This is a genomic window from Nonomuraea mangrovi (genome assembly GCF_042681425.1).
Taxonomy (GTDB): Bacteria; Actinomycetota; Actinomycetes; order Streptosporangiales; family Streptosporangiaceae; genus Nonomuraea; species Nonomuraea mangrovi.
On the sequence record NZ_JBHUFV010000105.1, the window covers coordinates 55327 to 112997 of the forward strand.

The following is a 57671-nucleotide window of genomic DNA, read 5'->3' on the forward strand; positions in this document are numbered from 1 at the left end:
ATCCAGGTGGCCCAGGGTCACCGGCTTGAGAAGCTCGCTCACGTCTTCCTCACATTTCGTGTCGGCATTTCCGCTGGTCCGACGCTATGAAGCGGTGAATACGCGGCGAATCGGTAATGTTTCGGTATCTACGTACGGTGGTCGGTGTGCGTATCGACGGGGCGGGGTGCTGGGTTGCTGTACGGCAGGGAACGTGAACGAGCCGAGCTCCGGACCCTCATCGATGCGGCACGAGACGGCCGGAGCGGCGGCCTGGTCGTCCGGGGGGAGCCAGGGATCGGCAAGTCGGCGCTGCTGGCCTGGGCCGCCGAGTACGCGACCGGTGAGGGGTTGCGCACGCTGTCGGTCACCGGGATCGAAGCCGAGGCCGATCTCGCCTTCGCCGGGCTCGTGCAGCTTCTCTGGCCGGTGCGGGACAGGCTCGGCGCCCTGCCTGGGCCTCAGGCCGACATGCTGCGGGCCGTGCTCGTGCCAGGTGAGGCACGGTGGCCGGGTCCGCAGGACAGGTTCCTGTCGGGGCTGGCCGTCCTGACCCTTCTGGCGGACGTCGCCGAGGAAGGCCCGCTCCTGTGCCTGGTGGACGACGCGCACTGGCTGGACGAGGCCGCCGCCGACGCGTTGCTCTTCGCCGCGCGCAGGATGTCGGCGGAAGGGGTCGCGCTGCTGTTCGCCGCGCGCGAGGAGGGTTTCGTCGCGGCCGGAATTCCCGAGCTGAGGCCGTCGCGCCTGTCCGCCGAGGACGCGGCCTCGCTGCTGACAGACCGCGGGCTCGCGCCCGCCTCGCGCGAGCAGGTGGTCGACGAGGCGGCGGGTAACCCGCTGGCGCTCATCGAGTTCGCCGCCATGCAGCGCCCCTACCACTCCGTGGCCGGGCCGATGCCGGTCCCTGACCGGGTACTCGCCTCCTTCCGGTCGCGGATCGGCGTGCTGCCCGAGAAGACGCGCCAGATGATGCTGACGGTCGCCGCCGAGGGGCGCGGGCATCTGCCCACGCTGCTCGGCGGGGCCGCGGCGCTGGGGGTCGGGCTGGAGGACCTGGCGGAGGCGGAGCAGGCAGGACTGGTCGACGTCACCGCGAACGTCGTGACGTTCCGTCATCCCCTGATCGCTACTGCCACCTACCAAGGCGCTCCGCTGGCGCGCCGTGTCGCTGTGCACCGGGCGCTGGCGGCGGTGGCGAGCGACGAGGACTGCAGGGCCCGGCATCTAGCCGCGGCGACGACGTCGGCGGACGAGCAGGTTTCCGATGAGATCGCCCGCGCGGCCGAGCGCGCGCGCGGCCGCACCGCGTACGCCGCCGCGTCAGGGCTGTACGAGCAGGCCGCGTGGCTCAGCCCGGAGCCGCCGACACAGGCGGTGCGGCTGGGGGAGGCGGCGTGGCTGGCGCTGTCCGTCGGCCACGCGACCCGCGCGGTGAGCCTTGTCGAGCAGGCCGAGCGGCTGGTGCACGACCCGGAGCGGCTGGCCACGTTGGCGCCCGTGCGTGCGGTGGTGGAGTTCGAGGTGGGCGAGCGGCGGCTGGCCGCTCGTGTGCTGGCCGAGGGGGCGGCGCACGCGGCGCAGGAGCAGGCCGTGTCGATGCTGCGCGCCGGCGCGGGCTACGGCTGGTTCCACGGCGACCGTGAGGCGATCCTGGGCGCGGCTCAGCGGCTGTCGGAGATGGGATGGCCCGACCCCATGGTGCTCGGGATGGCGGCTCTGGTGCAGGAGGACTACACGCGTGGCCTGCCGTTGCTGACGGAGTTCGTCGCGCGTGCCTCCCGGCCGGAGGCGGATTTCCCGCCAGGGGCGGCAAGGCCGGAGACGTTCGAGGAGGGAGCGATCCGCCTGGCCGGAGGTTTGACGATCTCATGGGCCACGCTCTGCGCGATGATCCTCGGCGCTGACGAGGCCGCCGCCGAGCTGGCCGAGGCCGATGTGGCGCACTGCCGTCGCCATGGCCTCGTCGGTGCGCTGCCGCAGAGGCTGCAGGACCTGGCGGGCGTACAGGTGGCGGCCGGGCGGCATCGCGACGCCGAGGCGTCCATCGAGGAGGCGGTACGGCTGGCCCGCGACACCGGGCTTGAACAGCGGGTTCCGCAGCTCCACTCGGTGCTGGCGAAGATCGCTGCCATCGAGGGCGATGAGGCTCGCTGCGTGCGGCTGGCGAGCAGCGCGCCCGACACCGGCGGCATGGCAGGCACGACCGCGCTGAGCCTGCTGGACCTGGGGCTGGGTCGCTACGCCGCCGCGCTCGACCGGCTGGAGGCCGCCATGCGCGGGCCGCTGAGGCACGCCTCGGGGCTGCTCGTCGCGGCCGCTGATCAGGTGGAGGCCGCCGTCCGGCTGGGCGAACCGACGCGGGCCGCCGAGCCGCTGCGCCGGTTGGAGGCGTGGGCGCGGGCCGGAGGCCAGCCGTGGGCAGAGGCCGTGAGCAGCCGCTGCCGTGCCCTGGTGAGCGGGAGCGAGGCGGATTACGTGCGCGCGCTGGAGGCGCACAGGCACGTTGACAGGCCGTTCGAGCAGGCGCGTACCGAGTTGCTGTACGGAGAGTGGCTGCGGCGGGCGAAGCGGCGCAGCGACGCGCGGGCACAGCTCCGCTCCGCGCTCGCCGTCTTCGAGCGGCTGAGCGCGGTGCCCTGGCTGGAGCGGGCGCGGGCCGAACTGCACGCCACGGGCGAAACCCTGTCGCAGGCCGAGCCCACCGCCGCGAACCTGCTGGATCGGCTCACCTCACAGGAAGTGCAGGTGGTTCGCCTGGCGGTGGAAGGAGGTTCCAGCCGGGAGATCGCCGCGCAGCTCTTCCTCAGCCCTCGGACGGTCGAGCACCACCTCTACCGGGCCTTCCGCAAGCTCGGCATTCGCTCGCGCCGCGAGCTCGCCCGCCTCGACATCGACTGACAGGCGCCGCTCGACGCGGACCAGCGCGATCTTCCTCCCGTTCTCGAAGCTCAAGGGCTCTGTCGTCTCGCTCGGGGAGCCCTCGCTCAGAAGGGAAGGCCGCGAGGTCCCGGAGCTCCCGGAAGCCCCAAGGGCGACGACTATCCACGAGTCCGGTGAAACCGGGACAGCATGGGGCGTCAACCCCTTCCAACCCTGGCGCGTCGAATCGTCACGGCGATGACGCTGACTCGGGAGGACAGATCATGATTCGTCGCATGCTGCGGAACCGACGCCCCACCACCCCCGCGCTGGCGAGCATCAGCCTGGAGGAGGAGCTCGCCCTGCTCAGGGTCGAGCTCATGTACGGCCTGCGCGTCAACAGGGAGGCCTACCTCCGCAGGAAGATGGAGGAGCGGGAAGAGGTCATGCGCCGGATGCGCCACCGTGACGCGCAGGCCATGCTCGCCGATCTGCGGGGTCGTCTCGACCGGGTCAAGCCGCAGAACGACGCGCCGAGGGTGATCGATCTGCGAACTCGCCGCCGGCTGCATCCCGTGGACGGCCCCGAGACCGCCTGAGCACCCCCTCTGACCAGGCCGCACGCAAGCGCGAGCCGCCGCCTATACCAAATGTGTGGTTCGAGACAGTGCCTATGCCCTTTGGACAGCAATCTCTGGCCATCGGGTAATGCCTTCCCCATGTCTGGCCAGGTCAAATGCCAATTCCACACGAAAGGGACAGGAACTGGCACTCCGGCCAGTCATGCGCACTCGGTTTGCCCACACGCGGCGATGCCTGCAGCATGGGCGTGGCTTTCCTGGAACAATTGGCGGGACTCGATAGGGTGACTGCTTCGCCACGGATGATGCGACATCGCGCCAGCCGGGGGGATCGGCGCGAGCGGAGGCGTGATGGCTCGTAGGTCAACCGTCCAGCACGGTCCTCGGATCGCTGGCGACCCCGAGCTTTCGGCATACCCAGAGTTCGACCAGGCTCCTCCCGGCGACCGGCGCACGGCCAAGCGCGGCGGTTGGACGGGAGGCGGCGGACGTTGGCTCGTCTGGACCGGCCGCGCCATTCTCTGGGCGCTTATCGTAGTTATCGTGGTCAATGGGGTTCGTGCACCATTTGAGCGATTCACTCAGTCAGGTACTCCCACGGCGAACGTTCCCTCTCCGACGAGTCAGGCGTTTCCCGCCGAGCGCGCCTCCGCGTTCGCGACCCAGTTCGCCAGCATCTACCTGAACATGAAGTCGGAGGAGCTCGACCAGCGCAGCAGGCAGCTCGCGCCGTACCTGCCGAGCACCGAGGACCCGCAGTGGGGCTGGGACGGCTACGGCCGCATGTTCGCCGCCAACCTGCAGCCCTTCGGGGTGGAGACCGTCGACGCCAGCAACGCGATCGTCACGCTGGCCTTCCAGTCGGGCGCCCGCAGGTTCCTGCTGTCGGTGCCCGTCTTCTACTCGGGCGGTCGGTTCGTGGTCTCCGGCCATCCCGCGCTGCTGCCCGCTCCCGGAGCCGCCGAGCTGCCCCAGGTGGCCCAGCCCGAGGGCGACGAGGCGGCGGAGGCCGAGCTGCGACCGCAGCTGCAGGGCTTCTTCAAGGCCTACGCCGACGGCAGCTCCGACCTGTCCCGCTACCTGGTCGCCGGCAAGAGCCTGCCGAGCTTCGGAGGGGCCTTCACCTTCATCGAGCTCAAGAGCGTCGTGGTGCCTGTGGGGGGTGCCACCAGAGAGATCCAGGCAGTCGTGGTGTGGGGCGTGCCGACCGGCGCGACTCCCTCAGCCACGCCCGGCGCCACCGAGCCGGGCGCGGTCGGCGGACGCCTCGAGCAGGCCTACCGCCTCACTGTCGAGAAGCAGGGCGACAAATGGTACGTCGAAGACATCCGCGGTGCCGGTCGGGCCGTTGGATAGACGCACGACCACGCTGCTGATCGATACCCCCCGGGAGGACCCTAGATGAAGACCCTCATCCTCAGCTTGATAGAACTGGCGACGCCGTCGCCCGCCCCCACCGGTCTCGACACCGGTGGGCTCGCCAACTTCCTACGCGGGTTCTTCGCCCCGCTCTTCCTCGTCGTCGTCTCGGTCGTCGCGCTGTTCTTCCTCTTCACACGCGAGATCACGAGATTCGTACAGTTCCTGATTCTCGCTGTGGCGATCGGCGTGATCTTCTACGTTCCCAACATCATCGAAGTCACAGCTAGGGCGATCGCGGGGGCTCTCGGCATCAAGTGAGCACCGCTCCCTGTCGGTATCGGGAGGGTTGAGACCGCCTTGGTGCGGTCATTGAACGAAAGGCAGCGGCGGCTGCGAGCGAGGGCGGAGAGGAGGACCGCATGGACCTGCCTACCTATACGAACATCTGGCGCATCGAGAAGCGGCTCTACAAGCTGTACGACCTACGGCTGCCCATGCCGCTCCCCATCGTCTGGATCGGCGTGTTCGTCGGCGTGCTCGCTCCATGGTCCGTGCTGCTCTGGCTCGTCGGCATCGGCTTCGAGGCGCCGTGGCACGTGCTCTATCTCGTACCGCCCGGCATCGTGACGTGGCTGTCCACCCGCCCCGTCATCGAGAACAAGCGGCTGACCGAGCTCATGCAGTCGCAGCTGCGGTACATGGGCGAGCCCCGCTCATGGTGCCGCATGGCGCCCGCGGGCGAGCCCGAGACCGTGACCTTCTCCGGCCGGGTCTGGCGCGCGGCCCCCGCTCCCGCCAGGGCGAAGGCACGCGCGGCCGCTCGCAAGCGCCATGCCGCCCCCGCCGTCGCCAGGTCCCGCCAGGTGCGTCCCGCCGTGGCCGCCGCCGCCGCGGCGGCCACACGCGCGCCCGTCGCCGAGACCGCTCCCGCGCGGCCCGCCTGGGGCGGCGCCACGGGCCGCCGCCACGGCGTCGCCCCCGCCCTGCTCCAGACCGAGCTCGACGCGTCGCTCTCGCCTGTACGGCACGCGGACCTGGCTTCCGTCCCCCTGCGGGTGGAGGTCACCCCCGATCCCGCGCCTGGCGACGGACTGGTCGTGGAGGTCGCGCGCACCGCCGAGCACGTGACCGGACAGACGGGCCTGCCCGATGCCCCGGCTCCTCCGATGGGCGACGGGGCCGACCACGAGGACGCGGGAGAAGCCGGGTCCTGGCCCGCCCGCGAGGACGTGAGAGAAGCCGGAGCCGGGCTCGCCCGCGAGGACGCGGAGGAGGCCGGGTCCGGGTCCGGGCTCGTCCGTGGAGGCGCCAGGGAGGCCGGAACCGCGGCTGCTCGCGGGGATGCGAAGAAGGCCGAGAGAGGGTCCACTCGCTGGGGCTCCAGGATCGAGCCCGGGGCCGCCAGGACACCGGCCCCCGACGCCCCGGCGTCGCCGTCCGCCGCGTCGGCGTCCACCGCCGCTTCTCCGGAGGCGCCGTCCGCCGCGTCGACGTCCGCCGCCGTTTCTCCGGCGTCCACGTCCGCCGCCGTTTCTCCGGCGTCGGCGTCCGTCGCCGCTGACCCGGGGTCCACGGCGGGTGCGTCGGCGTCCATGCCCCCCAAGCCCATCGGCACCGAGGCCCTCCGCAGGCTGCGCAGGCTGGCCGCTACGGCCGACGCGTCCGCCGAGCCCGCCGCCGACGTGTCTGCGGTCCCCGAAGCGCCGGCGCTCGAAGCACCCGCCGCGCCCCTCACGGCCGCTTTGACCACGGACCGCCAGGCCGCGGACCGGCAGATCGCGGACCAGCAGGCCGCGGACCGGCAGGCCGGAGAGCAGGCCGCGGATCGGCAGGCCGAAGACGGGCAGGTCGAGCTACCGACCGTCCACCAGGGCCCCGAGGAGGTGGAGGGCCACTCGCCGGCCTCGCTGCCCGAGCTGCCTCCTACCTTCGAGCCCTCCGCGGCGACCGGCGTGCCGCAGCGCGGCCCGAGGCGCGCCGACGATGCCCGGCAGGCCGAGGACCAGGCGAGGGACCAGCACCGCAAGGGTCAGCCGCCGCTGACGACCGCCGTCGTGTTCCAGGGGCAGGTCAAGCCCACCATCCCGTCGATCGGTCAGGGCAAGCGGCCATCCCGGTCCCCGGCCGAGCGATCCGCGCAGCCGCCGCTCCCCACGGCGCCCGCCGAACGCCGCCCTGTTCCTCGACCGGCGTCCCCGCCCGCGCAGGGCGCCCCGCCGCTCAACATCAGGGCCGTCCAGGCCCCCGCCACGCCCGGCACCGCCGTTCCAGGGGCGCGCAACGAGCCCCGCGTGCGCAGGGTCGAGTCCGTCGTCGGGCGCGACTCCTCCGGCGGCTGGCGCAGGCTCGCCCAGGTGGTCGTGGGCGGTGGCGGCAGCCGTACGGACGGGTCGGAGATCGACGAGGCGCGGACGCGAGCGGTGTTCGGCGGCAGCAGGCGGGTCGTCGTGCTCGGCTGCACCGGCGGCGCGGGCCAGAGCACGACCGCGCTGATGCTCGGCCACACCCTCGCCCACTACCGCGACGACCGGGTCCTCGCCGTCGACGCAAGCACCGGCGGCAGCACGCTGACCAGCCGTATCAAGGCCGAGTCGCCCGAGACGCTGACCAGCCTGCTGTCGGGGCTCGGCCAGATCAGCGGCTACCTCGGCATGCGGGCGTTCACCACCCGCACGGGCAGCGGTCTGGAGGTCGTGGCGGCCGACACCGACATCGGCGCCGAGCAGCGGCTGGCCGACCGCACGCTCTACTCCGACCAGCGGCTCGGCCAGGCGATGCGCCTGCTCGACCATCACTACAAGCTGGCCGTCGTCGACCCCGCGCCCGCGCTGGCCGCGCGGGTCCTGCCGTACGCGGACCAGCTGGTGCTCGTCGTCCCCGCCAGCGAGGACGCGGCGGAGGCGGTGGCGATGACGTACGAGTGGCTCGACGGCCACGGCTGCGCCGACCTGCGCAGGCGCGCGGTCATGGTGGTCAACGGCGTGAGCCGCCGGAGCATGACCGACGTGGAGCAGGCCGAGGCGGTGGCCCGCGGAAGGTGCAGGGCGATCGTCAGGGTGCCGTGGGAGGACGAGCTGGCGCAGGGCGGCACCGAGCCCGTGGAGCCAGGACAGCTGCGACCGGCGGGACGGCGGGCCTACCTCGCCCTGGCCGGGGTCGTGATCGCGGGTTTCGCATCAGCACAGAGCACACGTCCCAGCGAGGAGGAAGTGGCGCAGTGACCCCCCGGGCACCCAGTCGCATCGGGCGACCGGCACGACGGAGGTATGGCGGTCTGGAGAGCAGTCTTCTCGCCGACCGGCGAGGCTCATGCGCTGAGGGGGCGGCATGAGCAGGGCGACGCGGGCGCATCAGCGCCTGGCGGTCCGATACTTCGACGACCGTATCCTGCTCACCGAGGGCTCCGCGTGGGCCTACTTCAGGTTGCCGACCGTCAGCTACGAGTTCGTCACGCCGGAGGAGCGTGAGGCGCTCGCCACCAACATCACGATCGCGCTGGCGGCCATCCGCATGCCGGACGCCGAGGTGCACCTCAGGGTCGCGCACCGCACCTACCCCGCGGCCGAATGGGCGATGGCGCTGAACGCCACCTCCGACGAGGGGCCGGGCTGGCGCGACTACCTGGAGGAGATGTACCGGCACGTCTGGGCGAAGGACTTCTGGTCCAAGGAGGTCTACCTCGGCGTACGGCTCGGCCCGCGCGGCCGCCAGCTCGGCACCGGCGTGCTGTCACAGCTGTTCGGGTTCTACCAGCGCAGCGAGAAGGCGCTCGGGCTCGATGACGATCACGTGCCCGACGGCGAGATCACCAGGTGGACCGAGCACGCCGAACGGCTCGGCAGGGCGCTGGCCTCCAGCGCCCTCTACGCCCGCCACGCCACGTCGAGTGAGGTGGCGTGGCTGTTCAGGCACGCGGCGACGGCCTCGCTCGGCGACCCGCCGGCCAGTGCCAGCCCGAAGCGGCGCTGGGGCAGGGGAGAGATCGAGTCGCTCGTCGAAGGGCAGATCCACAACGGCAGGTCGTTCCTGCGCATCGTGCAGCCGCAGGGTGACTCCTATGTGGCGCACCTGTCCTTCGCCCGGTTCCCCGACCTGATGCCCTTCCCTGACGGCGAGCCGTGGATGCACTTCGCCGACCAGCTGCCCTTCCCCGTGGAGGTCTCCAGCAGGATGCGGCTGATCCCGCCGGTCAAGGCGTCCAAGGACGTCGCCCGCAAGCTCGCCCACGCCCGCGACATGGACATCCACATCCGGGAGGCCGGCGCGGAGGCGCCGATCGCGCTCGCCGAGCAGATCGACGCGGCGCGCATGCTGGAGCACGGCATCACGAAGGAACGGCTTCCCTTCGTGTACGGCTGGCACCGGCTGATCGTGAGCGCCCCGACCGAGGAGATCTGCCTGCAGCGGGTCGAGGCGGTCATCGAGCACTACCGCGACATGGGCATCGACATCGTCAATTCGACCGGCGACCAGTTCTCGTTGTTCTGCGAGGCGCTGCCGGGTGAGAAGGTGACCGTCAACGCCTACGCCCAGCGCCAGCCGCTGCGCACGATCGCCGGCGGCATGGCGACGGCGACGGTGGACCTGGGCGACAGGATCGAGACGGACGCGGGCTGGCACGGTCCCTACATCGGGGAGACCGTGGGCCGCGCCCGCAGCATCGTGCACTTCGACCCGCTGGTGGCGGCCTCGCGCAACAGGCCGACCGCCATCGCGGTCACGGGCGAGCCGGGCGGCGGCAAGACGACGCTGGCGCTGCTGATGATCTACCAGATGGCGCTGCGCGGGGTCACGGTCGCGGTGATCGACCCCAAGGGCGACGCCGAGTCGCTGGTACGGCTGCTGCAGAAGCGCGAGCGCAAGGCGCGGATCATCCCGCTGGGGTCGGCGGCGCCGGGGCTGCTCGACCCGTTCTCCTTCGGCGACGACATCGCGGCGAAGAAGACCATGGCCACCGAGACGCTGAGGCTGCTGCTGCCGCGCATGTCGGAGGAGCGCGAGTCGGCGATGATCCAGGCGGTGGCGGCCGTCTCCAACGCGCCCGACCCCTCGCTCGGGAAGGTCGTCGACTTCCTGGAGCAGGCCGACGACGCCGCGTCGAAGAACCTCGGCGCGGTGCTGCGCTCGATGTCGGAGATGCACCTGGCCAGGTTGTGCTTCGACGCGTCGGGCGGCGACCAGATCGACTCCGAGGGTTGGACGACCGTCTTCACGCTCGGCGGACTCACCCTGCCCGACGCCACGACGACGCGGGACGACTACTCCTACGAGCAGCGGCTGTCGGTCGCGCTGCTCTACCTCGTCTCGCAGTTCGCCCGCAGGCTGATGAACGGCCTCGACAGGCGCGCCCCCAAGGCCATCTTCCTCGACGAGGCGTGGGCGATCACCTCCACGCCCGAGGGCGCCAAGCTGGTGCCCGAGGTCAGCCGGATGGGCCGCTCCCGCAACACCGCGCTCGTCCTGGTCTCGCAGAACGCGGGAGACCTCCTCAACGAGCAGGTCACCAACTGTCTCTCCTCGGTCTTCGCCTTCCGCTCCACCGAACGGGTGGAGGTCGACCACGTCATGGCCTTGCTCGGCGTGGAGGCCTCGGAGGAGCACAAGGCCGTTCTGCGATCTCTCGGCAACGGCGAATGCATTTTCCGTGATCTCGATGGCAGAGCGGGCCGCATCGGCGTAGACCTGATCTCCGAGGAACTGCTGCGGTGGCTCGACACGAACCCGACGCACGACAAACCCGGGGAGAACGTGCATGATCATAATCGCGGGGGAGTGACAGGAGCGCAGGAGGTACGTTCATGAAGGGCCGACTACGTCGGCGGCTGACGTTGGCGCTGGTGCTGCTGCTCGGCATCCTCGCGCTGCCGCTCGCCCTGCCCTCGGGCACGGCGGCCGCCGCCGCTCCGTTCTGTGACCTTTCACCCGACCTCGCCCCGCAGCTCGTCGGCAGCGGTGTCGACGGCCTGCTGCAAGCCCCGCCGCCCGACGGGACGGCGGCGCCGCAGGCGACCACCAACTACGCCCGCTACGGCATGACCGGCCAGTTCTGGCACACCGACGACCTCGGGTGCAGCGACGTGGCCGCCATGCTCGGCAACTCGTGGGCGAACATGATCTTCGACTGGGCCAAGGCCGTCGACCGGTTGACGATCACCACCTACCAGGCCGCGGCCACCGAGGGCCCGCTGCAGTCCATCAAGGACGTCGTCGACGACATCGTCGAGAACCTCGCGGCCGCCATGTACTGGCCGTTCCTGCAGCCGATCATCATCCTGGCCGCCATCTGGCTGGCCTGGTACGGCCTGTTCAGGCGCAGGGCGTCGGTCACCACGGAGGCCGTCGTCTGGATGGTCCTCGCGGTCACCGTCGCCGTGTGGTTCTTCAGCCGTCCCGGCGACTTCACTGGGCTCGGAAAGATCGTCACGGACAAGACCACCGAGGTCGTCAACCAGGCGTTCTCCGGGCTGCCGGGCGCGGGCGGCACCTCCTGCCTGCCCACCAAGGGCTCCACGGGCGAGAAGCCGGCCGACGGCGGCTACGCCAGGACCGGCGTGCCGGGCGTCGACCAGAACGCCGACGCGCTGTGGTCCACGCTGGTCTGCAAGCCCTGGCTGGTCGGCCAGTTCGGCACCTCCGACCCCAACGCGCCCGTCATCCGCGACTTCGGCGCCAAGCTCCTCGACATCCAGGCGATCGACAAGGACGAGCAGGGCGGCCAGACGCCCAACAGCAACGCCCATCAGGCCGCCTACGCCGAGATCGCCGAGAAGCTGCGCACGACACCCATCTACTTCCTGTTCCAGGGCAAGGACTGGAGCGGCAGGCTCGGCATCGCCATCGGCGCGCTGCTGGCCGCCCTCATCGCCGGGCTGCTGATCTTCCTGGTGGCGGTCTCGCTGCTGATGCTCAAGGTCGGCTTCCTGCTGTTGCTGATCATGGGGCCGGTCTTCCTGCTCATCGGCGTCCATCCGGGCAGCGGCCGGATCATCGCGATGCGCTGGGTCGAGATGCTGGTCGGCATGCTGCTCAGACAGGCCGTGCTCGCGCTGGTGCTCGGCGTGCTGGTGTACGGCTACGCGCTGATCATCTCCACCGCGCTGCCGTGGGGCATGCAGATCCTGTTCATGGCGCTGCTGACGATCGCCGTGTTCTTCTACCGGCGGCCGTTCCAGCACCTGTTCGCCTCGATGAACGGTCACACGCTCACCACCAGGATGCTCGGCGAGGCCGCGTCCTCGCCGATCCTGGAACGCGCGGCGAACACGCTGCCGCCCGTCGCCGTCACCAAGGCGGGGCGCTGGGGCCTGCGCAAGGCCGAGCCCATGATCCAGGCGGCCGCCGCGGGCGGCACCGCGGGGGCCACGGCCGCCGTGGGCGCCGCGGTCGCGCAGGGCAGGGTCAGGGGCGAGGAGGGGGCCGCGGCGAACGCGTCGTCCGGCACCAGGGTGCCCGCGCCGCTCGCCACCGACGCCGAGGGGAAGCAGGGCGCCAGACCTGCTCCCGCGCAGCGCACAGGTGCCGCGCCCCCGCTCAACCTCAGCCCGGGCGGCCGTCCCACGCGGCCGACGCGCACCGGCACGGGCGGCCCCACCCCGTCGGGCGCCCCCACGGCCGCGTCCTCGGGCGGGTCCGCCTCCGCCGGGCCCAGGACCGGCGGCTCGGGTGGCTCGGGCTCCGGCGGGTCCCGCGGCTCGGGCTGGTTCGGCGGCAGGTCGGGCGGCGGCTGGGCCTCCAGAGGCGGCGGCGGATCCAGCGGTACGGCGGGCGGCTCGCGCGCGGGCCGCGGCACCCGCTCGTCCGGTGGCCTGTTCGGCGGCGGATCGGGCTCGTCCCCCTCGCGCGGCTCATCGGGCTCGCGCGGTTCCTCCGGCTCGTCGGGCTCGTCGGGCTCGCGTGGGTCCGGCGGCTCGTCCGGTGGCGGTCGCCCGGCCGACGTGCCGCAGGCCCGGTCGTCGGAGCCGCCGCCGCTGTGGCTGCCCAGCCGTAAGGGCGAGGGCAGGAGTGACGAGCCGCCGGTGCCGTTCTGGCTGCGGCCCAGTAGCCCCGACAAGGACTGACGATGGCACAGCCGGGTGACAGGAGAGGACTGGCCTTCGCCGCGATCGTGCTCGTGCTGGCGGCGGTCGGGCTCTTCGTGACGCTGTGGCCGGACTCGGAGGCTCCCGTGCCCGCCGCCGGTCAGGAGGCGGCGGGCCGTACGGGATCGGGGTCGCCTGCCGCGCCCGCCGTCGCCACCCCGCTGGCCACGGCGAGCGACGCGCCCTTCGACATCTACTCCTACCTGCCGATGACCAAGCAGGAGCTGGCCGCGGCGGCGGACCTCGCGGTGCGCTTCGCCGCCGCCTACGGCACCTTCCGCTACGACGAGGAGCCCGCCGCCTACGCCGGCAGGCTGAAGGTGTTCACCACGGCCGACCTGGCCGAGGTGCTGACGCGCACCGTCACCTCGCCGGGCACCGTCGAGGCGAACAGGACGGACGAGGTGGTCTCGCAGGCGACCGCGAAGGTCAAGGAGATCAGGCAGGTCGACAGGACCTCGATCGTCTTCGTCGTCACCGGCACCAGGGAGGTGTCCGCCAAGAGCGGGCCGACCAGACGCGACGAGGACTACGCGGTGACCGTGCAGCAGATGGGCTCCGACTGGCGGGTCTTCGACCTGCAGCCCGCCGACCAGGGGCAGGATGGAGACAGCACCGGGTGAAGCTCTCCTCCCGCACGAAGATCGTCGGGGCGCTCGGCCTCGCCGGGCTCGTACTGGTGACGCTGATCATGTCCCCGATGCTGATGACCGGCTTCCCCTCCTTCCTCGGCGGCGGCGACCTGCCCGACTGCGAGGAGGTTACCCAGCAGGACGAACAAGCCTCGGAGGGGGCGACCGCGGACATCCCCGCCGAATATCTGGCGCTCTATCAGAAGTTCGGCAAGAAGATCGGCGTCCAGTGGACGATCCTGGCCGCCGTGGGGAAGCGCGAGACGGACCACGGACGCTCAACGCTGCCAGGCGTGCAGAGCGGGACGAACTACGCGGGTGCCGCGGGGCCGATGCAGTTCCTCGTGAGCACATGGGGCGGCGCCAAGCGCATCCCGATCCCGTCGAAGTTCAACGGGTACGCCTCGGACGGCGACGACGACGGATGGGCCGACATCTACAACCCCGCCGACGCCATCCTGGGCGCGGCGAAGATGCTCAAGCGCAACGGGGCGCCGGAGAACGTGCGGCGGTCGCTGTTCGTCTACAACAGGGCGTGGTGGTACGTCGACCAGGTCGAGGAGATCGCGCGCAAGTACGCGGCCGACGGCCAGGTCAGGGTGCCTCCGCAGGCGGACGCCTCGTGCGACGACCCGGTCATCCAGGCGGCGCCGAGCGACGTCGTGGGGCGCATCCTCGCCTACGCGCTCGACCAGCGGGGCAAGCCGTACCTGTGGGGCGGCACCGGGCCTGACGCGTTCGACTGCTCGGGCATCATCTACATGGCCTACCGGAGCGTGGGGCTGACGATTCCCCGGACGACGTTCGGACAGTGGCCGTTCGGGGTGAAGGTGCCCGACGGGCAGGAGCAGCCGGGCGACCTGGTCTTCTTCAACGCGGGGCCCGGCACCGGGCCCGACAATCCCGGACATGTCGGGATGGTGGTGTCCAAGGGGAAGATGATCGAGGCACGCTGCCGGCTGTGCGGCCCGATCAAGGTGACCAGCTATCGGGGCAGGGACACCATCGTCGGATTCACCAGGCCGCTGGAGAACACCACGGTCAAGGACCAACTGGCCAAGCTCAGGTCGTCGCTGTAGCCGGGTCCGGACGCGGGGTGGTTGTCGCGGGGCCGTCGTGAATCCTTCACGAACCGTTGGTTCGCCGTCTCCTGGGACGCCGCGCGGATGGGTGCGTAAGGTTGGGGGGCTCGAAGGCGAGGAGATGCGATGGCGGTTCTGGTGGTGGGGGCGGCGATCATCGCCAACGGCAGGTTGCTGGCGGCGCAGCGGGCCGAACCCCCCGAGCTGGCGGGCGGATGGGAGTTCCCCGGAGGCAAGGTCGACGCAGGGGAGAGCGACATCGACGCGCTGGTCAGGGAGTGCCACGAGGAGCTCGGCGTGATCGTCGAGATCGGGGAGCGCGTGGGCGGCGACTGGCCCCTCGGCGACGACTACGTGATGCGGGTATGGCTGGCGTCGCTGGCCTCGGGAACGCCCGAGGCCAAGGAGCACCTGGCGCTGCGCTGGCTGGCGTTGGAGGAGTTCTACGACGTCCCGTGGTTGACGGCGGATCTTCCGGTGGTCAAGGCTGTGGAGAATCTGCTGCGAGAGGATTAATCCTCTCCGCTGAGTGACATAACCACTACGCAGTGTGTTGTTGGCGCATCCCGTATCGGGGGAAGCGGAGAAGCGCAGTGGGTTGGTGGCATCGCGCCCAGATCACATCGGCTGTCGGATCAGGGGCGCTGATCTTGGCTACCACGGCCACGATGACAGCGGTTGAGGCCTCGGCATCCGAGGTTGTTCCTGATGGGGCATCTCACGAGGGGACGATCGCGCTCAGCGTGGACCGTGTCGGTGATCCCGACTGGGGCCAGTGGTTGAGGACGGGCGACGTCCTCCGCTTCAGGGTGGCCCTGAAGGGGGACGCGCGCGACGCCAGCGTGGCGGTCGCCGCCCATCCGCCGCATGCGCTGTCCGGGGTGGAATGCACCACGACACAGGCCCGTGCCGAGGGCGAGGCCGTATGGCCGGCGGGTTCTGACCCGTCCGTCCGCGCACTGGCCCCGGACATGAACGGAACCCACCGCACGCGGGTGACGGATGTCACGGAGAGTCACCACGCGCCGATGGCAGGCGATGGCGCGTGGGCGATGGACGCAGGGCGGAGCCACGGTGCACCGGCGGCGGGCGCCGACGGGTTCGACGGCCCGCAGGCGGCGGTCGCCGGGGCCGGCGACGGATCGGTGGCGGATTCCGTGGAGGGCGTGTCCGGCGCGAAGGTGTGCGCGCTGGGAGACGTCCAGGGGGAGCGGGCGTTCGACGTCGAGCTCACCGTCCCTGACGGGACGCAGGAAGTCGTGCTGGCGGCGGTGGCTCACACGGGAGGAGGCGAGGCCGGCGACTCGGAACTGCTCAGCACCACGGCAAGGGCTCCCGTCGGCCCCCACCCCTCGCCCTGGTTCGCCGAGCCGCGCCCGGTGAACCTCCCCGCGGGAGGGTTCGCTGAGCCCCGCCCGGTGAACCATCCCATGGGCGGCTTCGCCGAGCCGCGCCCGGCGAAGTATCCCTCACCCATCTCCGCCGAGCCGCGCCCGATGCTGCAGCCCTCGACCGGAGTGTCCGGTGCGGGCACAGGGCGCCCGCCCGCCGCGCCCGCCCAGGTGACGGCGCCGCGCGCGGACGAACCCCGAGCCGTCGCAGGGATCGGGCAGCTCGCGGAGAGCAACGCCAAGGGTCTGCCCCAGCAGGCGCCCACGATGACCGGGCAGCAGACGTTGGCGGGAGCCCAGCGGCCCGCGCAGGGTGTCCAGCAGCCCGCGACGGGCATACGGCCTCCCGCGACCACCAGGCAGCGGCCCGCGACGGGCATACGGCCTCCCGACGCCGGAGGGCAGGTCGCTGCCACCGGTGCCAAGCAAGGTGCCCGGCCGCGTGTCCGGCCGGGTGCGCGGCCTCGGGTGAGAGGCGCCCAGCCCTCGGCGAGGGGTGCGCAGTCTCCGCTGACGGGCATGCAGTCTCCGGTGAGGGGTGCACAGATTCCGGTGACGGGCGTGCGGCCTCCGGCGGCGGGCATGCAGCTGCCCGCGACCGGCGGCCAGGTTCCCATGACCCGTGGCCAGCTGCCCGCGACCGGCGGCCAGGTTCCCATGACCCGTGGCCAGCTGCCCGCGACCCGTGGCCAGATGCCCGCGACTCGGGCGCAGGCTTCCGCGTCAGGGATTCAGGTTCCCGCGACCGGCGCTCAGGCTCCGACCGGGGCTCAGGCTTCCTCGGCCAAGGCCCGGACTCCGGCGGCCAAGGCCAAGGCGGGTGCGACCAAGGCCCAGGCGGGTGCGACCAAGGCCCAGGCGGGTGCGACCAAGGCCCAGGCGGGTGCGGCCAAGGCCCAGGCGGGTGCGACCAAGACGCAGGCAGGCTCGACCAAGGGGCGGGCCGGCTCGACTCAGGCCCGGGGTCCCGTGTCGGGGGTTCAGTCTCCCGCTACCGGAGTACAGGCCCCTGCCGTGGGAGGGCAGGCGATGCCGATGTCGGATGCGACGCTGACGGGCGCGGGGCAGTCCCAGGCGGTGCCGGGTGATGCGAAGGTGCGGCTGCCGCAGGTCGCCCCCGAACAGCCCGCCTCGAGCACCTACCCGCCGGTTCTCGGAGTACCGCTGCCGCGCGAGCTCGCGGTCCCTCCCAAGAAAGCGCAGGCCGCGAGCAGGACGGATCTCACCGAGGGCCTGAACGGCCTGCCGGTCCTGGCCGGCGGGCTCCTCGTACTGCTCGGCGGACTGTGGGGCGTGGCGAGAGCGCAACGAATCCGCGTCAGCCGGAAATCCCGACTGATGTAGTAAATCGGACTTTGCACTTACATTTACCGCTCTAGTATTCTTGTTGACCAAGGTTTCGGGAATACGCGGAGGGCAGCGTTGGCACCCAGGCGACTGACGGCCGTGTCCGCCCTTCTGCTCTCCCTAGGCATCAGCGGCGGCGTGGTGCTCACGGCGGTCCCGTTCATCGGCCAGGTCGCGAGCGCGTCCGTGGCGGCGAGGGATCCCGGCGACGTGATCCCGCCGTGCGACGCGGGTGAGAGCTGCGAGCCGACCGAGGTCGTCACCACGGTCACGATCACGAGCACGCTCCCGACGCCGACTCCGACGCCCACCGACCCCGTCACGACGGTGACGACCACGGTGACGCCGAAGGCCACCAAGACCACGAAGGCGCCGGATCCGACGACGGACAAGCCGACGACGCAGGCGCCGCCCGTGCAGCCGCCGCCGGTGGTGCCGTCGGCCGACGTCAGCGTGCCGCAGACCTCGGCCGAGGTCTCCGAGCCCGCGCCCACGTTCTCCTTCCCCGCGGTGCAGGAGACGCCGTCGCAGACGTCCACCGGGCCCTCCGCGGAGCCGTCCACCGCCGTCTCCGACTCGGAGGAGCTGGTGGTGCGGAACGCCGCGCCCGAGTACGACCAGACCCAGCTCAGCCGCAAGCTCGGCATCCCCGCGCTGGTGCTGGTGCTGCTCGCCCTGTTCGCGGTGCTCATCTTCGAGGGACGACTGCGCAGGCTGGCCCACGCCGCCGCCGTCCGCAGAGCGGGGCCGCAGGGGCCGGTGGGACGGCACCGCGGCGAGCCCGTTCCCGAGCCGTACGGGTACCCGGCAGGGCCCGGCTTCGCGGGCCCGGTCCCCGCCTACGCGCCGATCATCAGCTTCGTGCCGGTGCAGACCTACCCCGGTGGGCCCGCGCAGTACGCGCCCGTCTACCAGCAGCCCTTCCCCCAGGACCCCTCGATGTACGGCCCGCCGACCGACTACCCCGCCTACGCGCAGCCCGGCTACCCCCAGCCCGAGCAGACGTACCCGGAGCACGCGGAGCCGGAGTACACCCAGCCGGAGTACGTCCAGCCCGAGTACGTGGAGAGCCAGGACCAGCCGCCCGGCGAGTTCAACGCCTTCCAGCCGCGCGAGTTCCAGGTGGCAGGGGACGACCCGCTGCCCCCCGACGTGATGTCGGGACAGACGCAGTACCGCGACCTGTTCGAGCCGCTGGTACCGCCGGACCAGCCGCCGCTCGGCGACATCCCGCCGGGTGGGGACGCCCCCTACGACGACCCGCACCACCCCGGGCACGGTGCCGCCCTCGCGTCCTCGGCCCAGGAGGCGGGCGACGCCGAGCCGTGGAAGTTCGACGACGCGGCCCGGGCGGAGGACGGCACGATGATCCTCCCGCTGAGCGAGGACCGCGACCGCCGCGAGTTCTGACGCCCCCGGGCCGCGCTCCGCGGGCCCCGGTGAGCGTCTGATGGGTCGCGCCGTGGCGGCGGGGAGCGAAGTCCTGCAGGAGAGGCGCACGGGGACAGGCGCGCGCCCACGACGGCGGTCGGCGCGTGACCCGGCGCAGCCGTACCGGATGGGTCACCCGCGGCGGATGACCGCGCCGACGGACCTGGACCGCCCGCGGCGGCAGGGGGAGCGGCCCCAGTGCGGGCCGCGAGTCGAGAACGAGACGAAGGGCCGCCCGGGGATCGCGGGCGGCCCTTCGGGGTCAGCTCTGGCGCTTGAAGATCTTGTTGCCGAGCCAGACCAGCGGGTCGTACTTGCGGTCGACGACGCGCTCCTTCATCGGGATCAGCGCGTTGTCAGTGATCTTGATGTGCTCGGGGCAGACCTCGGTGCAGCACTTGGTGATGTTGCAGTAGCCGAGCCCGTGCTCCTTCTGCGCGGCCTCCTTGCGGTCGGCCACGTCGTACGGGTGCATGTCCAGCTCGGCGATCCGCATGAGGAACCTCGGCCCCGAGAAGGCCGGCTTGTTCTCCTCGTGGTCGCGGATCACGTGGCAGACGTTGTTGCACATGAAGCACTCGATGCACTTGCGGAACTCCTGCGAGCGCTCGACGTCCACCTGCTTCATCCGGTACTCGCCCGGACGCACGTCGGCCGGCGGCGTGAAGGACTGCACCTCCCTGGCCTTCTGGTAGTTGAACGACACGTCGCACACCAGGTCCTTGATGACGGGGAAGGTGCGCATCGGCGTGACCGTGATCGTCTCGTCCTCCGCGAAGGTGGACATGCGGGTCATGCAGCCGAGCTTCGGCTTGCCGTTGATCTCCATGGAGCAGGAGCCGCACTTGCCGGCCTTGCAGTTCCACCGCACGGCCAGGTCGGGCGCCTGCGTCGCCTGGAGGCGGTGAATGATGTCGAGGACGACCTCGCCCTCGTTGACCTCGACGGTGAAGTCCTCGAGCTTGCCCTCGCCGCCCTCACCGCGCCAGACGCGGAACTTCGCCTTGTAACTCATTCGATCCCGTCCAACTCTTCGTCGGTGAGGTACTTCTTCAGCTCGGCCGGCTCGAACAGGGCCAGCAGGTCGTCACGCATCGGGAGCTGTTGCTTCTCCTCGACGGTGACGGCCGAGCCGTCGGGAGCGGCGGCGCAGACCAGCAGCTTGCGCCGCCACTCGGGGTTCATGCCGGGGAAGTCGTCGCGGGTGTGGCCGCCCCTGCTCTCCTGGCGCAGCAGCGCGGCCTTGGCCACGCACTCGGAGACCAGCAGCATGTTGCGCAGGTCGAGCGCGAGGTGCCAGCCGGGGTTGTAGATCCGGCCGCCGGCCGCGCCGACGAGGTGCACGCGCTCCTTCAGCTTCTCCACGACCTCCAGCGCCTCGGAGACCTCGCTGGCCTTGCGGATGATGCCGACCAGGTCGTTCATGGTCCGCTGGAGCTCGTGGTGGACTTCGTAGGGGTTCTCGCCCGAGCGCTCGAGCGGGGCGAGCGCCTCGGCTCGCGCGCTGTCGACGCTGTCCTGCGACACGGCCGGCCGCGCGGGCAGGGAGTCGACGTAGGCGGAGGCTCCCGCGCCCGCGCGCCTGCCGAACACCAGCAGGTCGGACAGCGAGTTGCCGCCGAGCCTGTTGGAGCCGTGCATGCCGCCCGAGACCTCGCCCGCGGCGAACAGCCCTGGGACGTCGGCGGCGCCGGTGTCCGCGTCGACCTCGACGCCACCCATGATGTAGTGGCAGGTCGGGCCCACCTGCATCGGCTCGGCGGTGATGTCGACGTCGGCCAGTTCCTTGAACTGGTGGTGCATCGACGGAAGCCGCTTGATGATCTCGGCGGCGGGCAGCCGGGTGGAGACGTCGAGGAAGACGCCGCCCTGGGGCGATCCGCGTCCGGCCTTCACCTCGGAGTTGATCGCGCGGGCCACCTCGTCACGCGGCAGCAGCTCCGGCGGGCGGCGGTTGTTGGCCTGGTCGGTGTACCAGCGGTCGCCCTCCTCCTCGGTGGTGGCGTACTTGTCCTTGAACACCTCGGGGATGTAGTTGAACATGAACCGCTCGCCGAGGGAGTTGCGCAGCACGCCGCCGTCGCCGCGGACCGACTCGGTGACCAGGATGCCGCGCACGGACGGCGGCCACACCATGCCGGTCGGGTGGAACTGGATGAACTCCATGTTGATGAGCTTCGCGCCGGCCAGCAGGGCCAGGGCGTGGCCGTCGCCGGTGTACTCCCAGGAGTTGGAGGTCACGACGTACGACTTGCCGATGCCGCCGGTGGCGAGCACCACCGCGGGGGCGTCGAAGAGCACGAAGTTGCCGGTCTCGCGCCAGTACCCGAACGCGCCCGCGATGGAGTCGCCGTCCTTCAGCAGGCGGGTGACCGTGCACTCGGCGAACACCTTGATGTAGGCCTCGTAGTCGCCGTGGTTCTCGTAGTCCTCCTGCTGCAGGGCGACGACGCGCTGCTGCAGGGTGCGGATCAGCTCCAGCCCGGTACGGTCGCCCACGTGCGCGAGACGCGGGTACTCGTGGCCGCCGAAGTTGCGCTGGCTGATCTTCCCGTCCTTCGTACGGTCGAACAGCGCGCCCCACGCCTCCAGCTCCCACACCCGGTCGGGAGCCTCTTTCGCGTGCAGCTCGGCCATGCGCCAGTTGTTCAGGAACTTGCCGCCGCGCATGGTGTCGCGAAAGTGCACCATCCAGTTGTCGTCAGGGTTGACGTTGCCCATGGCCGCCGCCGCGCCGCCCTCGGCCATGACCGTGTGGGCCTTGCCGAACAGCGACTTGCACACGATCGCGGTGCGCTTGCCCTGCTGACGGGCCTCGATGGCGGCCCGAAGTCCCGCGCCGCCGGCGCCGATGACGACGACGTCGTATTCGTGACGCTCGATTTCCACTTGAGATCCCACGTGTTCCGGGTCCTTATGCGTACGGGAAGTTGATGATGCCCTTGGCCACGAGGCGGACGTAGAGGTCCGCGCCCATCACCGAGAACATCGATGCCCACGCCAGCGGCTGGTGCTTGGCGTTGAGCTTGGAGACGAACGTCCAGGCCTTGTAGCGCAGCGGGTGGCGCGAGAAGTGGTTGAGCCGTCCCGCGGTGATGTGCCTGCAGGAGTGGCACGACAGCGTGTACAGGTTGATCAGGATCGCGTTGGCGATCAGGATCCAGGTGCCGAGCCCGAGCGGCTTGTGGACCAGTGCTAGCACCGCGTCGTAGGCGAGGATGAGGCCGATCACGATCGCCGCGTAGAAGAAGTAGCGGTGGACGTTCTGCAGGATCAGCGGGAAGCGGCCCTCGCCCGTGTACTTGCCGTGCGGCTCCTGGACGGCGCAGGCCGGAGGCGACAGCCAGAACGAGCGGTAGTAGGACTTGCGGTAGTAGTAGCAGGTGAACCGGAACCCGCCGGGCAGGCCGAGGATCAGCAGGCCTGGCGGCAGGGTGTACCAGTCCCCGAACGGCGCGAACCCGAGGAAGCGGGCTCCCTCCGGACACGAGGTCGCCAGGCACGGGGACGAGAACGGTGCGATGTAGGGGTCGACGAAGTAACTGCCGTCGATGATCGCCCACACACCGTAGACAAGAAAGGACATCAGCCCCAAGAAGGTCAGCAGTGGCGCGAGCCACCACCGATCACTGCGCAACGTGCGCACCGTGATCCTGGCGCGCTCTCTCCTGACCTGGGGTTCAGAGGTCGTCTGGGTCATCGCGGATCTCTCCACCTCCCGCGGAATGGGTGCTACGAGGGTGGTGGAATCACTCGCCTCTCGCGCATTGGTGGGGGATACGTTACGACGATGGCATCGGGTTGTGTGAGAAGCATCACTCACTTTTTGGATGCCCGGCTGTGATTCCCGTCACCCCTGCCCGCTGCGGGGAAGTTTAACCACACTGACGAAGAAGTCGTCGATCTGCCTGACGACCCTGATGAACTGGTGAAGATCCACCGGCTTGGTCACGTAGGCGTTGGCGTGGAGGCGGTAGCTGTGCAGGATGTCCTCCTCCGCCTCGGAGGTGGTGAGGACCACGATCGGGATGCTGCGCAGGTCGGGGTCGCCCTTGACGTCGGAGAGCACCTCCCTGCCGTCCTTGCGGGGCAGGTTGAGGTCGAGCAGCATCATGTCGGGCCTGGGCATGGCCGTGTACTCGCCCTGTCTGCGCAGGAAGGCCATGGCCTGCTCGCCGTCGTTGACGACGTACAGGCTGTTGCGCACCTGGTTGAGCTCGAACGCCTCCCTGGTCAGGAGGACGTCGCCAGGGTCGTCCTCGACCAGTAGCACGTTCATGGGTCGCTCCTGCCCGGAAGGGTCCACCGCACGGTCGTGCCGCGGCCCTGCCCTTCGTGGTTGTCCAGCCAGATCCGGCCCCCGTGATACTCCACGATCTTCTTGCACAGCGCCAGTCCGATGCCGGTTCCGGGATAGCGGTCGCGGGTGTGGAGCCTCTGGAAGATCAGGAAGATCCGCTCGGCGTACTTGTCCTCGATCCCGATCCCGTTGTCGGCGCAGGAGAACTCCCACATGCCCTCGGCGTCCCTGCGGGCCTCGACGCGGACGACGGGCGGCTCGTCGCCCCTGAACTTGACGGCGTTGCCGACGAGGTTCTGGAACAGCTGGGCGAGCTGGCTCCTGTTGCCCGTCACCTCGGGCAGCGGGCCGCAGGTCACCTCGGCGCCCGTCTCCTCGATCTGGGTGGCGAGGTTGGCGACGGCGTCGGCCATCGGCAGGCCGGCGTCGAGCGGCACCTTCTCGCCGCCGATCCTGCCGACCCTGGAGAAGTCCAGCAGGTCGTTGATGAGCAGCTGCATCCGCTTGGCGCCGTCGACGGCGAAGGCGATGTACTGCTTGGCCCTGTCGTCGAGCTGGTCGCCGTACCGCTGCTCCAGCATCTGGGTGAAGCTGGCCACCTTGCGCAGCGGCTCCTGCAGGTCGTGGCTGGCGACGTAGGCGAACTGCTCGAGCTCGCCGTTGGAGCGCCTGAGCTCCTCGGCCTGCTCGTCCGACCGCCGCCACTGGGCCAGGATCCTGCGGCGCATCGCGTCGATGTGGCCCGCCAGTTCCGCCAGCTCGGCGGGCCTGTCGATGCGCAGCGGATGCTCGAAGTCGCCGTGGGCGACCGCGCGGACCTGGGCGGTGAGGTCGGCGACGGGACGCAGCACCACGTGCCTGACGATGAAGCCGATCAGCACGAGCAGGGCCACGAGGACGGCGGCCAGCACGCCGAACGCGAACGTGGAGCTCCTGGCCCGGTCGTTCAGCCGGGCGCTGCTGGTGGCGTGGAGGTTCTCCAGGTAGGTGCGCTGGGCGCTGATCGCAGCGCGCACCTCCCCGAACCTGACGCTGTTGACGCCGGCGTTCTCCCTGGTGAGCGGCGTGCCTTCGATGACGGGCTCGCCGTACTGCGCGCGCCACGCGGCGGCCGCCTTCGTGATGGCGTCGAGTCTGGGCCCTGGCACGAGGCGGTTGATGCGGCGGACGGCCTCGTCCTCGTCGGCACGGGCCTGCCGGTAGACGGCGACGTACTGGGGGTCGGTGGTCAGGCCGAAGCTTCTGGCCGCCCCCTCCTGGGCCGACAGCGCGACCGACAGGTCGAGCGTGGCCAGCGTCGCGGGGTCGACGACCTCGATCACCGTGCGACGCGCGTCGGACAGCTGGCTCAGCGTGCCCATGGTCACCGCCGCGCCCGCCAGGAGGACGAGCAGGCCGACCACGCCGGCGAACAGGAACCAGCGTCCGATCGGCAGCCTGCCGTACCCCGTGGGCGGCTTGGGGGCGGGCAGCGGGCGCAGGGCGGACACGCGGCTCATCCCTTCCTCGCGATCAGCACGGCGGCGAGATCGTCGCCGAGCGCTTCTCTGTTGATCTCCGTGACGCGCTCGATCAGCCTGTCGAGGTCGATGCCCTCCTGCTCCTCGATGATCGACAGTAATCCCTCGGTGCCGAGCAGGTCGGGCCCGCCGTCGACCGAGGCCTCGATCAGCCCGTCGGTGTAGACGAGCAGCGACCACTCGTCGCCGAGCGGCACGTCGATGGCCTTCCACTCGATCTCGGGGAAGATGCCGAGCGGCGGCCCCGAAGGACCGCCCCTGACGACGTCGATCTCGTCCCCTCTGATGAGGACCGGCGGGGGATGGCCGACGAGATGCATCGTCGCGTGGCGCAGGCCCGGCTCGATGGTGGCGGTGCAGAGCGTGGTGAAGATCTCGGGAGACCTGCGCTCGTGCCTGAGCACGGTGTCGAGCGTCCGGAGCGCGTCGTTGCCGTGCCGTCCCGCCAGTGTCAGCGTGCGCCAGGCGATGCGGAGCGCGACCCCGAGCGCGGCCTCGTCGGGGCCGTGGCCGCACACGTCGCCGACCACGGTGTGGATCGCCCCGTCGGGACCCTGGACGGTGTCGTAGAAGTCGCCGGCCAGCAGCGAGCGCTGCCGTCCGGGGAGGTAGCGGGTGTGGTGCTCGACAGAACCGGGCGCGAGCAGCGGCACGGGCAGCAGGCCGTGCTCCAGGCGGGTGTTCTCCCTGCGGATCAGCTCCGACTGGATGAGCCGCTGGTGGGCCAGGTCGGCGCGTTTGCGTTCGAGGGCGTAACGGATGGCCCTGGCCAGCAGGCGGGCGTCGACGTCCCCCTTGACCAGGTAGTCCTCGGCGCCCTCTGCCACCGCCGCGATGCCGACGTGCGCGTCGTTGAGCCCGGTGAGCACGAGCACGGCCACGTCCGGCGCCATGGCCAGCACGTGGCGCAGCGCCTCCATACCGCTCGCGTCGGGCAGCGAGAGGTCGACGAGAACGCACTGGATGTCACGGGTGAAGCGTTCCTTCGCCTCGGCCATGCTGCGCACCCACGTGATCCTCGGCGGCTTCTCCACCTCCTGCAGCAGCTCCTCGACCAGGAACGCGTCGCCTGCGTCATCCTCGATGAGCAGCAGAGGCGGCATTTCAGGCAGGCCGTGTGCTGTCACGTACACCTCTGATGAGCTCGACGCCTTGGGGGAGTTCGCCCCCATGTTCCGCTTCCGCGAGGAAGAAGAGCAAGGTGGCGCGGAAGGCCTGGGCCGCCCTGGTCTGTTCGACGTCCTTGCGGTGCGCCAGGGCGATCGTACGGCGCAGCCCCGGCGGCGCGAGGGGGATACCCGTCAGGCCCGGCCGGCCGTCCAGCACCATCGACGGCACCACCGCCACCCCGAGGCCCGCCTCCACGAAGCGCAGCACCGCGTCCATCTCGCCGCCCTCGACCGCGAACCTGGGCTCGAACCCCGCCTGCCTGCAGGCTGCCAGCGTCGCCTCCCGCAGGTCGTAGCCGCGCCTGAACATCACCATGGGCCGCCCGCGCAGGTCCTCTATCCGCAGGTACGGCCTGCGCACGCGCTCATGCGAAGGCGAGGCGACCACGAGGTTCTCGCGCAGGATCTCCTCGGTCACCAGGGCTGGGTCGTCGCTCTGCAGCGGCATGATGATCACTGAGAGGTCGAGCTGCCCCCTGGCGAGCGCTCTAACCAGGTCACGCGAGCCGCCCTCCTCCACCAGCAGCTCGATGCCCGGATATTCGCGATGGAAGCGCGCCAGCGCGTCGGCCAGCAGTCCCGCGCAGAGCGACGGGGTGGCGCCCAGCCGTACCCGCCCCCTCCTGAGCCCCGCCAGCTCGGCCACCTCCTGGCGGGCGGTGTCGGCGTCGGCCAGCATCCGGCGCGCCAGCGGCAGCAGCGCCTCGCCTGCGGCGGTCAGGGCGACGTTGCCCCGCGCGCGGGAGAACAGCGGCGCCCCCAGCTCCGACTCCAGCGCCTTGATCTGCTTGCTCAGCGAGGGCTGCGCCACGCGCATGCGCTCAGCGGCCTGGGTGAAGTGCCTCGTCTCCGCCACCGCGACGAAGTAGGCAAGCTGCTGGAGCTGCACTTTCCACAGCGTAGGGGGTGTGAGATTGGTCGCACGGCAGCGGGTGCCATGCCGCGCTCTACCGGAGGAATAGCCGTAGGCTATCGAAACCAGAACCGTGATGACTTGGACGGATAATGCCAGCGTAATTAGCGTCGGAAGACGTGACAGCCACGATTGAGCGCGGATCCGCCACCGCGCCGGTTACCTCCCCAGCCAAGGCGCCCAAGCCACCGGCCAAGCCTTCAACGTCCAAGAAGACCGGCGGGTTCCTGGGCTCCTCGAACGGCAAGAAGGCCGTGATGGCCGTCACGGGCGCCATCCTTGTGCTGTTCCTGCTCCTTCACATGGCCGGCAACCTCAAGATCTTCCTCAGCAAGGCCTCCTTCGACGAGTACGCGCACTTCCTGCGCGTCATGGGCGAGCCGCTCGTGCCGTACCGCACGGTGCTGACGCTCACCGAGGTCGTCCTGTTCGTCAGCGTCGTCCTGCACATGTGGGCGGCCATCACGCTGGCCAGGCGCGCGTCCAAGGCCCGCCCGGTGAAGTACGCGGTCAAGAAGTCGCAGGCCAAGGGCTACACCACGCACATCATGCGGTTCGGCGGCATCACGATCGCGCTGTTCGTCATCTGGCACCTGCTCGACCTGACCTTCGGCGTCGTCAACCCGGCGGGCTTCGACTCCAACCCGTCCGAGCGGCTGATCGACGGCTTCCAGCCCGGACGCTGGTGGGTGACCGTCTTCTACGTCGTCGCCGTCGTGATGGTGGGTCTCCACCTGCGCCACGGCCTGTGGAGCATGTTCCAGACGCTCGGCTGGTCGAACGGCAGCCGCTACAGGACGCTGAACGCCGTGGCAGGCCTGATCTCGGCCGTGCTGGTCATCGGCTTCCTCGCCGTGCCGTTCGCCGTCATGACTGGAGTGGTGAAGTGAATTACACCGAGGGTCCCGACATCAGGGACACCAAGGCTCCCTCCGGGCCGATCGAGGAGCGGTGGGAGAAGCGGAAGTTCAGCGCCAAGCTGGTCAACCCGGCCAACAAGCGCAAGCTGAACGTCATCGTGGTCGGCACGGGACTCGCGGGCGGCTCGGCCGCCGCGACGCTCGGCGAGCTCGGCTACAACGTCAAGTCCTTCTGCTACCAGGACTCGCCCAGGCGCGCGCACTCCATCGCCGCGCAGGGCGGCATCAACGCCGCGAAGAACTACCGCGGCGACGGTGACTCGATCTACCGGCTGTTCTACGACACGGTCAAGGGCGGCGACTTCCGCGCCCGCGAGTCGAACGTCTACCGGCTCGCCCAGGTGTCGGTGAACATCATCGACCAGGCCGTCGCCCAGGGCGTGCCGTTCGCCCGCGAGTACGGCGGGCTGCTCGACACCCGCTCCTTCGGCGGCGCCCAGGTCTCCCGTACCTTCTACGCGCGCGGCCAGACGGGCCAGCAGCTCCTGCTCGGCGCCTACCAGGCACTGGAGCGGCAGGTGGCGGCGGGCACCGTGGAGATGTTCACCAGGCACGAGATGCTCGAGCTGATCGTCTCCGACGGCAGGGCGCGCGGCATCATCGTCCGCGACATGGTCACCGGCGAGATCGAGCGGCACACGGCCGACGCGGTCGTGCTGGCCACCGGCGGCTACGGCAACGTCTTCTACCTGTCGACGAACGCCAAGGGCTGCAACACCACGGCGATCTGGCGGGCGCACGAGAAGGGCGCCTACTTCGCCAACCCCTGCTACACGCAGATCCACCCGACCTGCATCCCGGTCTCCGGCGAGTACCAGTCGAAGCTGACGCTGATGTCGGAGTCGTTGCGCAACGACGGCCGGGTGTGGGTGCCGCTGTCCAAGGGCGACTCGCGGGCTCCGGGGGAGATCCCCGAGGAGGAGCGCGACTACTACCTGGAGCGGATCTACCCCGCCTTCGGCAACCTGGTGCCGCGTGACATCGCCTCCCGCGCCGCCAAGAACGTCTGCGACGAGGGCCGCGGCGTCGGCCCCGGCGGGCTCGGCGTCTACCTGGACTTCCGCGACGCGATCAACCGCCTCGGGCGCGACGCCGTCGAGAAGAAGTACGGCAACCTCTTCGAGATGTACGAGCGCATCACCGGCGAGAACCCCTACGACACGCCGATGCGCATCTACCCCGCCGTCCACTACACGATGGGCGGCCTGTGGGTGGACTACGACCTGCAGTCCACGATCCCCGGCCTGTTCGTGATCGGCGAGGCGAACTTCTCCGACCACGGCGCCAACAGGCTGGGCGCCTCCGCGCTGATGCAGGGCCTGGCCGACGGCTACTTCGTCCTGCCGACCACCATCGGCGACTACCTGGCCAACGGTCCCTACGGCGAGGTCGACGAGGAGGCCGTCGCCGAGGCCGAGATCAAGGTCCGCGAGAAGATCAACAAGCTGCTGTCGATCAACGGCACCCGCACTCCCGACTCCTTCCACCGCGAGCTCGGCAAGATCATGTGGGACTACTGCGGCATGGAGCGCACCGAGGAGTCGCTGCGCAAGGCGCTGGAGCTGATCCCCTCGCTGCGCGAGGAGTTCTGGCGCAACGTCAAGGTCTCCGGCACCGCCGAGGAGCTCAACCAGGTACTGGAGAAGGCAGGGCGGGTCGCCGACTTCTTCGACCTGGCCGAGCTCATGTGCCTGGACGCCCTGGTCCGCACCGAGTCGTGCGGCGGCCACTTCCGCGCCGAGTCGCAGGACGCCGACGGTGAGGCGCTGCGCGACGACGAGCACTTCGCGCACGTGTCGGCGTGGGAGCGCGGCCCCGAGGGCCCGGTGCTGCACAAGGAACCGCTCGAGTACGAGTACGTCAAGATGAGCCAGCGGAGTTACAAGTGAACCTGACCCTCAAGGTCTGGCGCCAGAGCGGTCCCGACGACGCCGGCCGGATGGTGACCTACCAGGCCAAGGACGTGTCGCCGGACATGTCCTTCCTGGAGATGCTCGACGTCGTCAACGAGCAGCTGATCCTCTCGGGTGACGACCCGATCGCCTTCGACCACGACTGCCGCGAGGGCATCTGCGGCATGTGCGGCATGGTGATCAACGGCGTGGCGCACGGCGAGCAGCGCGCCACCACCACGTGCCAGCTGCACATGCGCCACTTCGAGGACGGCGCCACCATCACCATCGAGCCGTGGCGTGCCGCGCCGTTCCCCGTGGTGAAGGACCTGGTCGTCGACAGGTCGGCGTTCGACCGCATCATCCAGGCGGGCGGCTTCATCTCCGTTCCCGCCGGCTCGGCCCCCGACGCGCACAGCCTTCCCGTGCGCAAGGAGGACGCCGACGACGCCTTCGACGCGGCCACCTGCATCGGCTGCGGCGCGTGCGTGGCGGCCTGCCCGAACGGCTCGGCCTCGCTGTTCACCGCCGCGAAGATCACCCACCTGTCGCTGCTGCCGCAGGGCCAGCCCGAGCGCATCACCCGCGCCAAGGCGATGGTGGACCAGATGGACGCCGAGGGCTTCGGCGGATGCACCAACACCGGCGAGTGCACGGCGGTCTGCCCGAAGGGGATCCCGCTCGACACCATCGCCAGGATGAACGGCGATTTCCTCAAGGCCAACTCCAAGTAGTCCACGCGCGCCGCGAGCCGCCCCCTGCCCGGGGTACGGCTCGCGGCGTTCCGGGGCCGCCGCCCGATAGGGCATGCTGTGCACGCGACGCCATGGAGGCGGCAGACGTGGGGGTTGGCGGCGAATGATCCGGGTGCTGTTGGCCGAGGACCAGCGGATCCTTCTCGAGGCGCTGGCGACGCTGCTCGCCCTCGAATCCGACATGGAGGTCGTCGCCACCGTGGAGACGGGCGACGCGATCGTGCCCGCCGCGCTGGAACACCGTCCGGACGTGGCGGTGATCGACATCGACCTGCCGGTGACCGACGGGATCACCGCCGCGGCGGCGCTGCGCGAGCGGCTTCCCGCGTGCGCGACGGTGATCCTCACCGCCCTGGCCAGACCCGCCCACCTGAAGCGGGCGCTGGCGGCGGGTGTGGGCGGATTCCTGCCGAAGGAGACCACGCCCGAGAACCTGGCCGAGGCGATCCGCAAGGTGCGGGCGGGCGAACGGGTGGTGGACCAGCGGCTGGCGCTGGCCGCGCTCGAAGCGCCGGAGAGCCCGCTGACCCCGCGGGAGGCGGAGATCCTCCGGCTGCTCGCCTCCGGAGCCGACGCCGCGAAGATCGCCGCTGATCTGTTCCTGTCCGAGGGGACCGTGCGCAACTATCTCGCGTCCGCGGTGACCAAGCTGAACGCACGCAACAGGCTCGACGCCGTCCGCATCGCCGGAGACGCGGGCTGGCTCTGACGTCAGGCCAGCTCGGCGGAGATCGTGAAGCGGCCGCCCGCCAGCTCGGTGGCGAGTCTGCCGCCCGCCGAGGTGACGCGTTCGCGCAGGTTGGCGAGGCCGAGGCCGCCGCTGTCCGCCGCGGGCCTGACGCCGTCGTTGACCACGGTCAGCCGCGAGGGCGTGCAGGTGATCGTGACGTGCATGGCGACGCTGTGACGTAGCAGGTTGGTGACCGACTCCCTGAGCACCGGCGCCAGCGCCGCCGGGGGATGGCCGCTCACCTGGATGTCCACCTCGATGCCCGCGGCCTCCAGTACAGCCCGTGCCGCCTCCAACTCCTCGGGGAAGGACAGGTCGCCGGACGAGCGCGCCACGGCGTAGGACTCGTCGCGGACCCGCCTGCTCAGCTCGACGAGGCCGTCGAGATCGGCGCGGGTGTGGCCGGTCCGCAGCAGGACGTCGCACCTGAGCGCGATCGCCGACAGGCCGAAGCCCATGAGGTCGTGCACGTCGCGCGAGAGCCGCAGCCTCTCTGTCAGCACGGTCATCCTGACCAGCCGCTCCCTGCTCTCGTGCAGGTCGGCGGCCAGGTCGGCCAGCTTCGCCGCCCCGTAGAGGTTGATGATCATGGCCAGGTTGCCCGCGACCCAGTAGATCCTCACGACGACGGCGTCGTAGCCGGCCGCCGCTTCGGCGGGGATGCGCATCGTGCCGATGACCGTCATGACCAGCCCCGCGAGCAGGAACGACCACGGCGGTCTGACCTTGAGCAGGAACGAGACGGCTACGAAGCCGGCTATCGCGCCCCACTCCCAGCCCAGGAAGCTCATGGGCACCAGCGAGAGCGCGGCCTGGAGCGGCAGGAGCCATCGGACATGGCGTGGCCACACCACCACGCCGACCTGCAGGAAGGCGACGGCCAGCACGAGGGGGAGGTAGCCGAGCCGCTGCAGGCCGATGTTCGCCTGGGTCTGCCAGACGTGCATGGTCAGCGTGACCACCAGCGCGCCGTACATCAGCAGGGGTCTAGGCGGCTCGCGGGTGGGAACGGACGTGTCGCGGTGGCCCACGGCCACCTCGCGCACCTTTCCGAGCGTGGCGCGGGCGAGGCCGGCGGCGCGCCGGATCTCATGGGCGGCCTCCCGGTCGTGGTCCCTCGCCCGTTCCAGCGCGGCCGTGATCGCGGACAGGTGGTCGCCGAGCGCGCCGCGCAGCCGTACGGCGGCGCGCAGCCGTTCCTGGGCGAGGGTCTCCCGCGACAGCTCGTCGCGGGTGGCGTGCAGCCGGCCGGTCAGCCTCGCCATGTGCACGAGGATGAAGCAGGCGAGCCCCGCGTTGAGGGCCGCGACGAACGGCCAGGCCAGGTCGCCCACGGTGTGGGCCGGCCACCACGACGTGTGCACCGCGGCGGCGACGACGCCCGCCACGATCGACAGCGGCCAGCGGATCCAGTGGTGGACGGCGAGCAGGAGGGTGGCCACGATGAAGCCGCTCCCCACGTGCCACATGCCGGACAGGAAGGCCGGCGGTCCGTAGGTGAGCGCCGTCTGCGCCGCCACGTACCACCAGCCCCCGCGCGCGGCCCCGGCCGCCACCACGACGACGACGATCTGGAGGGCGAGGAGCGTACCCACCACCAGGGCGTGGGACACGGTCGGGGCGATGGCCAGGTTCCTGGTCATCATGACGACCCAGTAGGCGACCAGCCAGGCGGCCACGATCATGCGCGGCATGTGCATCCCGCACGTCCTTTCCCCCGCGGACCGCAGTCCGACCTCGCGCACCGCGCACTACAACCGTCCCGGGCGTCCCGAGATGCTTGAGGCGTACCAAAACTAGCCCAAACGGGGATATTTCATGACTGATATCAGTGGTGTCGTCGAGCGGTACCTGGCGGCGTGGAACGAGACGGACGCCGACGCCCGCGCCAAGCTGGTCGCGGACCTCTGGACCGAGGACGGCGGCTACACCGACCCGCTGGCCGCGGTGACGGGACACGAGGCGATCAGCGCGCTCATCGGCGGGGCGCAGGGCATGTTCCCCGGTTTCGTCTTCACCCCGGGCGGTCCCGTGGACGGACACCACAACCTCGTCAGGTTCACCTGGAACGCGGCGCCGGCGGGCATGACCGAGCCCGTGGTCGTCGGGTTCGACGTGGCGGTGCTGGACGAGGACGGGCGCATCGTCCAGGTCCACGGCTTCCTCGACAAGGTCCCCGCCTCCTGACGGATCGCCCGCGGGGATCGGGAGGCGGTGCCCGGTCCTCTCGGGCAGGATGGCCGGGACGGCTCCCGAGTCATGACATCGGAGGAAACAGGCATGCACCTGCACTTCAGAGGGACGATCCTGCCCGAAGACGACGTGCGCGACCTGTGGGTGGTCGGCGACCGCCTGACCTTCGACCGGCCCGCGGGCGAGTCGGTGACGGTGACGGCTCGGCCTTCCTGGTCTGGCCGAAGGCGGGCTCGCCGATCTGGTCGTCTACGCGGCCGATCCCCGCGCCGAGCCGGAGGTCCTGCGATACCCCCTTCACGTCGTGCTGCGCGGGCGCAGGGCGGTCACCAGGCCGCCCGCGGGGGAGTGACCCCTGTGGCTGGTGGGGACGGAAAACCGATTGCCTGATCAGCGGGAACTTTGTCAATCTTGACGGGCTATGCGCTCCCTACCCCATGCCGATCCCGGCACCCCTGACTTCCGCACGCCCATGCGCTACCTCCTCTGGACGGCGCGCAGCCAGGCGGGCGCCCTTGCCGTAGGCATCGGATACGCCACGCTGTGGTGGCTGGCCCAGGCGCTCATGCCGCACGTGCTCGGCAGGGGCATCGACGCGGTCCAGGGCAAGGACTCCAGCGCCCTGGTGACCTGGTCGGCCGTGCTGTTCGGGCTGGGGCTCGTGCAGGCCTTCGCGGGCATCATGCGCCACAGGCTCGCCGTCTACAACTGGCTGGCCGCCGCCTACCGCACCGTCCAGGTGACGACCAGGCAGGCGACCAGGCTGGGCGCGACGCTGCCCAAGCGGCTGTCGACAGGCGAGGTGGTGAGCGTCGGCAACTCCGACATCGCCCACATCGGCAACTCGATGGACATCCTGCTGCGCGGCACGGGCTCGGTCGTGGCGATCGTCACGGTGACCGTGATCATGATCTCCACGTCGCTGGAGCTCGGGCTGCTGGTGCTCATCGGCGTGCCGCTGATGGCGGTCGCCGTCGGACCGCTGCTCAAACCGCTGCACAAGCGGCAGCAGGCGCACAGGGAGCTCCAGGGCGAGCTGTCCACCAGGGCCGCCGACATCGTCGCCGGCCTGCGCGTGCTGCGCGGCATCGGCGGCGAGCAGGTCTTCTCCGAGCGCTACCGCGAGGAGTCCCAGCGGGTACGGCACGCGGGCGTCCGCGTGGCGCGCGTGGAGTCGATGCTGGAGGGCGCGCAGATCCTCCTGCCGGGCCTGCTGATCGCGATCGTCACCGGCATCGGCGCCTCCTTCGCCATCGGCGGGCAGATCAGGACGGGCCAGCTGGTCGAGTTCTACGTCTACGCGGTGTTCCTGATCGGCCCCATGCGCACGCTCACCGAGGCCGCCGACAAGCTCACCAAGGGCCACGTCGCCGCCCGCAGGGTCGTCAGGATCCTGGCGATCGAGCCCGAGGTGTCCGGCGGCGGCGAGTCCTCGCAGGGCGGCCTGCTGCACGACGTCAAGAGCGGCGTCTCGGTCCAGCCCGGCGTGCTGACCGCCATCGCGGCCGGCACGCCCGAGGACGCCATCGAGATCGCCGACCGCCTCGGCCGCTACACCGACGGCGAGGTCTCCTTCGGCGGCACCGACCTCGGGTCGCTGCCGCTGAGCGAGGTCCGCGCCAGGGTTCTGGTCGCCGACAACAACGCCAGGCTGTTCGCGGGCAGGCTCCGCGACGAGCTCGACGTCCGCGGCGGCGCCTCGCAGGAGGCCGTACGGCGGGCGCTGCACACCGCGTGCGCCGAGGACATCGTGGAGGCGCTCCCCGACGGCCTCGACGCCCACGTGGCCGAGGCGGGGCGGGAGTTCTCCGGCGGTCAGCAGCAGCGCCTGCGCCTGGCGAGGGCGCTGGTCGCCGACCCCGAGGTGCTCATCCTGGTCGAGCCGACCAGCGCGGTCGACGCGCACAGCGAGGCGCGCATCGCCGACCGGCTGGCCAGGGCGCGCGCGGGAAGGACGACGCTGGTCTGCACGACCAGCCCGCTGGTGCTCGACCGCACCGAGCACGTGATCTATGTGGAGGGCGGCAGGGTGATCGCCGAGGGCGCGCACCGTGAGCTGCTCGCCACCGAACCCGCCTACGCGGCGACAGTGACGAGAGGGGAGGACTGACATGGCTCGGGAGATTCTTCCTGTCGCCGACCAGGCGCAGGTGCGTGCCTACGCCCGGCGGCTGACGTTGAAGTACCCGCGTGAGCTGACCTTCGCGCTCGCGCTGCACGCGCTGGCCGCGGTGGCGGGGCTCGCCGTACCGTGGCAGCTCGGGCGGCTGGTGCAGGACGTGCAGGAGGGCGCGGACGTCAACGGCGTCCTGGTGGCCGTCGGCATCGGAACGTTCCTGGTGCTGCAGTCTGCGCTGGTCCGCTTCGCCGTGCTGGGCTCCTCCAGGCTCGGCGAGAAGGTGCTCGCCGAGCTGCGGGAGGAGTTCGTCGAGCGGGTGCTGGCGCTGCCGCTGTCCACGGTCGAGCGGGCGGGCTCCGGCGACCTGATCACGCGGACGTCGCGCGACGTCGACTCGCTGTCCAGGACCGTCCGCCACGCGGTGCCGGAGACGCTGATCGCGCTCGTCACGGGGGCGATCACCGTCGGGGCGATGTTGCTGGTCAGCCCGCTGCTCATGCTGCCGATGCTGCTGGCCGCACCCATCATCTGGATCTCCACCCGGTGGTACCTCAACCGGGCGCGCGACGGGTACCTGCGTGAGAACGCCGCCTACGCGGACATGACGGAGGGACTGGCCGAGACGGTCGAGGGCGCCCGCACGGTCGAGGCCCTCGGCCTGCAGGACAGGCGGCACGCCCGCACCGACGGCGACATCTCGCGCTCGTGGGCGGCCGAGCGTTACACGCTGGGCCTGCGCACGGTGTGGTTCCCCGCCGTCGAGCTGGGCTACGTGATCCCCGTGGTCGTCGCGCTGCTGGTCGGCGGGATGTTCTACATCAACGACTGGGTGACGATCTTCCAGGTCACCGCGGCCGTCCTGTACGCGCAGCAGCTCATCGACCCGCTCGACAGGTTCCTGATGTGGATCGACGAGCTGCAGGTCGGCGGGGCCGCGATGGCGCGCCTGCTGGGCGTGGCCAACGTGCCGGACGACCGTACGGCCGGCGCGGACGCCCCGCGCGGCGAGCACCTGGTGGCCACCGACGTCAGGTACGCCTACCGCGAGGGGCATGACGTCCTGCACGGCGTCTCGCTGTCGCTGCGGCCCGGGGAGCGGCTGGCCATGGTCGGCCCCTCCGGAGCGGGCAAGTCGACGCTCGGCAGGCTGCTGGCCGGCATCCACGGCCCGCGCACGGGCGAGGTCACGGTCGGCGGCGTGCCGCTGGTCGACCTGCCGCTCGACGACCTGCGGGGGCACGTGGCGCTGGTGACCCAGGAGCACCACGTCTTCCGCGGTTCGCTGCGCGACAACCTGCTGATCGCCAGGCCGTCGGCGTCGACCGACGAGGTGCTGGAGGCGCTCGGGGCCGTCGACGCGATGGAGTGGGTGGACTCGCTGCCCGAGGGGCTCGACACGATGGTCGGCTCGGGCGGCACGGCGATCTCGCCCGCGCACGCCCAGCAGCTCGCGCTGGCGAGGCTGGTGCTGGCCGATCCGCACACGCTGGTGCTGGACGAGGCGACGTCGCTGATCGATCCGCGTGCCGCGCGCAACCTGGAGCGGTCGCTCGCGGCCGTCCTCGACGGGCGCACCGTGATCGCGATCGCGCACCGGCTCTACACCGCGCACGACGCCGACCGGGTGGCGGTCGTGGAGGACGGGCGCATCAGCGAGCTGGGCTCGCACGACGAGCTGGTCGCCGAGGGCGGCTCCTACGCCGCCCTGTGGGCCAGCTGGCACGGCGCCCCCGCGCCGACCGCGCGCTGATCACTTCCAGAAGCGCACCTCGGGGTAGGCCTGGGACGGGCCGTCGAGCAACGGCCCGTCCTTGCCCTTCAGCTGCCGGTCGACGAAGGCGGCGACGTAGGCGCGGGTGATCTTCAGTGCGCGCTCGCCCTCGATCGCGCTCCCGGGAAGGCCGAGTTGCGGCCTGAGCACCGCGTAGTCGACGAAGGCCGCGTGGTCGGTCCCCTTCACGGTGATCCACCGCTTCCACCCCTTGAGGTTGGCCCACGACTGCTTCCACGTGGTGTCACGGCCCTCGGGCGTGTGGTCGGTGGTGCCGACCATCATCACCGGCCTGTCCAGCTCCGCCACGACGGGATGGAACGTCCCGTCGAGGTTCACCGCCGCCTTCACCCTGCTGTCGGCCAGCAGCGACTGCACGGCGCTGTTGCCGCCCATCGAGTGGCCGACGCCGACGATCCTCGCCCGGTCGGCGAGCCCGCGCCCGATCAGCTCGTCGAGGACGAACCGCAGGTCGGCGACCCTCACCCCGGCGACCTTCGCCCCGTCCTGGCCGCGCACGCAGGCCAGACAGGTGGTGGTCCGGCCGTCGGGGAAGGTCGTGGCGACCGACTCGTAGGTGTGCTCGACGGCCGCCACCAGGTAGCCCCTGGCGGCGAGGTCCTCGGCCAGCGAGGTCAGCGTGGCCTTCGGGAAGGTGAAGCCCGGTGACATCAGCACAAGCGGCATGCGCAGGCCCTTGGGCGGAGGGGTCAGCCTGGCGTGCGTCCTGGTCCTGACCAGCGCGTCCGGCGGCACGTCGAAGCCCTTCAGTACGGCCGCGGACTCCTCCTTCGTCATGTACGGCGCGCGCCTGCCGCCAGGCTTGGTGGCCGGGTACCACAGCGAGACCAGCAGCTCACGCTCGCCGGCGTCGGGGTTCCACGGGTCCGGGCGGGAGGCGTCGACCAGGTGCAGGGTGGTCGTGCCGACGGGTCGGTCGCCCGTCGGCTCGGGCAGTGCCGGCTTGGCGGCGTCGCGGGCGGTCCAGGCCGGGGCGGTCCCGGCTCGTGCCGTCCCGGCGTGGGCGGTCCCAGCGCGGAGGGCCTCGGTCTGGACGGTCCCGGTCTGTGCCGCCCCGGTCCGCGCGCTCCCGGCCTGTGCCGTCCCTGCCCGTGCGCTCCCGGCTTGGGCGGCGGCCGTGCCGTTCGCCAGCACGGCGGTGGACAGGGCTGCGACAACGAATGCGTTCCTCATGCGGATCAATCTGGCCGCCGCGACGGCGGATGGCCCGACCCGATCGTCTATCGCGATTTACGACTTTCGTCGTAAGAAGTCCGGATCGCTGCGCCGTACGCTCGGAGCATGTTGCTCGGCGCCGTGGTGTTCCTGACCTCCTTGGGCGTCGTCAACGGCCAGATGGGAGTGCCGTCCGACCTGCCGTGGCCGCTGACGACGCTGATCGCCGCTCTCGCGGGCGTGGCGGCGCTGTACGCGCGGCGAGCGTGGTGGCCGCTGGCCGTCGTGGGCGCCGTCGCCTACGTGGCGCTCGCGATGTGGCCGCCGCTGCTCGTCGCCTCCTACCTCGCCGGCACCACGTTGCGCGAGCGGCGGACCGTCGCCGCCTGCGCGGGCGGCGCGGTGGCCGTGGTCGGCCTGTCCACCTGGGTCTCGGGATGGCTCGGCGGCGAGCGGGAGCTGATGACCGGCACGTTCGCCAACGCCGCGCTCATGGGTGTGGCGGTGGTCGGGCTGCCGCTGGTCCTCGGCCTGTGGGTCAGAGCCAGGCGGGAGGTGCTCGCCGCCGCCAGGGATCGTGCCGACCGCCTCGAACGCGAGCAGGTCATGCGCGCCGAGCAGGCGCGCGCCCAGGAACGCGCCCGCATCGCCCGCGAGATGCACGACGTCGTCGCCCACCGGGTCTCGCTCATGGTCATGCACGCGGGCGCGCTCGAGGTCGGCACCTCGGACCAGCGGACGGCGGAGGCGGCCGCCCTCATCGGCGACATCGGCAGGGAGGCGCTGACCAACCTCCGCGACGTGCTCGGCGTCCTGCGGGCGCCGGCGCAGGCCGTGCCCCGGGGGCCGCAGCCCACCCTGGCCGACCTCGACGAGCTCCTCGACCGGTCACGCGCCCTCGGCATCACCCTGACCAGGCACGACGAGGGCGAGGCCCGCGCCGTCGGTCTCACGGCCGAGCGCACCGCCTACCGCGTGGTGCAGGAGGCGCTCACCAACGTCCACAAGCACGCGGGCGAGACCGCCGCCGACGTCGCCGTGCGCTTCCTGCCGTCCTCGCTGGAGGTGGTGGTCTCCAACCAGCCTCCCGTACGGCAGGCCGCCCCCCTCCCCGAGTCGGGCTGGGGGCTGGTCGGGCTGCGCGAACGGGTCGAGCTGGTCGGCGGCACCCTCCACGCCGCGCCCCGCCCGGACGGCGGCTTCGAGCTGCGTGCCAGGATTCCCGCGTGATCCGCGTCCTCATCGCCGACGACGAGGCCCTCGTCCGCTCGGGTCTGCGGTTGATCCTGGAGGCGGCGGGCGACATCGTGGTCGTCGGCGAGGCCAGGGACGGCGCCGAGGCGATCGCGGCCGCGGCGCGGCTGCGGCCCGAGGTCGTGCTGATGGACGTGCGGATGCCGGGCACCGACGGGCTCGCCGCCGCGGCCCGCCTCCTCGACGCGCCCGACGCCCCCAAGGTGGTCATGCTGACCACGTTCGACCTGGACGAGTACGTCCATGAGGCGCTGCGCATGGGGGCGGTCGGGTTCCTGCTGAAGGACACGCCGCCGCGCGAGCTGGCCGCGGCCGTACGGACCGTGGCGGGAGGGCAGGCGATGCTGTCCCCGACGGTCACCAAGCGGCTGATCTCGGCGTTCGTCGACCGGGCGCCGTCGAGGGCGGAGGCGGCGAGGCGGCGGCTTGCCTCGCTGACGGGGCGGGAGGAGGACGTGGTCAGGGCCCTGGCCAGGGGCCTGTCGAACGCGGAGGTGGGCCGCGAACTCCACCTGACGGAGGCGACCGTGAAGGCCCACGTCAGCAGGGTGCTGGCCAAGCTCGGCCTCGCCAACAGAGTCCAGGCCGCCATCCTCGTCCACGACGCCGACCTGGGTGTCTGAGCACGGCCCCGGGCGGGATCCCACCCCTCAAGGACGGGGCGGGATCCGCGAGGCCGTGGCTCAGGCCGTTCCCAGGGACTTCTTGAGGAAGTCCACCTGGAGCAGCAGCAGGTTCTCCGCGACGACCTCCTGCGGCGTCATGTGGGTGACGCCCGACAGCGGCAGCACCGTGTGCGGGCGGCCGGCCGACAGCAGCGCCGAGGACAGGCGCAGGGTGTGGGCGGCCACCACGTTGTCGTCGGCCAGGCCGTGGATCAGCAGGAGCGGGCGGTCCAGCTTGGCGGCGTCGGCGAAGAGCGACGACTGGTCGTACACCTCCGGCTGGGCGGCGGGGTCGCCGAGGTAGCGCTCGGTGTAGCACGTGTCGTACAGCCGCCAGTCGGTCACCGGCGCGCCCGCGACGGCCGCGTGGAAGACGTCGGGGCGGCGCAGGACGGCCAGTGCCGACAGGTAGCCGCCGAACGACCAGCCGCGGATCGCGACCTTCGACAGGTCGAGGTCGTCGGGGTACTGCTGGGCGACGCCCTGGAGCGCGTCGATCTGGTCGTCGAGGACGGGCGTGGCCAGGTCGTTGAGGACAGCGCGCTCGAAGGCGGGGCCGCGTCCCGGCGTGCCGCGGCCGTCGACGACGACGACGGCGAAGCCCTGCTCGGCGAACCACTGGCTGGTGAGGTACATGCTCTGGGCGGCGAGGACGCGCTGGGCGTGCGGCCCGCCGTACGGGTCGAGGAGAACGGGCAGCTTGCGCGAGCCCGGCTCGTGCCACGAGGGGAAGACGACGGCCGTCGACAGCTCGCGGGCGCCCGCGCGGCCGAGGTGGACGCGCAGGTCGAGGCCGGGGCGCTCGGCCAGGGACGGGATCGGGATGGTCATGCCGCTGGGCAGGACGACCGTGGTGGAGACGCCCTCGTTCTCGAGCGACTGCTCGGTCAGCACGCCGACGCCGCCGGACAGGCGCCCCGAGTAGACGCCCGAGGCGGTGGAGACGGGCATGAGGGAGTGGCCGTCCCACGTCCAGAGCTGGATCTCGGTCGGGTCGCCGCTCGCCCTGAACAGGACGGTGTCGCGGTCGACGTCGAGCACGTCGCGCACCTGCAGCGTGGGCGGCGTGACGGCGCGGTCGCCGACGAACAGCCGGCGGCCGCCCTCGTCGGCGGCGACCCACACCAGGGAGCCGTCGTCGAGGTGGCCCGGCACGCCGGTCACGACGTCGACCCACGCCTCGTCGGTGTCCTCGCGCAGCAGGGTGGAAGCGCCGGTCGCGGGGTCCACGGCGAACAGGCGCAGCGACTTCTGGTCGCGGGACATGGTCACGATCGACAGCGCGTGGGCGTCCCACGTGGCGGTGGTGAGGTACTCGTCCTCGAACGGCACCGCGATCCGGGAGCCGTCCAGGCCGATGACGTAGAGCTCGGTGCTCGCGTTGGCCGTGCCCGCCGACGGATACCTCTGCGGTACGGCGGGGCGGTCGGGGTTGGCGGGGTCGGCGATGTACCAGGTCTGGACGGGCGCCTCGTCGGCCCGCTCGACCAGGAGCGCGTCGCCGCCCGGCGACCACCAGTAGCCGCGGAAGCGGTCCATCTCCTCGGCGGCGATGAACTCGGCCAGGCCGTAGGTGACGGTGTCGGCCTCGGGAACGGCGAGGGCGCGGTCCTCGCCGGTGGCGAGGTCGTGGACGTGCAGGCCGCCCCCGGTCACGTAGGCGACGTGCCGCCCGTCGGGCGAGACGCGGGGGTCGATGACCGCGCCCGGCGTCTCCAGCCGCCGGGTGGCGCCCGTGGCCACGTCGGTGACGTACAGGCCGCCGGACAGGGCGAACGCGGCCGTCGTGACGGCGGAGTCGGTGGCGTAGGCGACGACGCCGCCCGCCTGCTCCCTGGTGCGCTCGCGGCGGGCGCGCTCCTCCGGTGGGAGGTCCTCCTCCTCGGCGTCGAGGGCGCGCGGGTCGACGAGCAGGCGTTCGACGTGGGTGGCGGTGTCGAGCTCCCACAGGCAGGTCACCGGGTCGGTGCCGGACTGCGTGCGCAGGAAGAGGACGCGGGCGCCGTCGGGGGAGATCGTGAAGCCCCTGGGCACTCCGAGGGTGAACCGGCGGGTCCTTGCGTGCAGGCGCGGGAAGCTCTCACTCATAAGCCCCCATCTTGCCAGGTGAGACGGCCGGTCCGCGCGGCCGTACCGGCCCGCGGGGCGACCCGTCGTGCCCCTGCCGCCGGGCGCCTGGCGGACGTCCCCGAGCGGCTCCCCGCACCGGCCGCGCCTCGGTGGTGCGCGGGAGAGGACCGGGTCGTGGAATACGCTCGGGGCATGAGTGATCGACGGCTGATGCTCGTCCACGCCCACCCCGACGACGAGACGATCGGGACCGGCGCCACCATGGCGAAGTACGCCGCCGAAGGGGCGCGCGTCACGCTCGTCACCTGCACGCTGGGCGAGGAAGGCGAGGTCATCCCGCCGGCGCTGGCCCACCTGGCGCCCGACAGGGACGACGCGCTCGGCCCGTACCGCATCGGCGAGCTCGACGCCGCGTGCAAGGCGATGGGCGTCGACGACCACCGCTTCCTCGGCGGTCCCGGCAGGTGGCGCGACAGCGGCATGATGGGCGTCGCGGCCAACGACCGGCCCAACGCCTTCTGGCAGGCCGACCTCGAGGAGGCCGCCGGAGAGCTGGTGAAGATCGTTCGCGAGGTGCGGCCGCAGGTCATGGTCACCTACGACGAGAACGGCTTCTACGGTCACCCCGACCACATCCAGGCCCACAGGGTGGCGTGGCGGGCCTTCGAGCTGGCCGCCGATCCGCGCTTCGGCGAGGGCGAGCCATGGCGGGTCGCCAAGTTCTACTACACGGCCGTGGCCAGGTCCGTCATGCTCAGGACGGCCGAGGAGATCGACGGGGCGGATGTCGCCTTCGTCGCCGAGAACGTCGACGACGTGCCCTTCGGCTGCCGGGACGACGCGATCACGACCGAGGTGGACGCCAGGCCCTACCTGGTCAACAAGCTGGACGCGATGCGCGCGCACGCGACGCAGATCATGGTCGACCCGCCCTGGTTCGCGCTGTCCAACAACATCGGGCAGGAGGCGTTCGGGGTGGAGCACTTCATCCTGCGCAGCGGGGTCATGGGCGCGACCTCGCCGAGCGCGCCCGTGGAGGCGGGCGGGCTCGGCGAGCCCCACACCCTTGAGAAGGACCTGTTCGCCGGCATCCACTAACCTCCTCCGTTATGGAGCAACGCAGCCACGCCGAGTCCGCGCTGGCGGGGGCCGCCTACGGCATGCTGGTCGTGCTGGGCGTCGTCCTCGGAGTGGTGGGCGGGTTCACCCACGCGTGGTACGTGGGCCCGTCGTGGCCGCTGGCCGCGATCGCCTGGGTGCCCGCCATGTTCGGAGTGTGTTTCTGGGCGGGCCGGATGATGCGCTCCAAGCTCGGCGCTTCGGCGGTGGCGATCGGGTGGCTGCTGGTGTCGATGGTGTTCTCGCTGAAGCGGGCGGCGGGAGATCTGGTGATCGCCGGTGATTCCGCCGGGTTCGTCTACCTCTACGGGGCGATGGTGGCCGTGGTGGTCGCCGTCCTGCTCTCGCCCTCGTCGGGCGGCACGTGGCTGCTCAGGGGGTACGAGACGCGCAGCCCGGTGACGCCGCAGGGTCAGGTGCCGCAGGGTCAGATGCCGCAGGAGGGCCCGGTGGCCCAGCAGGGTCAGGTGACGCCGCAGCCCCCGCCGACGGTCGACGGGGGCCGCTGACGACCGCTGGTTTTACGGAGTCGTCCCAGGGGTGGGCGTCGGGGTCGGAGTCGGGGTCGGCTGGGGCGCCCCGTCGCCGTCGCCGTCGCCGGTCGGTGTCGTGGTCGGGCAGGCGACGATGGTGGGGGTCGCCGCCAAGGGGGTCGCCACGAGCGGAGCCGTGGCCGGGGTGGTGGCCGGGGTGGTGGCCGGGGTGGTGATCGGGGTGGCAGCCGGAGGCGTGACCGTCCCCGGCGGTACCGCGGCCGGCGTGGTGCCGCCCGTGCCGCCGTCCGTAGGGGCGATCCCGGCCGAGGGGGCGGGGGTGCACGTGACGTAGACCGTGGCGGTCGGCGCGGGCGTGATCGTGGTGGTCGGGCCCGCCGTGACCGTGGTGGTCGCCGTCGCGGTGGCGGTGACGGTCGTGGTGGCGCTCACCGTGGTCGTGGCGTTGACCGTGGTCGTCGCGCCGACCGTCACGGTGGCCGAAGGGGCCGCCGACGCCGTCACCGTGGCCGTCGCCGAGGGGGTGGCGGTGGCGGTGACCGTACGGGTGGGCCAGGGCAGCACCTTGAGCGAGACCGCGGCCTTACCGCTCTTCTTGTAGGTCCCCTTGCCCAGCTTCGTGGAGGTCTTGCCCGCGCCGGTGGTCACAGGGAGCGAACTGGTGGACGTCCTGCAGGACTTGCCCTTGCAGACCTTCTGCTTCACAGTGAAGCGAGCCGCTCCGCCGTAGGTGACGGAGACATCGAGGTACGCGACGCCCTTCTTGCTCACGACCTTGGTGGTCGCCGTGTACTTGGCGGCGGTCGACGTCGGTGTGGGCGTGGGGGAGGGGCTGGTGGAAACGGGTAACTCCAGCCGGTCAGCCGTGGGGGTGTCGGTTGCCGAGGAGGTCTGGGTGACGGCGAGGCCGCCGACGGTGGCCAGCGCCATGGTGCACACCAGGGCGGCCAGAATGATGAATCTCATGATCCTGCTCTTGGGGGAGATTTCAGGACGGGGATCATTATTCCGATTTGTCAAGTTCGGTCAAGGGTGAGACGCATGGAGAGGCGCCACCGGATCCGGAGGATCGCGAACTTCGTCAACCTTTCCACTCCTCTCGGCCTGCTGATCTCCGCGGTCGGCGGGGCGACGAGAAAGAGCGGCCCCAACGGCCTCATTCTCGCGTACGGCTACCGCTACGGCTTCCCCATCGCGGGCGCCTTCACCGTCGGGAACGTCGTCGTGACCAAGCACCCCGAGTCCTACCTCACGGGCAGGCTCCTCGACCACGAGGGGCGGCACGCGACCCAGTGGGCCTGGTGCGTCGGCCTGCCCATGCTCCCGCTCTATCTCCTCTCCCTCGGCGCGTCCATGCTGATCTGCGGCGATCAAGCCGCCTACAACCCCTTTGAGCGCCTGGCGGGCCTCGAAGACGGCGGATACCCCCGTAGATCGCCACGGTGGCGGAGGAATAGATCGCTCCCTGAGGGGATCAAGAAGGTGAGTGAGTGACCCGTCACCCAGGGGAGCGCCCATGTCACAGACCACCCAGCGGACAGCCCCCGTCCGGCCCGCCACCTTCGCCGACCGTCTGACCGCACCGCTCCCGGCCTTCCGCGAGCTGCTCAGCGTCACCTGGCACGGCGGGCTACGGGCGAACATCGGCGACATCGACCAGATCCCGGTGCTCAGGGGCGGGACACCGCAGGCCACGGGCACGGTGGTCACCTGGGTGGGTCACGCCACCTTCCTGCTGCGGGTCAACGGCCTGACGATCCTCACCGACCCCGTGTGGTCCCGCAAGATCCCCGGGGTACGGCAGCGCCTCACCCCACCCGGTGTCGCGTGGAGCGACCTGCCCAGGATCGACGCCGTGGTGATCAGCCACAACCACTACGACCACCTCGACGCCCCCACGATCAGGCGGCTGCCGAGGAGCACGCCGATGTTCGTGCCCGCCAACCTCGGCCGCTGGTTCACCAGACGGGGATTTCGCGACGTCACCGAGCTCGACTGGTGGGAGAGCGCCACGCTGGGCGAGGTGAGCTTCGACTTCGTCCCCGCCCATCACTGGAGCCGGCGCACGCTCTGGGACACCTGCAAGTCGCTGTGGGGCGGCTGGGTGATCGACAAGTCGATCTACTTCGCCGGTGACACCGCGTACGGCCCGCGCCTGGCCGAGATCGGCGAGCGCTTCCCCTTTCTGGACCTGGCGCTGATGCCCGTCGGCGCGTACGAGCCGCGATGGTTCACCAAGGGCAACCACGTCAACCCGCCGGAGGCCGTACAGGCGTGTCTCGACGTGGGCGCGCGGCGGATGGCGACCATGCACTGGGGGACGTTCGTGCTGTCCGGCGAACCCCTCCTGGAGCCCGTACGGCTGGCCCGCGCGGCGTGGGAGGCGCGCGGCCTGCCCCGCGCCGACCTCTGGGACCTGGCGGTGGGGGAGTCGCGCGTCCTCACGGCGTGAGCGTCAGCGTGTGCTTCGCGGCCTTCCTGATCGAGTCGAGCGTGGAGTTCATGGGCGTGGTCCGCCCGTCGGCCCACAGCGGCGCCTGGTCCCAGTAGGTGTCGTGGAAGGCGTGGCCTGAGGCGCCGGTCAGGTTGATCCAGCGGGACTTGTCCATGTCGGCCAGGTCGACGACCATGCGCATCGAGGGGACGGCGGTGATGGCGTAGTCGTTCTGGATGTTCCAGCCCGTGGCGTTGACCGCGTCCTTGTTGCCCGGCGAGCCGAACGGGCCGCGGTTGAACAGCGACTCGATCGGGCCGATGCCCGACGTGCCGAAGGTCTGGTTGGTCAGCGTGAGCGCGTGCAGGTCGCCCCACCGCCACGCCTTGACGTCAGGGCCGAGCAGTGTGGCCAGCTCGTGGTGGGCGTCGGCCATCGCGGCGCGCAGGATGTCGTCGCGGGTCTCGGTGAGGTTCCTGGTCGTCACGTCGTCCCAGAACGGGTCGTCGGGACGCTCCAGCAGGTTCCGCACGACCTCGTACCACCGGTCGCCGCCCGTGGGCCTGGCCGCCTCCGGCAGCTCGTCGTTGAAGGTGGCGATGAGCAGGTGCCGCCAGACCGCGTTGAAGTAGGCGGCGGGGGCCGAGTCGAGGCCCTGCGAGCCGTCCCAGCCGCGCAGCAGCGCCTGGGCGTCGGCGCTGGGTCCCGCGAGTCCGACCTTCAGCAGTTCGGGGACGAGGACCTCGGCGAGGCCGTTGTGGGAGTCCATCTGGATGCGGCTCATGGCGTCGGCGTCGATCTTGCCGGCCTTGGTCGCCTGCTCGACGCGGTCGGCGATGCGCTTGGCGCGGTAGCCGTACGACCAGTCCCTGGTGAGGAGCGGCTGGTAGCGGTCCGGGTTGATGACCGCGTTGTTGGCGGTGACCACGAAGCCGTCGGCGGGATCGGAGACGCTGGGCAGCCGGTCGTAGGGAATGGCGCCCTTCCACTCGTACTCACCGGTCCAGCCGGGGACGGGCCAGGTGCCGTCGCCTCTGGCGCGCACCGGGATGCGCCCTGGCGCCTGGTAGCCGATGGTGCCCTCGGTGTCGGCGTACACCAGGTTCTGCGCGGGCACGTCGAACAGCGAGGCGGCGGCGCGGAACTCGTGCCAGTCGCCCGCCTCGTTCAGATCGAAGATGGCCTCGGCGGCGGTGCCGGGGGTGAGCGCGGTCCACTGTAAAGCGACGGCGTTGGCTTCGCCCGACGGCTTGACGCTGCCCATCACCTCGTTCATGAGCGGCCCGTGCCTGGTCCTGCGCACCTTGATCGTCACGGGTTCGCCACCGGCGACCTTGATCTGCACGTCCTTGGTCTCCAGCGGGAGCCACTGGTCCCTGTAGAGGTAGGTGTCGTCCTTGACCTTTTCCATGAAGAGGTCGGCGACGTCGGGGCCCAGGTTGGTGAACCCCCATGCGATCTTGTCGTTGTGTCCGATGATGACGCCGGGCACGCCGGAGAACGTAAACCCAGTCACGTCATACGCGCATTTTTCCGATTTTGTACGGCAATGCAGCCCGGCCTGGTACCAAACCGAGGGCATCTGCGCGGACAGGTGCGGATCGTTGGCGAGCAGCGGCTTGCCCGACGTCGTGTGCTCGCCCGAGACCACCCACGAGTTCGACCCGATCCCGTCATGCTCCTCGGTCCCCATCAGGTCGGGCACCCGGCTCAGCGCCTCGGCCGCGCCGGTGAGCACCGCCGAGCCCTCGCCCAGCCGCGGCTCGCTCCGCTGGTCGAACCGCCCCTCCGCGATGGTGCCCTGTGTCACGATCGCCGGGTTCCTGTCGAACGGGTAGCCGGGGAAGAGCTGGTTGACCCGCTCCCTCGGCAGCCTGGTGGCGGCGAGCGCGCGGTCGATCTCGTCGTCGAGGTTGGAACGCAGGTCCCACGCCATCGCCTTCAGCCATGACACCGAGTCGAGCGGGGTCCACGGCTCCGGGGTGTAGCCGGAGTTCTGCAGCTTCAGGACGGAGTACTCGAGGCTGCGGTCCGAGGCGTTCGGATGCTCCTTGAGGTAGGCGTTGACGCCCTTGGCGTACGCGTCGAGGTAGCGCTTGGTGCGGTCGGTGAGATTCGCCAGCTCCTGCTCGGCCACCTCCCGCCAGCCCATGGTGCGGATGACCTTGTCCTCGGTCAGCGTCGCCTTTCCGAACAGCTCCGACAGGCGCCCCGCCGTGACGTGGCGGCGGAAGTCCATCTCCCAGAAGCGGTCCTGGGCGTGGACGTAGCCCTGGGCCATGAACAGGTCCTCGGAGGTGTCGGCGTAGATCTGCGGGATGCCCCACGCGTCGCGGTACACCTCCACCTTGCCGGTCAGGCCAGACAGCTTGATCGTGCCATCGACCTGCGGAAACGACTGCCGCGCGATCCACACGCCCACGGCCGCGAGGACCAGGGCGAGCGCCAGGAGCACGCTCAGTGCCCTCGCGAGCCAACGCAGCGGCCATGGCAACCACGCATAGGGCCTGAACCTCACGAAGACCTCCCTCTGGCCTGCTTCGCACCAAGTGTCGCAGCCCTTTCACGGCGCGACGACTCAGATCACGTCGCGTGACGGACAGATCGCGATCATGAGATGGAGGAGGGGGCGGAAGCCGGGAGAGGCAGGGTCAGGCCCAGGTCTGGCCGTCGGGGGTGTCGGCCACCTTCACGCCGAGTTCGGCCAGCTCGCCACGCAGCCGGTCGGCCGCGTCCCAGTCCCGCGCCTGCCTGGCCCGCGCCCGCTGCTCGAGCAGCTCGGCCGCGCCGGGAGGCAGCACCCGCGCCTTCCCGATCTCCGTCGACAGGTCCAGCCCGAGCACCTGGTCCAGGTGCAGGAACGACTCGAACTTCGAGCCGGGCGCCACCGACTCGTCCCTCTCCAGCTCCCGCAGCGCCCGCAGGGCCGACGGTGTGTCGAGATCGTCGTCGAAGGCGGCCTCCGCGCGCCGTACCCACTGCTCGGCCATGGGCGCGCTGGGCGACTCGGCCCACTCCGCGACCCTGGCCCGCCACCGCCGCAGCGTGCGGTCGGCCGCGCGCAGGGTGTCCCACGTGAGGTTCATCTGGTGGCGGTAGCGGTGCTCCATGAACGCCAGCCGTACCGCCAGCGGATCGAGTCCCTCGGCGGCCACGTCCTGCAGCAGCACCACGTTGCCCGTCGACTTGGCCATCTTGCGCCCGTCGAACAGCAGGTGCTCGCCGTGCACCCACCGGCGCACCACCTCGTGTCCCGCGGCGGTGTCGGACTGGGCGCGCTCGTTCTCGTGGTGGGGGAAGCGCAGGTCGATGCCGCCGGTGTGGATGTCGATGTGGTCGCCGAGGTAGCGCAGGGACATGGCCGAGCACTCGACGTGCCAGCCGGGGAAGCCGCGCCCGCCCCAGGGGGTGTCCCAGGCCAGCTCGCGGTGGGAGTGCTTCCACAGGGCCCAGTCGGCGTGGAACCGCTTGCGGTGGTCGACGCCCTCCACCCGGTGTCCGGGCTTGAGCGCGTCAAGCCGGTTTCCCGAAATCTCCCCGTACGGAGGGAAGGTCTCGGCGGCGAAGAACACCGACCCGTCCGGTACGGCGTAGGCGTGGCCCTTCTCCATGAGCTTGGCGATCAGCTCGATCATGAGGTCAATGGACTCGGTGGCGCGCGGGGTGTGCTCGGGCGGGCGCAGGTTGAGGGCGGCGGTGTCGCGGCGGAAGGCGTCCTCGTAGGAGCGGGCGATGTCAAGGGTGGAGCGTCCCTCGGCCCGGGCCTGCAGGACTATCTTGTCCTCGCCGATCTCGGCGTCGTCGACGAGGTGGCCGACATCGGTGATGTTCTGGCAGACGAGCATGCGGACCCGCTGGCGTTCCATCACCCTGCGGACGAGGTCGGACAGGAGGTAGGAACGCAGGTTCCCGACGTGCGCGGACCGGTAGACGGTCGGACCGCAGGTGTACATCCTGAGGGCCCTGGTCGGAGCGATGTCCTCCAGCCGCCTGGTGCGCGTGTCGTAGATCCGCAACATGAAACGAGCCTAGTCCGGTCCCCTCGTGCGCCTGAAGCCCCGGCCGCGGGGACCGGGGCTTCAGGCGCAGGAAGGTCGGCTAGCCCGCGACGAGGGAGCCCTGCTCGGAGGCGGGCCACGGCGCGGGACGCGCCCGCAGGTACCAGTCGAGAATCCGCTCACCGGTCTGGAACTCGACGTCGTGGTGGGCGCGGATGTGCTGGAGCGCCTGCTCGAAGTACGTCAGGCGATGCGGGGCGCCCATGATGTAGGGGTGCACGACCAGCGCCATCACCCTGGCCGAGTCGGCGGAGTCCTTGTAGAGCTGGTCGAACTGGTCGACCGCCCGCTGGAAGTACTCCCTGGCCGGATGATGCTGGATCAGCATCATGGCGACGTCGTTGCACTCCTGGGTGTAGGGGATGTTCACGATGGGCGAGGTGCGGGTGGCCAGTTCGACCGGCTGGTCGTCCAGGACCCAGTCGCACACGTACTCGTATCCCTCTTCGACGAGGATGTCGGGCGTCTCCCAGGTCTCGGTCAGCCCAGGCCCCAGCCAGCCGCGGGGACGGGCCCCGGTCGCGGCCTCGATCGCCCGCGTGGTGGCCCGGATGTCCGCGCGCTCGTCCTCGACCTTCTGCATGTTCTTCTGCGTGAACCCGTGGCCGATGAACTCCCAGCCACGCTCTCGCGCCGCTCCGGCGATCTGCGGATAGTGCTCGACGGCCTGGCCGTTGATCGCCAGCGAGGCCGTCACCCCCTGGCGGTCCAGTGCCGCGAGCATGCGCCAGAAGCCGACGCGGTTGCCGTACTCGTGCCAGGCCCAGTTGGGGATGTCGGGAGCGGGGATGCCGCCCGCAGGAGGGGTGAGGACGGTTCTCGGCATGGGGTCGGTGTCGGACCACGTCTCCACGTTGACGATGACCCAGACCACCATGCGCTTGCCGTCAGGCAGCCGGAGGGCGGGGCGGCCTTCGATGGGGTCGTAGTCAAGCCGTTCGCTGGGACGCATGGGTCTCTCCTTCGCTGATGGTCACGGTCAGGGCGGGCAGGCCGGTGATCTCGACGTGAATGCGGTCGCCGGGCACCACGGGGGCGACACCGGCCGGCGTCCCGGTGTAGATCAGGTCGCCGGGCATCAGCCGGTAGGACCGCGACAGGTGGCTGATGACCTCCGGGACGTCCCAGATCATCAGCTTCAGGCTCGTGTGCTGCCGCTGCCGGCCGTTGACGCTCAGCCGCAGCTCCCCCGACAGGGTGGAGCCGGCCTCCTCGACGGGGAGGATCGTGCCGCAGGGCGCCGAGTGGTCGAAGGACTTGCCGGCCTCCCAAGGTTGTGCCAGGTCACGGCAGTCACGCTGCCGGTCCCGCCGCGTCAGGTCGATGCCGGCGGCGAACCCGAAGACGTGCGCGGACGCCTCTTCCACGCTGATCCAGGATCCGGCCGTGCCGATGGCGACGACCAGCTCGCCCTCGAACTGCAGATCGCCGGTCTGGGGCGGGTAGGGGACCGAGGCGCCGTCGGGGACGACGGCGTCGGCGGGCTTCTGGAAGAAGAACGGGTCGTCGCGCTCGTCGCCCTCCCGCATCTCGCGGATGTGGTCCAGGTAGTTGCGCCCGACGCAGTAGACGCGGCGGACGGGAAAGGCCTCCGGTCTTCCGCTGACGGGAACGGTGGTGGGGGCGAGCGGCCAGAGCATGGATTCGGTCATGATCAGAGTTCCTGGGATGAGGTGGTCGTGCTGAACCCTTGCGGGCGAAGAGCGAGGGCGAGGAGGCCGCCGACGACCGAGAGGCCGACGATCTGCACCATGCCCGCGGTGACCCAGCCGGTGGCCGAGATCAGGCTGCTGAAGAGGAGGCCTGCCACGCCGGCGGCGACGTAGACGCACGTGACGAACAGGCCTGCCGCGCGGCCGACCAGCTCGCCGTCGACGGACTTGACGAGATAGCTGGCCGCGACCACGTACACGCCGCTGCTCGCGAAGAGCCCGAACAGGAACGAGAAGGTCGCCTGCCAGGCCGTCGAGGCGGGCCCGAGGAAGAGCGCGCATCCGCACGCGGCCACCCCGGCGTTGAGCACCGGAAGCACGATCCTGGGGCTCAACCGGTCGGCCAGGTGGCCGCCGAGCGGGGAGGCGAACGCCGCCAGCCCGGACAGCCCGATGACGAACCCGGCCCCGCCGGGGGTGTAGCCGAGCTGTCCGCGCAGGTAGCTGGCGAACAGGCCGATGAAGGCGAAGTCGGCGAGGCCGAAGAGCGCGATGATGACGGCGAGCACGAGAGGGTTGCGGGACAGGAGGGTCCGGGCGCCGCCGACGTGCCGAGCCACACCGGCCACCTGGTCCGCCTCGGTGAGCCGTGGCGACACCAGCACCAGGATGGCCAGCGCCAGCGCGATGCCGATCGCGCCGTAGGCCAGCATCGGCGCCCGCCAGGTGCCGAAGTGTTCCAGCAGGCCGCTGCCCAGCGCGGGGCCGATGACCGACCCCGCGGCGAAGGCCATGTTGACGCTGCCGATCGCCACTCCGCGGCGGGCGGGGAACGCGCTCGACGCCACCGCGATGATCATCGCGAGCTGGAGCGCCTCGCCGACCCCGGACAGCACGCGCCACAGCAGCATGTCGGCGAATCCGGCGGAGGCCGCGGTCATGGCGGTCGCGATGGAGAACACGACGGTGCCGACGACGATCGTCTGCTTGCGTCCGAGCTTGCGTTGCAGGTACCCGGCGGGCAACCCCGCCAGGCCCATGCCGAGGGCGAACACGGTGGCCTGCAGTCCCGCGGCCTCGAGGCTGAAGCCGTACTCGGCGCGGACCTCGACGAGCAGGATGGGAAAGACCATGCGGTCCATGGCGTTGACGGTGTAGGCCAGCAGTAGCAGGCCGAACATCGCGACCGCGACGCCGGGCGCCAGGGTTTGCCTCGACGGGGGTGAGAGGGGGATGGAGGCGGCGTTCATTGCAGACTCCCTTCGTCTGCGGGCGTGGACGAACCCGGGCCGGGGTGGAACGGGTCGATGGTGGGGGTGGCGGGCCAGTGCCAGTCGCCGGCCGCGGCGGCCCTGCGCAGCAGCGCGTCGCGCCGGGCCGCGGCCATGACGACGGGGTCGATCTCGTCGTCGGCCGGGACGAGCCGTCCGTGGCGCTTGAGAACGCGGCCGTCGGCGATGACGGTGTCGATGTTGTCGATCTGGCCCGTGTAGACCAGCGCCTCGACCGGATCTCCCGAGGGGACCAGGTTGACGTCCGACGAGCGGAGGATCACGAGGTCGGCTCGCTTGCCCGGGGTGATCGACCCGATGGTGTCGTGGAGTCCGAGGTCCTTGGCGCCGTCGATCGTCGCCAGCCGGAGCAGCCTGCGCGGAGTGATCACGGGGGAGCCGGTGCGCGCGGCCTCCACCGAGATGATCGCGCGCAGGTGCCCGAGGATGTCCGCGCTGGTGGGCATGGCCAGGGTGTCCAGGGAGAGTGACACCTGGACCCCGGCTTCGAGCAGCTCCGTGAGCAGCGGGAAGCCCATCGTCCTCATCTCGGTGAGCGGGCTCAGCGACACCCGGGTCCGCGTGCGGGCCAGCGCCTCGATGTCGTGGTCGTCGGCGTGCACCGCGTGGATGACCTGCACGTCCTCGCCCAGCAGGCCGAGCCGTTCGAGCCGGACGAGCCCGCAGCTCCTGCAGTTCTCCTCCCGCAGGCAGCGATCGCAGTGCATGGTGATCGGCAGGCCCAGCGAGCGCGCCGTCGCCCATTCGCGCTCGTACACCTCGGGAGGGGTCCGGTACGGCCCGCGCAGGGCGACGCCGAAGTCCAGCCGCCCGTCGAGGTGGTCGTCGCTCCAGCGTTCCCTCAGCCTCGCGAGATCGTCCAGGTCGTTGGTGCGGTCGGACGGCGCCGAGTCGGGGGGACCATAGGAGAAGCGTCCCCGCAGGCCGGAGTCCAGGTGCGCCTGGATGTTGGCGTCGGCGTCCCGGGGCCCGCGGACGTTGTGGTCGAAGTTGTGCACGGTGGTGATGCCGCCGTTGACGGCCTCGGCCAGCCCGAGACGGGCCGCCCAGTAGAAGTCGTCCAGCTCGAAGTGCGAGGCGAGCGCGCGCTTGACGGTGAAGTAGTCGGTTCCCGGCCGGTCGCCGACCGTGCCGCGCAGGAGCGAGTTCCACAGGTGCCAGTGGGTGTCCACGAAGCCGGGCAGCGTGATCGTCCCGGCGGCCTCGATGACCTGGACGTCGTCGGGCGCACGCTCACCCGCGTGCGGGCCGACCTCGATGATCTCGCCGTCGCGGACGAGGACGTCGGCCTGTGGAACGTCGCCGACGGCGGGATCCATCGAGACCACATGGGTGCCTGCGATGAGCAGGTCGTGTCGTTGGCGCATGGTTACCTCAAGAAGAGTGCGATGGACAGCACGAGGCCGAATCCGACGATGAGCCTGCGCAGGTGGCGGGGCGGCACGCGCCGGGCGAGCACCACCCCGCTCCTCCCGCCGGCGAGCCCGGCCAGCGACATGACGGCGACGGGGATCCACTCCACCGGGCCGAACGCGCTGAAGCAGAGCGCGGAGACGAGACCGACGACCAACGACAGGGCGCTCTTGAGCGCGTTGAGCCGGTGCAGGTTCTCGCTCATGAACGTGCCCAGGACGGCCAGCATCATGACCCCGAGCCCCGCGGCGAAGTAGCCGCCGTACACGGAGACCACGAACTGGCCGGCCAGGAGCCCTCGCCCGCCGGCCGCCCCCCGCGTACGGTCGAGCCGCCGCGCCACCACGTCCTGGGCGGCCAGAGTGACGACCGAGGCCAGGACCAGGTAGGGGACGACGGACGTGAACTGCTCCGCGGGCGCGCTGAGCAGGATCAGCGATCCGCACGCCGCGCCTGCGACGCTCACCGGGGCGAGCCGCCTGGCCGGCGGCCTCACCGCGGGCAGCTCGTCGCGGTAGCCGACGAGCCCGCCCAGGTAGCCGGGCAGGGTGGCCAGCGCGCTCGTGACGTTGGCCGCCACGGGTGAGTAGCCCATGGCCAGAAGCGCAGGGAAGGAGATCAGCGATCCGCCGCCTGCGATGCCGTTCACGGCGCCGGCCAGGAATCCTGCCGTGGCCAGGACGGTCACCTGCACGATGTCCAGCACGCTTCCCTCCCTTCCTGGAGACGTAGCCAAAGTATGCATTGCATGCAATGCATGTCAATGGGCGTGGCGACGGTTTGTATGCAACGTATACTGATCGCTATGGCGGCCTCTTACGACTCTCAGCCCGGCAGTGCCCACGCGGTGTACGTGGCCCTGCGCCACCGGTTCTCAGACGGCGAGTACGCGCCAGGCCAGCGGCTCACCGAAACGGCTCTGGCCACGGACCTGGGAGTCAGCAGGACGCCGGTGCGTGAGGCGCTCGGCCGCCTGCTGGCCGAAGGGCTCGTCATTCCCGCGGCCCGAGGGGTCGCCGTCGCGGCGTTGAGCCCGAGCGAGGCCCAGCACCTGTTCGTGCTGCGCGCCGACCTCGAAGCGCTGGCCGCGGAGCTGGCCGCCACCAGGCAGGCGAGGGGCCAGCTCGCCCCGGCCGAGGTCGACGCGCTGGACAGCGCCGTGGACCAGGTCGAGGCCGCCGTGGAGGCACGGGACGCCCGCGCGTCCGCACGGGCGAACCTGGCCCTGCACCGCGCCATCGGGGCGGCGGCGGGCAACCCGTTCCTCGAGGACGCCCTGCACCGGGTGTGGGACAGGATCGCGGTCACCACCGTGGCGAACCTCGACGATCCGCACTGGGCCGGCGCGATCACCGAGCAGCACAGGGCCATCGTGGCCGGCATCCGCGCCGGCCAGCCCGAGACCGCCAGGCAGGCCGCCAAGGCGCACATCGAGGCGGCCGGCCGCGCCTACAAGCCGGCCACCTGAAGCCGGCCCGGGTGGACCGGCCCGGGTGGACCGGTGCGGCCCCGGGGCCACAGGGTGAGCGGCTACTCGCCCAGGAAGGCCAGGATGTCCCGGTCGCCGCGCTCGCGCAGCCGCGCCAGGACCTCCTCGCGGGTCGCCGTCTCCGGCAGCCCCACCCTGGCCCCGATCAACCGCAGCCCCTCGGCGTCGGAGTCCACCGGAGCCGTGTACCCGATCAGGTGCAACGCCCTGTTCAACGGCCGCAGCGCCGGCTGGGCCGCGGGCAGGAACCGCGTCAACAGCTCCCCGCCGTCCGAGACCGTCAGGAACACGTGGTCACCCTCGGAAGCGTTGAACTCCGCCAGCACGTTCCTGATGGACCCCATCGTCGGCTGGTTGTGCCACGAGATCACCACGTCACCCGAAGGCGCGGACGCGGTCAGCGCGCCACCGGGAGCCATCCCCAGATGCGCGGCGAACCCCGTCGGCAGCGGCGACCCCGACCCGCGAAGGTGCTCGGCGTTGACGTCCACCCTGTGCCACCAGCGCCCGTCGCGTGACCTGAAGCACCGTCGCGTCTCGGAGACGTCCTTACGCGGCTGGTAGCCCGGCTGGTCGGGCGCGGCGACCCTGATCCAGCCGCGCTGCGACCGCTCGAACCCGGGACCGCCCGAGTAGGCGCGCACAGAGCTCTCGCTCACGTCGTACCTGGACGTCAGGTTGGCCACGATGGTGTTGACCGAGGCCTCGCCCCCCGCCCGCTCGATCTCCCTGGCGATCATCTCCCTGATCCCCAGGTACTCCTCGCCGCCCCACCGCGCCAGGCCGTACTTGTTGCGGTCGACCCTGTGGAAACGCGCGTCGGCCGTGAGCTGGTTGCGGATGCCGACGAGGCTGTAGTCCTCGCCGATCCGCTCCTGGATCTCCTCGGGCGTGAGCGCCTGCCCCGAGACGGCCAGCACCGCCTCCGCCTTCTCGTTCACGCTGCGCGGCCAGAGCATGACGTGCCCGTCGAAGACCCGCAGCTGGGGCACCGAGGCCAGCCACCGCTCGGCGACGTCCTCGCGGATGCCGAGCTGCGCCGTCATGGCGACCGCCTCGGCCATGACCCTGGGTCCCTCGGTGAACAGCTGCCTGGTCTTCTCACGCAGCTCGTCCACTCCGCCCGCGATCAGCCAGCCGTCGACCTGCTCGTAGCCGGTCAGCAGCGTCCTGACGAACCGCCACACCGGGATGCCGAGCGTGATCAGCTCCGTGCGGTGCCACGGCGCCGCGTCCGCCAGGTCATCGGCCGGTACGGCGGCGCCGAGCCGCCCTCGCAACCACGTGACGTGCGCGAGCAGCGGCCCCGCGTTAGGGGAGGCCAGCCATGCCTCCACGTGGTCGCGCAGGTCGCGCTCGATCTGCCTGATCCGCTCGCGGGTCACGGAGAAGCGCTGCGCGAGGTCGTCGAGCGTGGCCCGGTGCTCGGCGTAGACGCGGTCGCGGGCGATCGTGCGCTGCCGCTCGTCGACCGACACGAACAGCTCGTCCACAAGCTGGGGCAGCGCGACCGGTCTGACCTCGGCGA

46 protein-coding genes (2 of these 46 only partly in view) are annotated in these 57671 nt (G+C 71.0%); 26 read left to right on the top strand and 20 right to left on the bottom strand.

What is annotated here, in order from left to right:
* Positions 1–42, bottom strand: the beginning of a protein-coding gene (locus ACFSKW_RS52750; RefSeq protein WP_379583115.1) for an alkene reductase. Its footprint begins 1044 nt before the window's first position; only the first 42 of its 1086 coding nucleotides appear in the window; the start codon lies at positions 40–42; the stop codon falls past the left edge of the window.
* A 132-nt stretch (positions 43–174) separates the two neighbouring features.
* Here ACFSKW_RS52750 and ACFSKW_RS52755 point away from each other — a divergent pair, with 132 nt between their 5' ends.
* The 12 genes from ACFSKW_RS52755 to ACFSKW_RS52810 all read left to right on the top strand — a co-directional run bounded on the left by ACFSKW_RS52755 (position 175) and on the right by ACFSKW_RS52810 (position 18724).
* On the top strand, positions 175–2880 hold the full coding sequence (locus tag ACFSKW_RS52755; RefSeq protein ID WP_379583117.1) for an ATP-binding protein: 2706 nt from the start codon (positions 175–177) through the stop codon (positions 2878–2880).
* A 257-nt stretch (positions 2881–3137) separates the two neighbouring features.
* Positions 3138–3440: a hypothetical protein gene (locus ACFSKW_RS52760; protein ID WP_379583119.1), complete on the top strand. Its 303-nt coding sequence runs from the start codon at positions 3138–3140 to the stop codon at positions 3438–3440.
* A gap of 333 nt (positions 3441–3773) precedes the next feature.
* A complete protein-coding gene (locus tag ACFSKW_RS52765) occupies positions 3774–4778 on the top strand; it encodes a conjugal transfer protein (protein ID WP_379583121.1) in 1005 nt (334 codons plus the stop codon).
* Positions 4779–4823: 45 nt separating this feature from the next.
* A complete protein-coding gene (locus tag ACFSKW_RS52770) occupies positions 4824–5102 on the top strand; it encodes a hypothetical protein (RefSeq protein WP_379583123.1) in 279 nt (92 codons plus the stop codon).
* Between the two features lie 101 nt (positions 5103–5203).
* On the top strand, positions 5204–8005 hold the full coding sequence (locus ACFSKW_RS52775) for a TcpE family conjugal transfer membrane protein (protein WP_379583125.1): 2802 nt from the start codon (positions 5204–5206) through the stop codon (positions 8003–8005).
* A 106-nt stretch (positions 8006–8111) separates the two neighbouring features.
* Complete coding sequence (locus ACFSKW_RS52780; protein ID WP_379583127.1) at positions 8112–10586, top strand: ATP-binding protein; 2475 nt, start codon at positions 8112–8114, stop codon at positions 10584–10586.
* Positions 10583–12841: a type IV secretion system protein gene (locus ACFSKW_RS52785; RefSeq protein WP_379583129.1), complete on the top strand. Its 2259-nt coding sequence runs from the start codon at positions 10583–10585 to the stop codon at positions 12839–12841. The genes ACFSKW_RS52780 and ACFSKW_RS52785 overlap by 4 nt, the downstream gene beginning before the upstream one ends.
* A gap of 2 nt (positions 12842–12843) precedes the next feature.
* Positions 12844–13485, top strand: a complete 642-nt coding sequence (locus ACFSKW_RS52790) for a hypothetical protein (protein WP_379583131.1) — start codon at positions 12844–12846, stop codon at positions 13483–13485.
* Positions 13482–14573: a C40 family peptidase gene (locus ACFSKW_RS52795; RefSeq protein WP_379583133.1), complete on the top strand. Its 1092-nt coding sequence runs from the start codon at positions 13482–13484 to the stop codon at positions 14571–14573. The genes ACFSKW_RS52790 and ACFSKW_RS52795 overlap by 4 nt, the downstream gene beginning before the upstream one ends.
* 129 nt (positions 14574–14702) lie before the next feature.
* Positions 14703–15092 carry a (deoxy)nucleoside triphosphate pyrophosphohydrolase gene (locus ACFSKW_RS52800; protein WP_379583135.1) on the top strand — a complete coding sequence of 130 codons (390 nt, stop codon included), beginning with the start codon at positions 14703–14705 and terminating at the stop codon, positions 15090–15092.
* A gap of 227 nt (positions 15093–15319) precedes the next feature.
* Positions 15320–17311 carry a hypothetical protein gene (locus ACFSKW_RS52805; RefSeq protein WP_379583137.1) on the top strand — a complete coding sequence of 664 codons (1992 nt, stop codon included), beginning with the start codon at positions 15320–15322 and terminating at the stop codon, positions 17309–17311.
* Between the two features lie 102 nt (positions 17312–17413).
* Positions 17414–18724, top strand: coding sequence for a hypothetical protein (locus tag ACFSKW_RS52810; protein ID WP_379583139.1), 1311 nt, complete (start codon positions 17414–17416; stop codon positions 18722–18724).
* Positions 18725–19007: 283 nt separating this feature from the next.
* Here the strand turns inward: ACFSKW_RS52810 and ACFSKW_RS52815 are convergent, their stop codons facing one another.
* The 7 genes from ACFSKW_RS52815 to ACFSKW_RS52845 form a co-directional block, all read right to left on the bottom strand.
* Positions 19008–19760, bottom strand: a complete 753-nt coding sequence (locus ACFSKW_RS52815) for a succinate dehydrogenase/fumarate reductase iron-sulfur subunit (protein ID WP_379583141.1) — start codon at positions 19758–19760, stop codon at positions 19008–19010.
* Positions 19757–21634, bottom strand: a complete 1878-nt coding sequence (locus ACFSKW_RS52820; protein ID WP_379583143.1) for a fumarate reductase/succinate dehydrogenase flavoprotein subunit — start codon at positions 21632–21634, stop codon at positions 19757–19759. Before ACFSKW_RS52820 ends, ACFSKW_RS52815 begins: the two co-directional genes overlap by 4 nt.
* Before the next feature lie 25 nt (positions 21635–21659).
* Complete coding sequence (locus tag ACFSKW_RS52825; protein ID WP_379583145.1) at positions 21660–22445, bottom strand: hypothetical protein; 786 nt, start codon at positions 22443–22445, stop codon at positions 21660–21662.
* A gap of 150 nt (positions 22446–22595) precedes the next feature.
* Positions 22596–23024, bottom strand: a complete 429-nt coding sequence (locus ACFSKW_RS52830; protein WP_379583147.1) for a response regulator — start codon at positions 23022–23024, stop codon at positions 22596–22598.
* Positions 23021–24535, bottom strand: a complete 1515-nt coding sequence (locus ACFSKW_RS52835) for a sensor histidine kinase (RefSeq protein WP_379583149.1) — start codon at positions 24533–24535, stop codon at positions 23021–23023. The genes ACFSKW_RS52830 and ACFSKW_RS52835 overlap by 4 nt, the downstream gene beginning before the upstream one ends.
* Before the next feature lie 5 nt (positions 24536–24540).
* A complete protein-coding gene (locus ACFSKW_RS52840; RefSeq protein WP_379583151.1) occupies positions 24541–25668 on the bottom strand; it encodes a PP2C family protein-serine/threonine phosphatase in 1128 nt (375 codons plus the stop codon).
* Position 25669: 1 nt separating this feature from the next.
* On the bottom strand, positions 25670–26623 hold the full coding sequence (locus ACFSKW_RS52845) for a LysR family transcriptional regulator (protein WP_379583153.1): 954 nt from the start codon (positions 26621–26623) through the stop codon (positions 25670–25672).
* A gap of 143 nt (positions 26624–26766) precedes the next feature.
* Here ACFSKW_RS52845 and ACFSKW_RS52850 point away from each other — a divergent pair, with 143 nt between their 5' ends.
* From ACFSKW_RS52850 to ACFSKW_RS52865, 4 genes are all read left to right on the top strand, one after another.
* Positions 26767–27537, top strand: a complete 771-nt coding sequence (locus ACFSKW_RS52850; protein ID WP_379583155.1) for a succinate dehydrogenase cytochrome b subunit — start codon at positions 26767–26769, stop codon at positions 27535–27537.
* A complete protein-coding gene (locus ACFSKW_RS52855) occupies positions 27534–29456 on the top strand; it encodes a fumarate reductase/succinate dehydrogenase flavoprotein subunit (protein ID WP_379583157.1) in 1923 nt (640 codons plus the stop codon). The genes ACFSKW_RS52850 and ACFSKW_RS52855 overlap by 4 nt, the downstream gene beginning before the upstream one ends.
* Positions 29453–30193, top strand: a complete 741-nt coding sequence (locus tag ACFSKW_RS52860) for a succinate dehydrogenase/fumarate reductase iron-sulfur subunit (RefSeq protein WP_379583159.1) — start codon at positions 29453–29455, stop codon at positions 30191–30193. Before ACFSKW_RS52855 ends, ACFSKW_RS52860 begins: the two co-directional genes overlap by 4 nt.
* Positions 30194–30317: 124 nt before the next feature.
* Positions 30318–30923: a response regulator transcription factor gene (locus tag ACFSKW_RS52865; protein WP_379583161.1), complete on the top strand. Its 606-nt coding sequence runs from the start codon at positions 30318–30320 to the stop codon at positions 30921–30923.
* A 2-nt stretch (positions 30924–30925) separates the two neighbouring features.
* On the opposite strand, the gene ACFSKW_RS52870 is transcribed toward ACFSKW_RS52865, so the two are convergent.
* A complete protein-coding gene (locus tag ACFSKW_RS52870) occupies positions 30926–32644 on the bottom strand; it encodes a sensor histidine kinase (RefSeq protein ID WP_379583162.1) in 1719 nt (572 codons plus the stop codon).
* 118 nt (positions 32645–32762) lie between these two features.
* Between ACFSKW_RS52870 and ACFSKW_RS52875 the strand changes: the two genes are divergently transcribed.
* From ACFSKW_RS52875 to ACFSKW_RS52885, 3 genes are all read left to right on the top strand, one after another.
* Entirely contained in the window at positions 32763–33131 is a 369-nt protein-coding gene (locus ACFSKW_RS52875) for a nuclear transport factor 2 family protein (RefSeq protein ID WP_379583164.1), read from the top strand.
* Positions 33132–33558: 427 nt separating this feature from the next.
* Positions 33559–35247: an ABC transporter ATP-binding protein gene (locus ACFSKW_RS52880; RefSeq protein WP_379583166.1), complete on the top strand. Its 1689-nt coding sequence runs from the start codon at positions 33559–33561 to the stop codon at positions 35245–35247.
* Between the two features lies 1 nt (position 35248).
* Positions 35249–37006 carry an ABC transporter ATP-binding protein gene (locus tag ACFSKW_RS52885; RefSeq protein ID WP_379583168.1) on the top strand — a complete coding sequence of 586 codons (1758 nt, stop codon included), beginning with the start codon at positions 35249–35251 and terminating at the stop codon, positions 37004–37006.
* Here the strand turns inward: ACFSKW_RS52885 and ACFSKW_RS52890 are convergent, their stop codons facing one another.
* The gene (locus ACFSKW_RS52890) at positions 37007–38221 is read right to left on the bottom strand and encodes an alpha/beta hydrolase family protein (protein WP_379583170.1); all 1215 of its coding nucleotides are present in this window, start codon (positions 38219–38221) and stop codon (positions 37007–37009) included.
* A 108-nt stretch (positions 38222–38329) separates the two neighbouring features.
* Between ACFSKW_RS52890 and ACFSKW_RS52895 the strand changes: the two genes are divergently transcribed.
* Both ACFSKW_RS52895 and ACFSKW_RS52900 read left to right on the top strand, forming a co-directional pair.
* Positions 38330–39433, top strand: a complete 1104-nt coding sequence (locus tag ACFSKW_RS52895) for a sensor histidine kinase (RefSeq protein WP_379583172.1) — start codon at positions 38330–38332, stop codon at positions 39431–39433.
* Positions 39430–40080 (top strand): response regulator, encoded by a 651-nt coding sequence (locus tag ACFSKW_RS52900; RefSeq protein ID WP_379583174.1) that lies wholly within the window; start codon positions 39430–39432, stop codon positions 40078–40080. Before ACFSKW_RS52895 ends, ACFSKW_RS52900 begins: the two co-directional genes overlap by 4 nt.
* A gap of 60 nt (positions 40081–40140) precedes the next feature.
* On the opposite strand, the gene ACFSKW_RS52905 is transcribed toward ACFSKW_RS52900, so the two are convergent.
* A complete protein-coding gene (locus tag ACFSKW_RS52905) occupies positions 40141–42210 on the bottom strand; it encodes a S9 family peptidase (RefSeq protein WP_379583176.1) in 2070 nt (689 codons plus the stop codon).
* 174 nt (positions 42211–42384) lie between these two features.
* On the opposite strand from ACFSKW_RS52905, the gene mshB reads away from it, so the two are divergent.
* Both mshB and ACFSKW_RS52915 read left to right on the top strand, forming a co-directional pair.
* The gene (mshB, locus tag ACFSKW_RS52910) at positions 42385–43290 is read left to right on the top strand and encodes an N-acetyl-1-D-myo-inositol-2-amino-2-deoxy-alpha-D-glucopyranoside deacetylase (protein WP_379583178.1); all 906 of its coding nucleotides are present in this window, start codon (positions 42385–42387) and stop codon (positions 43288–43290) included.
* Positions 43291–43301: 11 nt separating this feature from the next.
* Positions 43302–43820: a DUF6113 family protein gene (locus ACFSKW_RS52915; protein ID WP_379583180.1), complete on the top strand. Its 519-nt coding sequence runs from the start codon at positions 43302–43304 to the stop codon at positions 43818–43820.
* 12 nt (positions 43821–43832) lie between these two features.
* Here ACFSKW_RS52915 and ACFSKW_RS52920 read toward each other — a convergent pair whose 3' ends face one another.
* Complete coding sequence (locus ACFSKW_RS52920) at positions 43833–44771, bottom strand: hypothetical protein (protein WP_379583182.1); 939 nt, start codon at positions 44769–44771, stop codon at positions 43833–43835.
* Between the two features lie 75 nt (positions 44772–44846).
* On the opposite strand from ACFSKW_RS52920, the gene ACFSKW_RS52925 reads away from it, so the two are divergent.
* Positions 44847–45299 (top strand): hypothetical protein, encoded by a 453-nt coding sequence (locus ACFSKW_RS52925; RefSeq protein WP_379583184.1) that lies wholly within the window; start codon positions 44847–44849, stop codon positions 45297–45299.
* Positions 45300–45321: 22 nt separating this feature from the next.
* Entirely contained in the window at positions 45322–46257 is a 936-nt protein-coding gene (locus ACFSKW_RS52930; protein ID WP_379583186.1) for an MBL fold metallo-hydrolase, read from the top strand.
* Here ACFSKW_RS52930 and ACFSKW_RS52935 read toward each other — a convergent pair.
* The 7 genes from ACFSKW_RS52935 to ACFSKW_RS52965 all read right to left on the bottom strand — a co-directional run bounded on the left by ACFSKW_RS52935 (position 46247) and on the right by ACFSKW_RS52965 (position 55360).
* The gene (locus tag ACFSKW_RS52935) at positions 46247–48757 is read right to left on the bottom strand and encodes a penicillin acylase family protein (protein ID WP_379583188.1); all 2511 of its coding nucleotides are present in this window, start codon (positions 48755–48757) and stop codon (positions 46247–46249) included. The genes ACFSKW_RS52930 and ACFSKW_RS52935 overlap by 11 nt on opposite strands.
* A 133-nt stretch (positions 48758–48890) precedes the next feature.
* Positions 48891–50258 carry a cysteine--tRNA ligase gene (gene cysS, locus ACFSKW_RS52940; RefSeq protein ID WP_379583189.1) on the bottom strand — a complete coding sequence of 456 codons (1368 nt, stop codon included), beginning with the start codon at positions 50256–50258 and terminating at the stop codon, positions 48891–48893.
* A 79-nt stretch (positions 50259–50337) separates the two neighbouring features.
* Positions 50338–51249 (bottom strand): polysaccharide deacetylase family protein, encoded by a 912-nt coding sequence (locus tag ACFSKW_RS52945; protein ID WP_379583191.1) that lies wholly within the window; start codon positions 51247–51249, stop codon positions 50338–50340.
* Positions 51227–51949 carry a fumarylacetoacetate hydrolase family protein gene (locus ACFSKW_RS52950; protein WP_379583193.1) on the bottom strand — a complete coding sequence of 241 codons (723 nt, stop codon included), beginning with the start codon at positions 51947–51949 and terminating at the stop codon, positions 51227–51229. The genes ACFSKW_RS52945 and ACFSKW_RS52950 overlap by 23 nt, the downstream gene beginning before the upstream one ends.
* A gap of 2 nt (positions 51950–51951) precedes the next feature.
* Positions 51952–53199, bottom strand: coding sequence for an MFS transporter (locus ACFSKW_RS52955; RefSeq protein ID WP_379583195.1), 1248 nt, complete (start codon positions 53197–53199; stop codon positions 51952–51954).
* Positions 53196–54608 carry an amidohydrolase family protein gene (locus ACFSKW_RS52960; RefSeq protein ID WP_379583197.1) on the bottom strand — a complete coding sequence of 471 codons (1413 nt, stop codon included), beginning with the start codon at positions 54606–54608 and terminating at the stop codon, positions 53196–53198. Before ACFSKW_RS52960 ends, ACFSKW_RS52955 begins: the two co-directional genes overlap by 4 nt.
* A 2-nt stretch (positions 54609–54610) precedes the next feature.
* Positions 54611–55360, bottom strand: coding sequence for a sulfite exporter TauE/SafE family protein (locus ACFSKW_RS52965; protein WP_379583199.1), 750 nt, complete (start codon positions 55358–55360; stop codon positions 54611–54613).
* Positions 55361–55459: 99 nt separating this feature from the next.
* Between ACFSKW_RS52965 and ACFSKW_RS52970 the strand changes: the two genes are divergently transcribed.
* Positions 55460–56122 carry a GntR family transcriptional regulator gene (locus ACFSKW_RS52970; RefSeq protein ID WP_379583201.1) on the top strand — a complete coding sequence of 221 codons (663 nt, stop codon included), beginning with the start codon at positions 55460–55462 and terminating at the stop codon, positions 56120–56122.
* Positions 56123–56184: 62 nt separating this feature from the next.
* On the opposite strand, the gene ACFSKW_RS52975 is transcribed toward ACFSKW_RS52970, so the two are convergent.
* Positions 56185–57671: the 3' portion of a sigma factor-like helix-turn-helix DNA-binding protein gene (locus ACFSKW_RS52975; RefSeq protein ID WP_379583203.1), read on the bottom strand. It continues 328 nt past the right edge of the window; only the last 1487 of its 1815 coding nucleotides appear in the window; its start codon lies off the right edge, out of view; it ends in the stop codon at positions 56185–56187.

Excerpts from the sequence above, each read along its gene's own strand:
- ACFSKW_RS52760 (WP_379583119.1), top strand. The coding sequence starts at position 3,138 with ATGCTGCGGAACCGACGCCCCACCACCCCCGCGCTGGCGAGCATCAGC.
- ACFSKW_RS52765 (WP_379583121.1), top strand. The coding sequence starts at position 3,774 with ATGGCTCGTAGGTCAACCGTCCAGCACGGTCCTCGGATCGCTGGCGAC.
- ACFSKW_RS52770 (WP_379583123.1), top strand. The coding sequence starts at position 4,824 with ATGAAGACCCTCATCCTCAGCTTGATAGAACTGGCGACGCCGTCGCCC.
- ACFSKW_RS52775 (WP_379583125.1), top strand. The coding sequence starts at position 5,204 with ATGGACCTGCCTACCTATACGAACATCTGGCGCATCGAGAAGCGGCTC.
- ACFSKW_RS52780 (WP_379583127.1), top strand. The coding sequence starts at position 8,112 with ATGAGCAGGGCGACGCGGGCGCATCAGCGCCTGGCGGTCCGATACTTC.
- ACFSKW_RS52785 (WP_379583129.1), top strand. The coding sequence starts at position 10,583 with ATGAAGGGCCGACTACGTCGGCGGCTGACGTTGGCGCTGGTGCTGCTG.
- ACFSKW_RS52790 (WP_379583131.1), top strand. The coding sequence starts at position 12,844 with ATGGCACAGCCGGGTGACAGGAGAGGACTGGCCTTCGCCGCGATCGTG.
- ACFSKW_RS52800 (WP_379583135.1), top strand. The coding sequence starts at position 14,703 with ATGGCGGTTCTGGTGGTGGGGGCGGCGATCATCGCCAACGGCAGGTTG.
- ACFSKW_RS52815 (WP_379583141.1), bottom strand. The coding sequence starts at position 19,760 with ATGAGTTACAAGGCGAAGTTCCGCGTCTGGCGCGGTGAGGGCGGCGAG.
- ACFSKW_RS52825 (WP_379583145.1), bottom strand. The coding sequence starts at position 22,445 with ATGACCCAGACGACCTCTGAACCCCAGGTCAGGAGAGAGCGCGCCAGG.
- ACFSKW_RS52830 (WP_379583147.1), bottom strand. The coding sequence starts at position 23,024 with ATGAACGTGCTACTGGTCGAGGACGACCCTGGCGACGTCCTCCTGACC.
- ACFSKW_RS52840 (WP_379583151.1), bottom strand. The coding sequence starts at position 25,668 with ATGCCGCCTCTGCTGCTCATCGAGGATGACGCAGGCGACGCGTTCCTG.
- ACFSKW_RS52865 (WP_379583161.1), top strand. The coding sequence starts at position 30,318 with ATGATCCGGGTGCTGTTGGCCGAGGACCAGCGGATCCTTCTCGAGGCG.
- ACFSKW_RS52870 (WP_379583162.1), bottom strand. The coding sequence starts at position 32,644 with ATGCACATGCCGCGCATGATCGTGGCCGCCTGGCTGGTCGCCTACTGG.
- ACFSKW_RS52875 (WP_379583164.1), top strand. The coding sequence starts at position 32,763 with ATGACTGATATCAGTGGTGTCGTCGAGCGGTACCTGGCGGCGTGGAAC.
- ACFSKW_RS52880 (WP_379583166.1), top strand. The coding sequence starts at position 33,559 with ATGCGCTCCCTACCCCATGCCGATCCCGGCACCCCTGACTTCCGCACG.
- ACFSKW_RS52885 (WP_379583168.1), top strand. The coding sequence starts at position 35,249 with ATGGCTCGGGAGATTCTTCCTGTCGCCGACCAGGCGCAGGTGCGTGCC.
- ACFSKW_RS52890 (WP_379583170.1), bottom strand. The coding sequence starts at position 38,221 with ATGAGGAACGCATTCGTTGTCGCAGCCCTGTCCACCGCCGTGCTGGCG.
- ACFSKW_RS52895 (WP_379583172.1), top strand. The coding sequence starts at position 38,330 with ATGTTGCTCGGCGCCGTGGTGTTCCTGACCTCCTTGGGCGTCGTCAAC.
- ACFSKW_RS52905 (WP_379583176.1), bottom strand. The coding sequence starts at position 42,210 with ATGAGTGAGAGCTTCCCGCGCCTGCACGCAAGGACCCGCCGGTTCACC.
- mshB (WP_379583178.1), top strand. The coding sequence starts at position 42,385 with ATGAGTGATCGACGGCTGATGCTCGTCCACGCCCACCCCGACGACGAG.
- ACFSKW_RS52915 (WP_379583180.1), top strand. The coding sequence starts at position 43,302 with ATGGAGCAACGCAGCCACGCCGAGTCCGCGCTGGCGGGGGCCGCCTAC.
- ACFSKW_RS52920 (WP_379583182.1), bottom strand. The coding sequence starts at position 44,771 with ATGAGATTCATCATTCTGGCCGCCCTGGTGTGCACCATGGCGCTGGCC.
- ACFSKW_RS52925 (WP_379583184.1), top strand. The coding sequence starts at position 44,847 with ATGGAGAGGCGCCACCGGATCCGGAGGATCGCGAACTTCGTCAACCTT.
- ACFSKW_RS52930 (WP_379583186.1), top strand. The coding sequence starts at position 45,322 with ATGTCACAGACCACCCAGCGGACAGCCCCCGTCCGGCCCGCCACCTTC.
- cysS (WP_379583189.1), bottom strand. The coding sequence starts at position 50,258 with ATGTTGCGGATCTACGACACGCGCACCAGGCGGCTGGAGGACATCGCT.
- ACFSKW_RS52945 (WP_379583191.1), bottom strand. The coding sequence starts at position 51,249 with ATGCGTCCCAGCGAACGGCTTGACTACGACCCCATCGAAGGCCGCCCC.
- ACFSKW_RS52950 (WP_379583193.1), bottom strand. The coding sequence starts at position 51,949 with ATGACCGAATCCATGCTCTGGCCGCTCGCCCCCACCACCGTTCCCGTC.
- ACFSKW_RS52955 (WP_379583195.1), bottom strand. The coding sequence starts at position 53,199 with ATGAACGCCGCCTCCATCCCCCTCTCACCCCCGTCGAGGCAAACCCTG.
- ACFSKW_RS52960 (WP_379583197.1), bottom strand. The coding sequence starts at position 54,608 with ATGCGCCAACGACACGACCTGCTCATCGCAGGCACCCATGTGGTCTCG.
- ACFSKW_RS52970 (WP_379583201.1), top strand. The coding sequence starts at position 55,460 with ATGGCGGCCTCTTACGACTCTCAGCCCGGCAGTGCCCACGCGGTGTAC.